This window comes from Candidatus Harpocratesius sp. (assembly GCF_054039255.1).
Genome location: NZ_JBPLBG010000031.1, coordinates 57,672 through 115,342, shown reverse-complemented (window position 1 = coordinate 115,342; position 57,671 = coordinate 57,672). Strand labels below are relative to the sequence as shown.

Here is a 57,671-nt window from a genome sequence, read left to right as displayed (position 1 = left end):
CTAACTATCATGGTGCGAATAAGTTCTATACAAAATTTAATTGTTACTAAATTTTTTATATAAAAATTATATAATTGTCAATAAAAATGAGATGTAATGTGATGTTCAATACAAAATGGTTATCAAAGAAAGAAATTGAAGATTTAATCTTAGAACCACTAACTGAAGATGAAATTCTCGCTTGTAGAAAAAAACATTCTTTAGTTCCATTATTAAATGAAATCGTAAAGGGAACTACCGAGCCAGGAACAGGTGGAACTGCCTATTTTCACTTTTTAAATAGGGAAGAACCTATCTTAGATTGTACTTCCCAAGCTTGGTCATTGAATTTAGGTCATGCGCCCGCTGATGTTAATTACGCTGTTGCGGTCCAATCACAATTCAGTAATCATGTTCGTTATGGATATTTAACACCCATTAGAGTAAAGCTTGTGAATAAATTATCTTCAATTGCTCCCGGTCAACTGAAAGATGGGCGCGTCGCTTTAAACAATTTAGGTGGTGGTGGCGCTGTCGAAGCTGCAATTCGATTAGCTTATATTAACAGTAGAAGTGGAGATCAAATAGTAACATTCTTTCGTGGATATCATGGTTCCAGCTTGGCGTTGACTGGGGCAACACAACAATTAGGATTAGCTATTAGATATCGGCCATTTGGAATTGATCGTTGGTTAAAAACCTTCTTCCCTTATTGTTATCGCTGTCCATGGGGATACAAAGGTGGATTAGGGGGAAAGAAGGATCCAGCTTGTAAATTAGAATGTTTGGAATTTGTTAAACAACATATTGAACAATATCATATAAGTGGTGTTGCTGCTGTGTTGATTGAACCCAATCAAGGCGCAGGCGGACAAATACCTGCTCCAGTTGAATTTCTCGTTGGTTTGAAGAAAATTTGCAAGAAAAATAAGATTATTCTCATATATGATGAATGTCAGACGGGCTTTGGGCGTTCTGGAAAGATGTGGATTTCAGAATATTATTCAGATCTGGCAAATGAAGATGTTTCTCCCGATATTTTGGCAGCAACAAAAGGTGCTGCTGGGGGATTTCCATTAGGAATGACTCTTGCCAAACCAAAGTTAAAGATGCTTTCTGAAGCTGAAGAACATTCAACATATTCATCAAATCCCGCTTTAATGGCTGCTTCATTAATAACCATTGAAATTTTGGAAAAAAATAAGATTCCTGAAAATGCGGCGAAACAAGGTGAAAAAATATCAAAATTTCTAAACGAATTAAAAGAAAAATATTCACAAATTGGAGATGTCCGTGGGCCTGGGCTCTTTATTGGAGTTGAATTTGTTAAAGATCCTAAATCCCGTGAACCAAATAACGAACTTGTTGAAAAATTCCTTTCATCTGCTCTAAAAAATAATATCCTATTTGGTAAAAGCATGCCAATTTTGAAAAAATCAGGCGAAATGATGCGAAATATTGTCAAAATTAAACCTCCTTTGATCATTTCAGATGAAGAGACAGAAGAAATTTGTCATCGTTTTGAAAAATCGCTAAAGGATGCATTAAAAAAATAATTCTTTCTCTTTCTTTATCTATTAAAATTCCTTTTTTTGTTCATTATAAATGAGTGTCTCTTTTGTTAAGCAAAAATTTTTATTTTTATAGTCTGATGTAAAAATCAATCACATTCTTTTACTTAGGTAAAAGACACGATTATTTTTACTGAAGATTTATAATTTAAAAGAAGGTTTTAACATGAAGAAAATTGTATTATGGGTTGGATTTGGAATCATTGGAATTCTATTACTAAACATTCCTTCGATTGCAGCTGCTGGTGAAGTATGGGGTTTTAAAGAAAATGATAAAATCTATTATTATATCGAATCAAAGGAAGATTCTACTTTATTAGTTAAAGGAAGCTTTAATGTCGTAATTAATGATATAACTGATGGAGATGTTACATTAACTGTTGAATCATCATTTGAAGGTCAAGATGCGATTGATTATCGTGATAACATGGAAGTGGAAGATGAGCTTTATACTGGGACTTCTATTGCGTTTTGGGGAATTAAATCTTTTATAGGATCGACAAGTGTTATATTTTATAGTGATGTAGGACTAGAATCAGCAGCTACTGATTGGGATAATATCTTTGATTTTATTCAAATTATGGCTGATGCAACTGAAAACATCACTTTTACTCGAACAGTATCTGAAACGGGATATACCATTAAATTAGAAGATAATAGTAGTTCCTATGAATATTTTGAAGAACGTGAATATTCAACAGATGGGAATCTATTGAAATTGAATATAAGAAGTGTTGATAATGATGGAGTTGTATCTACCTTTAAGCTTGAGAAAAGCTTATTGCCTTTACCATATCCAAATCTCTACGTATATATTGCAGGTGGTGCTGCAGTAATCGTTTTAATTATTTTCTTTGCAGTATGTTGCAAAAAGAAGAAAAAATAACCTTGGTTATTAATTTATCTTTATTCTGTCAATTTTTTTTTATTTTTGTCTTTTATTTTTGAATAAATATGTGAAAATTTTTAATCTTATATTATAATTTGGGTATATGAGTGAAATATTAAATTTTACATTTGAAATTTCCAAAATTCCTGGATATGTAGATTATATTATTGATGAATCAATAAATTCTGAAAAGAAATTTAAAGATTTTTTAGTTGAATTTTTGCATACACATATTTCTCATACACATATTTCTCAATATAATCTTTAGTAAATGGGCTTGATTTAGGTGTCATTCCTTCAAGTACAGCTGATTTTACAGATCGAAATTTTTCCTATTTGAAGTCATCAAAAATCTCAGATATTGATTATAATTCAGAAAGTAGATTAAGAGATGTCAGAAAAAAAGAAAAATATTATTTTAAAATTACAGGATAATTAGGTGGAATAAGCAAAGAATTGGGGGATTCTTTGCTCTATTCCGGGGGTTTTTTGTTTGGTGTTTTATTTTTTAAATGTTGGTTGTATGCCACCAATTATTTAGGATTATAATATTTATTTGCTGAATTTATTTATTTTTTTGATTATTATTAGCGAAATTTAGGTACTTTGCAATATTTTTGCAGATCTCGACATCTTACTCTTAAAGTAACTTCTGTAATGTGGGAGAGTTTTGCTATATCTGTCTGAGTTCTTGGATTTTTATGAAGATGTGATGATATATATATTGCTGCTGCTGCAATTCCTTTTGGATCTTTTCCCTCAACTAGAAGTCCATTCTTTTTGGCTCTTTTAACCAATCGCATTGCATCTTGACGAATTCGCATTGGTAATTCTAGATCTTCACCGAATTTTTCTATATAGCGAACAGGATCTAAATTTGATACTCTTATATTCATTTTCGGTAATATTTTTATTATTAGCAGTCGATAACATTTTACAACATTTTTCTTATTTACATCAACTACTTTGATAATTTCTTCAACCACTCGTGGGATTCCATGAATCTTTAGTGAAACAAAAATTGAAGCAGCTAATAATATATCAATTGATCTGCCCATAGTTAGTTTTTCTTTAACAGCGTTTTGATATATTTTTATTGCATCTTGAATAACCATTTCAGGTAAACCTAATTTTTCTTGAAGTCTTTGGAAATTAGGTAGTGCAATCCAAAGATTTCTTTCATAACTTGAAGTTAGTGAACGGTGTATCTTTCCAAGTCTGGAATATTTTACTTGATATTTTGCTTCTAACAGTGTTCCTTTTGAGTCTGTTTTTCCCCTAATAACCGTTCGAGGTCCAATTATGGAATATACTGGTTCTGTAATTTTTCTATTTTTCAATTCTTCTTGTGTAAAAGCCCTTCGTGGGGCATTCTCATATACTCTATCAAAAACCATTCCGCAATTTTGACAAACAGAAAAACCTTGAGCTGTTGTGATTTGAGGATTTTCGCAACATTTGTCATTTTGAGATGATTTTGGCTTTAAATTATTAAATCGTGGAACTACTCGTGAATGAGTACGCAAAGATCGTGAATAATTATTTTGATATGATTTTTGAATTTGTTCTTGAATGTGATTTTGATGAAAAACCTGCATTGGAAAAAGATCCCCCTAATAATATAATTATTTTATTTGTTTGGTATTTGTTTATTTATCTTGAATTCTTCGAGAATTTTCAAGCTATGAAAATAATCGTTTAAAGATCGATTTGAGAGATTCTCGAAGGTTTTCTTGTAATTATACCTTTGTGGGGATATCGTTTAAAGGAAGCCTAAGGAAAATATTCTAAAAAAATATTGAAAAAATTCTAAATTCTTTAAAAATGAGAATAATTGGTTATAGATTAGAATTTTGGAAAAAAACAGTAAGAAATTGGTGATATTTCTCCTTAATTATAGGGTCTGATTCTTGTGCTTCTAAATTTTCGATAATCTCTTGCAAATCTGCTTGTGAAAAGTTAGTTTTGATAAAATTGCTAATTTCTTTATCTTCATGATTTTGTAAAAACATTTTAAAAACTTGAGTTGAAGCTTGTTTACCTAATTTTAACAGTGCTTTCTTTGCGAATTTTCTTACTTCATCATACATATCTGAGGTTTTATTAAGTAATTCATCAGCAGCTCTTGGATCCTTTAATTTTATTAAGGCTTTAATTGCATCTCTTCGCACATACCAATATTTTTCTCTTTTTAATAATTCTATCAACGCTGGAACCGCATCTTTTGCCCCAATTTTACCAATGGCAAGACAAGCTGCACATCTTACATTTCCATCTTCATCATCTTCAAGTGCACGTAATAAAGCAGGTAATCCTTCTAATTTCCTAATTTCTCCTAAAGCTTTAATCGCTCCAACAATAACATCAGAGAATTTTACTCCCTCTTCTCGCAATTTTTCTGAAGCGTCACTTTCTGCAATTGTATTTTTTGTATTTCCATCTCCAACTGTTGAATAAAACCTTTGGTTTGGATTGACCATTTCAGTTAATTTGGGAATTGAACGTGGATCTTTTAATTTTCCTAAACTCCAACAAGCATTCGCTTTAACATAGTAATCATTATCATCTAAAGCTTCAATTAAAGCTTCAAACACTTTGTCATGATATTCTTCTTTGTTTATTTTCCCTAATGCACGTGCAGCTGAATTTCGTACAACTGGATCTGGATCTGATTTTAATAATTTAATAATCGTTGGAATTGCCTCAACAACTTTTTTCTCACCTGCAGAAAAAATTGCTTTCTTTTTTTCAGTTACATCAGAAGAATCCAGATTTTTCATAATTTCAAGAACGGAAGACATGATATAAGCCTTGTAAACTAAATCAATAATATTTCTAAAATATGCAGAAGAGCTAAAAAAAGCTATCCTTAATATCAAAAAAAAATTGAAAAATTAAAAATATCGCAACATGATTATATTTAAGTGAAAAAGATGTCAAGAAAAAATTCGATTGAAATTTCAGAATCACTTGAAGATTTATTAAAAGCAAAGAAAAAAAAGATTGTATCTCGATTAATAAATAACAATCAAAAAATATCCCAAAATATTAATGAAAATAATGATAAACCAGAAGAATTGAAAAAGCTAATAAGTAATTCTTCTATTATTCAAATTTCACAGAATAATGTTGTTAATTATATTGATTCTCCCCCGAAATTTGAGAATGTTTACATTACTGCAAAAGCTTTTGATGAGATTATCATGCTTGCAACTGCAGTAAATGAGATTAGTAAAGATAGGTGGGGTCCAGACTCTGCAAAACTTGAAGTTTATTGTTATGTATTAGGGGATAAATTACCAAATATTCCAACAAAACCTCAAACAATTACTGGAATTTATATCCCATATCATAATGCTAGTGAAGTTAATGTAGTTGTTCCTGAAGCTGGAATTCTGGAAGTAAAAGAGTATATTGAACAAATGGAAAAGGTTGTATTAGGTTGGGCACATAGTCATGGCCACTATAAGGTTTATAGTTCTGAAACTGATGAAATTAATCATTTAACTCTGCTTCAAGATACATTTAATTATACTGTATTTAATTCGTTTCGTCTAAAATATATTTACGGTATTACAGTTAACGATAAAGGGGATCATATAGGTGTAATATTAACCCAATATCCATGTATGCATATTCAGAGAGCAGAAGATCATCAGTTTACCTTGATTGGAGAACCTTATTCAAAATCAGAATTTCTTGCCAGATATCGAGAAATAAAAGCAATGGTGGCTGATAGGGTAAATATTAGGCAACCTGGACCCGTTTTTACACAAGAGGATCAAATAAGTCAAATAAATAATCAATTACTAACAAATTTTGCAATAAAAATGCGTAAAGCAAAGAATTTACTCGTAGAAAAAATTCCAGAAAATTTAGAAAGCAATTTTATGTTAATTCAAACACTACTTGAAAATTATGATCAATTACTTCTGGATGCTGTTGAAGAGAGTTTTAATGATTCAGCTAAAGAACTAATTCGTACTTTAAAAAATTTGAAAGATATACGATAATACCATATACTCTTGAATTGTTAATATTTAAATTTATTTTTTAATTTTCAAGGTGCGAATATGTTTTTTTTTTCGATTAGATTGATATATCTAATGGTTCCCTTATCATAATTGTAAGGAAGAATGGAAATATTATAAATGCTTAACAATTATGATATATTAATTAGATTTTTATCGAACATGGGAATTTAAATAATCTCGATCTTCAATAAGATGCACATATTCTTTTGATCTCCTTAATATATAATTAACAAAAATGTTTAGGATCAAATTACCTTGAATCTATTATTGTTAAAATATAGGTTGGTTATTTTGGTGGGAAAATGAAAAAATCACAACAACAAAAATCCTTTTTTATTTGTACAAGCTGCAAATTAAAACAAAATATTGATCAATCTGTCCATATTTCCAAGAATTACTGTGTTAGATGCTATAATAAAGAACAAATATATCAAGATATGATACAGAAATTTAATTTTTATCAAAGAGTTCTAAAAGAGAAAGGTGATCTCACACCTATTCGAAAAAAAAAATTAAAAGAATTAATACGATTAAATGAAATTTTACTTCCACAAACTATTTTTGAACTAGAAGATGGTGAAATTCTTTCAAATTTAAAAGAAATCCAGAAAAGTGCAATAAAAAGTGGAATGAAAGAATTAGAAAAAAAATATAGTCTAAATATCAATGACGATGCTATAACATATGAATTGATAAATAAAATACGCCCAATATGGGAATCTTCAAAGAAAATTTCAAAAATTAAAATGGCTTATTATTTAGAACAATTAGAGCCTTTTATGGATAAAAAAATAGAAAATATACCCAAATTCTTTAAAGATCTTAGATCTTCATGTCACATCCCTTATTTTACTAAGATAAATAAAGGTTATAGCATAAAATATATGCAACCTTTTCCATTCAATCAAAATTATTTACTAAAAACAGTCAAAACTTATCGAAAGCGCATATTATTTTATACAGATCAAAAGCATCAATTTCGATATTTTGTTGAAAAGATTGGACAAATTTGTCAATTTCAAACAGTAAATGATGCTTTAAAACAAGCAATTGAAATTTATGTAAAAGAAATTGCATCTGAAGCAATGCAGCGATTTGCTGATCGAATGATGGAAGAAATAAACATTCGAGAAAAATCTAACCTAATTCCAAATATTGCGAAATATATTATGGATAATCATGAAGTAATATTTGAAACTTGGTATACAAAAATACTTCCTTTTGATAAAAGTCGTTTCATGGCAAGCCAAGCCCGAACAGGGAGTCGAACTGATTTTGTTGTTCGTTTACAATATAAATTTCGCCATTATGAACTAAGAATGATAATGGAAAGTCTAAAGTCTACAACTGAATTAATGCTAAAAGAAAAAGCAAAATCTAAACTAAAAAAAATTCAAAATGATAAATCTCTTTCAGAAGAAAAACGAGTTTTGAAAATTAAACGAATTACAGAAAGATTAGAAAACGATTTAGCACCTGAAAATCTTGAACGAATTCAGAAACAAAATATGAATAGTGCACCCATGGTGGCGAGACTTTTATTGCTAAATGCTGAAAAGGCTTTTAATCTAATATTGAATCAGATTATTCGTTATCATTATCGTCGATTAAACATATCTACTCCTGTACAATATATAACAAATGTTCTGGAATCAGGTGCAGAAGAAATTAGACGCGATTTAAAAGCTTTTTATTTTATCCACTCCAGAGAATGGTAAGGAACACTGATTTTTTTGTAATTTTTTCAACTATTATCCCATTTTGCAAAGATTATTAAAAAGATGAATACATTTACTTATATAAAAATAAGAAGTAGGTTCTATTCGTGGCCAGCGAGCTCCTTTCAAAAACTGATGAATTTCTTCATGTTTCTCGTGAAAAATTAGCAAAACAAATACGCGAACTCTCTTTAAAGGCGAAAAATATTGAGAAAAAAGAAGATCGTTTTATAAGGTTTTTGGAAGAGAAAGAAAGTGAAATTCAAGATGCGAAACGAAAAATAGATGAACTTGTTGAAATTGAGAGTAAATCTAAAATCCAAATATCTCAGCATGTAGAAATGCTTACTTGGCTGGTTGATTCAATTGATGAGTCTGTGTCTGATTTAAAAAATCGCATGTTAGAACATTCACAAAAAGCAATTTCAGAAAATCTTCATGATTTTAATGATTATTTACGAGATTTAAAGGATATAATTGCTCCTTTAAATCAATGTAAAGAAATTAAGGATGAAAATCTGCTAAAGCAAACCATTTTTAGCATTACTGAAACTCTAACATTGTTTTCTACAAATATTAATGATTCTATTTATTCAATGGCTGAAGTAATTCATAAAGCTGCAGTTGATGCTATTGATGTTTCTTCTAAGGAATTTGATGATTTTGTTGCAGATATATATCAGATTTTTGATACTTTCAATTCGATCTTACAAAAACTAAAATTAACTAATTCAATACGTAAATATTTGGAACTAGAAGAAATTTATGACGAATCGCTAAAATTATTAGGTGATTATCAAAAATTATTAGAAGTAAAAAATCAGTTTTTAATTCAAAAAGAAATAAAAGAAATCCAATTGGAAGAATTAAATCAATTTGGACTTGATAGGAATTTAAATAAACTGAAATTAAAAAAAGATTTTTTTATAAAAAAAATCCAATTCCAATCAAATCAATTTGCCAAATTACAAGAAGACTATAATGAATTACTCGAAGAAAAGGAAATTGTTGAATTAGAAAAAATAAATATACACGAATTTTTTAAAGCGATTAGCGATGAAATTTTGATCAGCCAGAAATATTCCGCTGAGACATATAATTTGTTATATTCCACTTTAGATGAAATTCACAGTTCTATTCCTTTTATTAAAGTTGATCTACGTAATTCAACAGAAAACGCAATAAATTCCTTTATAGATGAATTTATTAATCGTTTTCAAAAATTTGGAAAAATTGTGTCTATTATAACAAAAGTAAATAAATTATCTGATTTAGAAAAAAAACAAAAGAATTTAGGATTGATTTACAAAAAATCTCAAAAATATTTAAAAACCTTACAACATACTATAAAATCTTTGACAAAAACAGTTGCGGCAGAAAATGCCTTAGCTATTGAGTCTTCTTTTAAGACATTTTTGAAATTTATCGAAAATTTTAAAGAAAATTTCTTTATTATTCAAGATAGTGTCGCACAACTTACTTTATCGATGTCAAATCAATTAATTGCTGATCTTCTTAAATATTCTGATGAACAACTCGAATTTTTTCAATCTTCGGCTAAAATGAAACAAAAATTAGATCTTCAACAAGAAATTATTTCATTTTTAAGCCAAAATCTTCAAAGTATTGAAAATGATTTAAAAATTCGCTCTCAAGCCAATAACAAAAATCGTCGAAAAATATTACTCATGCAATGTAATATTCAGTACAAACAGACATCATATGAAATTATCCGTAATTGGCTCTTGAAGAATTCCGGAATTGTCCCATTTACTGCAATAAATTTCTATGATATTATTTCTTCGAATTTGTCAATTCAGACAAGTAACCCAGAGATAAATTCAAATACTCTCGAAAATTCTTTCTACGTTATTAATTGGGATGTCTACAATTTAGAAAAACAAAAAGAAACCAACATCGTATATACCGTCTCAGGATATAATACTCCTAATCCTGTGGATTTTCAATATGTGAAAAATATTACCAATTTAGCAAATTTTAGATATAAAAAACTTGCAATTCCTATTCAACTAAATATCTACTCTTGTGAATCAACCAAACAATTGATTATTGAAATTTTAAATCCAAGTTCTACAGATTGCCTTTGGAATCTTATTCTTATTTTATCGATTGATGGAATAAATAAAGATGAATTAGTAATTAAAATTCCTTATTTGTCTGCAGGTCAAAAGTACATTCATTCTCCTTTGAATAACAGTAAAGAATGTATAAAACCTGTGTTTTTTTATGCTTCAACGCATATAGAATATGGAATTAAATTAGAACGATCTTTAACTTCATTGGATGAGTATATTATTGAACCTTTTATCCATAATACTTCAGATTTTCTTTTTCATATGGGAAAAATCAGTATATATTCCGCTAAATCCCCCAATGAAGAAATGATTAGAATTCCAAAAAAATCACTTGAAAAGATTCCTCCAAAACTTGATTTTCAAAAAAGATTTACAATAAAAACTCTTGAAGATCCTCCTGAGATTTTTATGGAAATTGTGGTTTTTCCTCATTTAGTATATAAAATTATAGAGATTTCCAAAAATGAATTTTTAAGTTTAGAACCTACACCTCAATTACTTATTTCTTCTGATTTTTATGAGAAAGTTAAATCAATAAAAATAACTCAACCAAAGGATGAAGAAAAATTCGATGAAATAATTCATCCTGAACTTTTAATTATAAATGAAGAGATAAAAAGATTAGAAAATAAGAAATTGGAATATGAACGCTATCTCCAAGAAATTCAATTGAATATTCAAAAAAAAATGGTAGAAAAAGCCGCAATCATTGCAAAAATAGAACAAGAGCAAAAAACACAAGAAAAAATTAAGAAAAGTCATTATACTCAAACTAAAATAATAAAGAAATCTTTAGAGAAGAAAACTTCAAAAAAGAAAACAGTTAAAAAAACAACAACCAAAAAATTAGTAGCTAAAAAACCTGCATCTAAAAAATCAGTATCTAAAAAGTCAGCATCCAAAAAATCAGCAACTAAAAAACCTGCATCTAAAAAATCAGTATCTAAAAAGTCAGCATCCAAAAAATCAGCAACTAAAAAAACAACATCCAAAAAATCAGCAACTAAAAAAACAACATCTAAAAAATCAGCAACTAAAAAAACAACATCCAAAAAATCAATATCTAAAAAGTCAGCATCCAAAAAAAAAGGCTATAAATCAACTAAAAGAAAAAAAGCAAATTAGATCTAAAAAGAATGTAAAAACTTATTCGCACTAATCTATACAACAGAGTCAATAAGAAAATAAAAAATAGTTTTTTTCACTTCAATGTAACACTTATTTTTCATAAGATGTTATTATTATTGGTTATGGCTGTTATTACAAAACATAGGATCTATTTCTGTATTTTACTCTTTTCTCTTTTATCATTTACATCCATTCATGCAAAAATGAATATTGTTTCTGCTACAACATCCACTAACTCGTCAGAGTCATTGTACACTCATTCAGAAATATTTCGAATGGAGCAAGGATCCTCTAAATTCTATTTGACTACATTAAATCCAAATGAGACTTGGTCGCTTAATCTCACCGCTTTGTTTACAGGGGTATTTTATATTTTCATATTTGATGAGAGACCTACAAATGATTATATTTATGCAAATTACTCTTTGGATCCAGAGATTTATGAACAATCTATTGCATATAACAATACTCCTCGTTATATTTTTTACCCTGAACTTAATTTAAGTGTAGCTAATGTTCAATTGGATTACAAATATTTAGATACAAAATCCCGGTTAGTATATCTTGAAATTGTTATTTTAGAAAATGGGCCTGATACTTATCATCTTTATAGTTCTCATTTATTAGAACCATATTACATTCCATTTATTGATGGATTTAATCCATCAAGCTTAATTTTCTTATTTCTTTTTTCACACTCTGTTATATTTGTTTTTATTAATAAAAAAAAAGCGAAAAATGCATGAATGAAAATAATTCTGTTGATTCTGAAGTTCTTGCTCGTTTACGTACATTGATGGCTTTAGAACGAAATTATTTGGCTGAAGAACGTACTCAATTAGCCCAATTTCGGACAGGCATTGCACTTGCTTTATTGGGTCCTTCGTTGGGTTCTATTTATTATCCTTTAAGTGTTGACATTGCATCTATAACAGTGTTTAATATCTTAATCAGCATTCTATTCGCTTTCATTACAGGTTTGGGCATTTATTGGATAATTAAATCCCACCAAATCGTTAAAAATCTTCGATTAAAAAAAAAAAAAGTAAAAGATAAAGAATTGGCTATTTTACAAGAATATCCTGATGCTTGCGATTTTCTTATGCAATGCTTTGAAGGATAATAATTAAAATAATTAGGTGTGAATAAATATAAGAGAAGAGTCGGGCTTTGTTAAAAAATAAAAAGAGGGAGTTTTTGAGCAAAATCTGCTCAATAATTGAACGCCCAACTAAGATTGGTGAAGAAGGGGAGGATAACCAACTGTTGGGGGCGAGACTAATTTTGAGTCTCAAATAAAACTAGATTCGCCCGACTCGTAATCAAAAGTTAGTTTTTATCCATTAAATATATTATCAATTAAAAACCAGTTGATCTGATTGCTACAAATGAGTTTTCTTTGTATATTCTTTTATATCTGATTTTCAAAGGCTGTAATTTTTATGATTTCTTTTCAGAATATTTGAACATTTTGTATAAATCTAATAAGAAATTGGAAAAATTCCAAAAAAAATAAGTAAAAATTTGAATTTTTTCAAAATAAAAAGATTGATTCTATAATCAAAGGCCGCGAATAAGTTCAATAAAATTATTTAAATTGTATTATTTTTAAAATGATTAAAGAGTAAAAAAAGAAATAATTGAATGACATGTACTTAACTGCTTTTGATACTGTGATGCTAATTCATCATTATTCAATTGAAAACAAATCTCTATTAATTTTGTTAAGATCTCAGTTAATTTAAATAGATCACGCGGTTGCTTAAAATCAAAAAATTCTGCTGTTTTTTGAAGCATTTGAAATCCTTTATAGAGAAATTGGGTGAAATTAGGTTGAAGAAAATGCTCAGATACATAATCCAAATAAGACATACCTAGGGTGAAGTTTTTTCGGGTAGAATATTTGAAATTTTTTTCATAAAACACCCACATTTTATCTAAATCATTCTTCCTTTTGAAGTATTGTGCCCATAAATAATTAACCTCAATTTCAAAGTCTATTCCATATTTTCCTGGATTTTTTATGTTTAATAATCGTTTTTCAGCTAAATCCAACCATTCTTCTCTTATTTCCCATTCTGCATACCATAATTCAATTTGAATAGCTAATTTTGATTTTTTTTTACCATTTGGGAGTGAAGATATTATTTTGGAAAGGATTTGTTCATGTTCATCCTTTATTTTATCATTACTTCGATAATATGCATATTGCATTATCTTAAAATGTAATTCACAGATTTTTAATAAAGAAGTATATCCCAATTTTGCCACATCGAGTGCTTTAACAAGAAAATTTATCGCTTGAGTAAGACTCTTAAGCTTTTTTGATGTTTCAGCTAATAAGAAATATAACTCTATAACATAATTTGGAAATTTCTTAAAATCAATTTGATTTAATATCGGGTTTATTATTTTTTCTATATTTAACCAATTATCTTGATAAAATAGAAAACTTGCACGTTGAATCCGCTCAAGATATATGATTTCTTGGAAATTTTGAGGGGTATGATCTAGTTTGTTATAATTTGGTTGTGTTTTTAAAAAAGACTTAAATCCTTCTAAAACCAATGTTGGAAAGAAAAGACCATAACAAATATCAAAATTTTTCTTATCAAGTAAGAATTTTCGCTCAGAAAATGGTTGTAGAAATTGTGAATTGATATTGGCTTGAGATTTCATAAAAAGGATGATTTCATTTGAGATACCACGCCAATATACAATCCAATCTTGAATAAGTTGAACTATATCAATATTAAATAAGCTGTTTTGTTTTTTTATCTGTAAAAGTGGTAAAATTAAATGAGATTCTAATCCAAAGCGGATCCATATGTTTTTGTAATTTGAATCAGACCAGTAAGAAATAGAACTTGGTTCACCAATGAAATATTCAGAAAAAGTCTGATCACAATAAATAATTGCCAAATTCTCGCGACCATATGGAAAATTTGAAACAAGTTCCGCAGGAAATTCAGATGTCTGGCTAAAATAATTGTTTTTTGCAATTTCATCATATAAATGCGAAATTTCATGAACATGATTATAAAAAAAATCATCTTTTTTAATTGAATTTAATCGCATTATTTGATAAAGAATTAATTCTGAATTGCAATCATCTAAAGAAAAAGGTTTTTTTGAAGAAAACATCTGCTTAAAAATTTGCTGGAATTCAGATTCATAAGATTCTAAATTAAAATCATGATTTAATGGATATTCATCATATAAATAATTAAAATAATCAAGAATATTAGAAACAAATTGAGTTAAAAAGGTTTCAAACTTCTCATCAACCCATCGGGGTCGAAAATAAAATGACATCGAAAATGAGCACAATTCTATGGGGAAATCAAATGGAATTGGAATATAAATAGGTATTTTTATGCCAAAAATTATTGTTGTTTCTGGTTCTGTGATAATATTATACCTAAAATAGTTTTGATATCTTCCTGATGCTTCAAAACCTAATTTTTTGAATATCTGATGAATTTGATCAACTGGTTTATATGATAAACGTTCCATTATTTTCAAATCACTGTAAATCCTTTTTGTAAATTAAATTTCCTTACATTTTAAGTGCTCATATGTAATAATCCACTTATAAATAATAATACACCACCAGAAATAAACAGTAATACTGTTAAATTTTGAAGAAAATCAAAGGTAAGAGAAAATGGATTTAACATCAAAATTAAACCAAAAATAAATAGACTTAATCCAATAATAAAAACTGTCCCGCCGTATAACTTTGCAATAATTCGTATTTTTGTTAAAACCATATTTTCTTGAATCCGGGATTCTGCTTCACGTATAGATTTTTCCATAGCACCTAATTTTTTTCGTAATGCTTTGAGATTATTTTCTGCTTCTTTAAGATTTCGTTCTGAATTTATTTTTTTTTGTTCTAATTTCTCAAATTCTTCTTGTGCATCTGTCAATTTATCTGAAAGAATACTATATTGTTTTTCGATTTTTTCTTTTTCATTTTTCTTTTCTTGGTATTCATTATCAAATTCTTTCATACGCTTTGTTTGTTGATAAAGAATTGCTTCATTTCCTTTTATTTTCTCAATTAATCTCTCAAAATTAGATGAATGTATCTCTACTTGCTCTGACAGTGTTTTAAGTTGGTTATTTCTTTCTTCATAATGTCTTTCTAATAATTTAATATTTTGTAAAAGATCGGAATTTCTTTTTTCTAGTTTTGGGATTTCTTCTGATAAATCTGTGTGTTTTTCTGTTATTTTTATTAATTTTTTTGTAATCTTTTCGATTTTTTGTTGGATCTGCTGTAGATATTTCTCACGAACATCTATTGCAGATTTTAAATTTGTCAATTCTTGCTCTTTTTCAGTATATTCAAATTTGATTTGTTTATGTTTTTCGGTATATTCAATCCTGTCTCTTTCAAGTCTTTCAAGATATTCTTTCATTTCTAATATTTTTTCATTTGCTTCTTCAATTTTTGTTGAAAGTTCATGATATTCTTTTTCTTTTATTGGTAAATCATGATCATAATTGCTGAATTTTTCAGCAATCGTGGTTAAATCTTGTTGTCTATCTAAAATTTTTTTTTCTAAATCTTCTAAATATTTTTCACGTAATGATAAAGACTCTTTGAGTTTAGATAGTTGGTCTTCTTTTTCATTTATTTCAGATTTGATAGTCGTCAATGTATTTCTATCTTCCAAAATTTCTTGATCTAAAGTGTTTAAGTAGTTTTTTTTATCTGAAAACTCAGAAGATAAGAGATTATATTGATTTTGAAGATTGGATACATTTTCAATAATTTTTAGGTGCTTACGAGTGGCCGTACTTAAATTTGTTTCTATTTCAGTAGATTTCTTTTGTAATGAGTCAATAGATGCTTTTAGATGTGTTTCTAAATCTTCCAAAATTTCTCGTTGTTGTCTCAATCCTTCTATTTTCTTATTCAAGTTGTCCAAATTAGTTTCTTTTTGATTATATAATGATTCGATACCTGAGAGTTTTTTATTATATTTATCCAAGACCTCTTGTTGGGTTCTGATTTGTTCATTTAAGTCTGCTAAAATTGCTTTTTGTTTTTCAATTTTGTGTTGAAGATCTTGCAAGTTTAAATCTAATTCTTGTCGATCTTCTTCATTGTTAGTTGTAGTTTCTTCCAAAGTATTTTTAGCTTCTCGAAGTTGTTTATCAATTTCATCACGAATATCTTTTAAATCTTTAATTTGATCTTTTTCTAGACGCTCTTTTGAAAGATTTGAAGAGTTTTCTTTGGAATTCACGAAAAATCAAAATAACTATGTGATCTGATTGTTAAAAAGTTAGCTGATTTTTTTTTAAATAGAAATATTTGCGATGATTTTCCAAAAATTCTTTCATAAAATATATTTAAAAAGATATTTTATATTTTTAGATATAGAAGCTGGGAGTATTCAAACATGTATGAAGAGATGCAACTTTATTTAATCATTCCGAAAATGATCGATTCTTTTCTTTATTTTACCATCTTCCTTAAAATTCTAAAAAAATTGAAAAAATTTAGATCTCAAGATGGTCGGATTCCCCATTTATCATTATTATTCTTAATTGGAATAGGAGGGTGGCTTCTCTACATAACTCTTGATTGTTTAATCTATTTGATTGCTCCTTTTTCACTTTCTGCTGATATGTCAAATAAGATATATAAAGGTTATCCATTAGAGATTCCATCACTTTTTATTGCAAATATTCTTCGCGATATTGCAATGACTGGCGCTATTTTAATGGCTTGGGTCTATCTAGTTTTTAGTTTTTATTTAAAATATGGGGAACACAGAACCAATCGCTTGTTTTTCCAAAATCGAATAATGATTTTTTTTGTTTTTTTTATCACTATTTTAGCAATAATTGGAGATCGAATTCAAATTCGAAAAATTGATAATGTAGTACTTGTAAATGCTGAATGGACAGGACTTGCCTCTCTTGGCCTTTATCTAATTCTTTTTTTGTTTACACTTTCAACTGGTGTGTTAGGTGCAATTTTAATATCTATAATTCATGATACACAGAAGAAATTTCTCCGAAGGAAGGTATGGTTTATTTTTCTCGGTGTTTCCTTATTTACATTAGGTAATTATTATTGGTTCTTTACTGGTATTCTATCTGAAATCTTTCATTCTTATTTAACAGAAACTTCGATTCGAATGATGTTGTATTCTATTGGGCACTTAATTTGGATGCTTTCACCTATTTTTATTTATTTAAGTCTTCGAAATCCCCCAGAACCGACGATTTTTTCATTAAATCGATCAACAGAATATAATGAAATCATTAAAAATAACACTAATTAGTTATTCGGCTTTATCAATTTATTTTGAAGAAATTACTCGGATTTTTTGAGGATTTTCCGGAATCTTAAAGAAATATTGGAATATTGCAATTGTAACACATAAATATAAACCAAAATAGCCAAAAATTGCAATTAGGTTATCAGTAAAGGAAATAAGCAATAATCCTACTATTCCCCCTAGTAATATCATCCATTTTACACGATTCATATTCATCGTAAAAATTATAATTAATCCAAATATTTAAATCACTACAAATTTATGTAATTCATTACAATAATGAAAATAGATCTTACTCTTATTCCTTTGAGCCGCAAAATTTTTCTAAATTCCTATATTTCTAATGATGAACGCGCATGGGACAAATTTTAACGGATAAGGAACAGAAGAAACAATTTAAAAAAACTGCTTCTAAACATCCTGAACAATATTATCCAACTGATGCACTAAAACGAAATGGATTTCAAAGATATAATTGTTCTAAATGCGGTAAATTCTTTTGGAGTTATGTTCCTGATGATGTTTGTGGAGAACCTGGTTGCAATGCTGGATTTCAAGTTGTTGATAATAACCCTACTAAGAATCATTTGAGTTTTATTGGTGTATGGCAAAAAATAGTTGAAATCCTTAAACCCAGAGGCTATAAACCTTTGAAAAGGTACCCCGTTGTCGCTCGTTGGAATCCTACTACTGAATTTACAATAGCATCAATTGCTGCTTTTCAACCTTACGTGATATCTGGTGAAGTTCGTCCTCCTGCAAAAAAGCTAATTATTCCACAATTCTGCTTACGATTTGGTGATATCGAAAATGTTGGGATTACTGGTAGTCATTGCACTGGTTTTGTAATGATTGGGCAACATCAATTTGTAAATGAACAAGAATGGGATCAAGCGCAAGCTTTTCAAGATATATTTGATTTTCTGGTTGAGGGTGTTGGTTTAGATAAAAAAGAATTTAAAATTCATGAAGATGCTTGGGCAGGGGGTGGCAATTTTGGTTCTTGTTTGGAGTTTTTCAGTCGTGGTGTAGAGCTCTTTAATCAAGTGTATATGTTATATGAACAAACTCCAAATGGTCCCAAACCATTGAAAATTAAAGTATTAGATATGGGATTAGGTCAAGAACGTGTTGCTTGGTTCTCACAAGGAACTCCTACAATATATGATGCTATCTTTCCTCTCGTTTTAGAACGCCTTCGTGATATTACACATGTTGAGGCAGATCATGCTCTCTTTAATCGTTTTTCTCAATATTCTGCTTTTCTAAATAATGATGAAGTCGATGATATGAAAGAAGCATGGAATATAGTTGCTGAAAAAATGGGTTTACCTGCAGATAAATTACGATCCAAGATTCTCCCAATGACTGCACTTTATTCTATTGCTGAACATAGCCGTGCTTTGTTATTTGCAATTTCTGACGGAAAACTACCATCTAATGTTGGAGGCGGTTACAATTTACGGGCTATTTTTAGAAGGGCTATGGGCTTTATTGATCAATTTGGATGGCAAATAGATTTAGGTGAAGTCTGTGAATGGCATGCTGAAGAATTATACGATTTATTTCCTGAAGTTAGTGAAAATTTACTTGAAGTAAAAAAAGTTCTAAATGTAGAAAAAGAAAAGTTTTATGCAACTAAAAAGGAAGCGGATAAAATAGTTGCTCGAATATTAAAAAAATCAGAAATATCAGAAGAAAAGCTCCTTGAGCTCTATGATAGTAATGGAATAAACCCTGAAATAATCCAAACTGCAGCAAAAAAGCGTGGAATAGACATTGAAATCCCTGATGATTTTTATAAGAAAGTAATTGCTTTACATGAACAAGTCTCACAAGTTCATGCCACACATAAAGCTCTTGACATTTCTATAGATAATCTTCCACCAACCAAACGATTATATTATGATGATTATCGAAAATATGAAAATTCTGCAAAAGTATTAATGATTCAACCAATTAATCATGAATTTTCTGTCGAAGAAAATGGAAATGAACTGAAAACTAATCGAAAACAAAATGCTTGGGCAGTAATTTTGGACCAAAGTTGTGCTTATCCAACTTCTGGGGGGCAACTGCATGATAATGGATGGATAAATGATGTTCCATTTAATGATGTCATTACTCTTGGACATACAATAGTGCATATTCTTAATAAACCTCCCAATTTTAAAGAAGGGGATAAAGTTGATGTTAGAATTGATAAAAATCGTAGAAATCTTCTTACTTTTCATCATAGTGCTACTCATGTTGTGAATGCTGCTGCAAGAGCGGTTTTAGGAAATCACATTAACCAAGCAGGAGCTAAGAAGACACTTGAAAAAGCACATTTGGATATTACACATTTTGAGAATATTTCTGAAGAAGATCTTCATCGAATAGAAGAAAAAGCTAATGAGATTGTTCAAAAAGGAATTAAATCAGATCATCGATTTATGGAAAGAACTGAAGCAGAAAAAAACTATGGGATGGGATTGTATCAAGGTGGTGCAGTTCCAGGTCAAAAATTAAGGATTGTTGAAATTCCAGGGGTAGACATCGAAGCTTGTGGAGGCACACATGTAAATAACACTGCTGAGATTGGAAGAATAAAGATTATTAAGTCTCAAAAAATTCAAGATGGGATTGTTAGATTGACTTTTACTGCAGGAGAAGCGACAGAAAAATTACTTTCCTACTATTCAGAAATTCGACATAAATTATCTGAAATTCTTGAAACTTCTGAAGAAAACTTGATTACTCGTTTTCGTGAATTGATTTACAAATGGAAACTATTAAGAAAAGCAAAAAATAAAGGAGTAGTTGAACCATCGGCATTAAAATTATCTGAATTTAATCCTTCGGATGAAGATCCTCTAAATATATTAAGTAAGGAACTTGGAAGTCCCATTGAAAGTTTAGTTTCAAGAATTCAGAAATTTAAGCAAGAATGGGAAACAATGAAGCAAAATATTCAAAAAATCAGTCAAATTATGGGAAAAAAGAATATTCAAGATTTATTAAACTCAATTCAAGAACTTTCCAAATGCTCTCTTATTTCTGCTCATTATAAAGAGGTGGATAATAAATTACTCATTAATCTTGCTAAAAAACTCTTAAAAAAAGAAAAAAACCTCATTGTAATTCTTGGGGGTCAGAGTGCAAAAGGGTTGAATGTCATTGCGTTACGCAATGAAAACGCCCCAAATATTGATCTAATTGCAAGTTTTAGACCCGTTATTGAGAAATTTCAAGGTAAGGGTGGAGGTAAAAAAGTTTCAGTTCAATGCTTCTTTTCAAATTCAGACTTAAAATTTCAAGATATTATAAATGAAGTTATTTTGCAAATGAAAATTTCTTCATAAATTCTTGTTCTACGTCTAAACGCTTCTTTTTTCATATTTTGAATTTCTATATCCAAGATCAATCATTATACCATAAGTTAGAGCCAATTGAAGGTTGTTGAGAAATCTTTTACTAACTGGATCATCAGTAAAGCGGTTTCCTATCCTATTTTTTAAATGAAGTTCATCTTTTTTCAATTGTTCAATAACATAACGCACACTTGGATTCTCAGCATAATGACTTATTATTGCTCTTCTTAAATCTTCCATATATTTGATTTGATCATTTAAATAATAGTGTACATCGGATTTTCCACTTATTGCACCATAATGGCATACTCCTAGTATTTCTGGGTTAATTTTTGCAATATTTTTAAGCGATTCCATATAAATTTCATACTGAAAATTTGGAGGCATGGATGTTGCTGCAGATATTAACTGAGATTCATTGTAAAATGTACCAACAGCTTCTCCTCCAAAAAGAAAATCGGGAGATTTGGAAGAGTTTGTGAATACTGCAGGACACACGTGATCTGGACTGTGTCCTGGAGAAGGGAGAAGTTTGATTTCTACATTTGATTCAAATTCAATTGGAATTTTATTATCACTATTTTTTTCTCTACTATTTTGATCTACAATTATAAAGGCTTCTTCTTCAAATTTTTCTGGGATTGGCTTCATAGTTCCAACAAATTCACCGAAAGTTGTTGTAGCGCCCGTTACATGAGAATTTGCATTTTGGAGTTTTTCTTTTGTAATCTTTGTGGTATATATCTTAAAATCAAGATTTTTCTTATGTAATTTATTCCATAATTTTGTAGCACCACCAGCATGATCAAAATGATAGTGGGTTAATGTAATTCCTCTCAAATGTTCAATGGGAATTTTAAATTTTTTCAGATTTCTCAATACATTTTGAACATTATCAGTTGTTCCAATATCCATCAGTAATGCATTTTTTCCATCGTAGTAGCAGAAAACAGTTGTTATATGAGAAACATTAAACTGCATTGTGTCAATCATATATAAATTAGGGGAAATCTCCCCTGGGTGCTTAAGTATTGCCATGATAATCCACTTGAAAGAATAAGATTACTTTTTACAATATTAAATACCGCTTAACTTTTTAATGAAGACAATTTTTTCAAAAAAGTAGAATTATTCTAAATGCTTAACTTTTAAAAGCAAAATTCGATCTAGTACTTAGCGAAAATTATGAATGATAATTCCCGATCGCCCATTTGGGCGATAATTAACTGGGCAATTGTATCTGATAAAGTTCGGAGAAACACGACAATAACTCCAAATCATGCTACAATTGATGAAGCCATCCAAATTCTTGAACAAAAATATGATTCAGATGAATTATTGCTGTTAGAAGCAGAAGAATTAGAAAAACAACTAATTCAGACTATAATTGATCTTCTTTATAAAAAACATGCTAAAGAAATAAAGAGAAATTTGGCACATCGCGAGAAAGAACGTAGACTTAAAGCCCAACAGCTTAAAAATACAAAATTTGATGTAAAAATCGTCCCATTTGGGAAGATGAAAGACTTAAAAGATATGGGCTTCGATTTAGATCCAGATACTTTAAATGAGTTGTCTCAAAATATCATGGACCAACTCTTTAAGAAAAAGAAAAAGAAAGATGAAGAAGATGAAGATTCTGATGATGATCCTGGCGCTTCATTTTATTTGTAATTAAATTCTCTTTAATGTTGTTCTTATTTTTTTTGCTTAATTATTTAATTATTCCATTAAATAACCGTATCCAATTAACCGGAATCTATTATTTATCCGTCTGCTAATGGCAGTTATTGATCCTTCCATTGCGCATAGTGGCCTTTTCAATTTTAATGTAACAACATTTTTCTTGCCAATTTTTGTAACAACACCTGCTGACAGAGAAGTGCCTACAACAATCATTAATAATTCATTATTTTTAATAGGTTGCACTTTTATTTCTTCTTCCGCACCTAATACTGTATCTAGCAAATGAGTTTCAATTTGAATTGTAGTTTTTATTTCTGGTAAAGTTCCAACTGTGCCTACTACACTTCCAATAAGCTGGTCTGTCCGTGTAGTTGCAGGATCAAGAAGTGTTCCAAAAGCAATTAAGCCACCTGGTCGCGCACTCTCTAATGAATGAGAACTCTCATAAATTGATGCTACTTGAGTAATTACTGGAAGATATTTTCCTGTTTCTGGATCTTTTATTCCTGGGCGAATTTCGATTTCATCTCCAACATGAACTACTCCAGATATAATACTCCCACCAATAACTCCACCTTTCAATTCATCAATTTTTGTTCCAGGTCTATTTACATCAAAAGATCGAGCTACATTGAAGAGAAAATCTGACTCATCATCTAAATCTGGAGAAGGAATATATTTTTCAATAGCTTCAACTACTTTATCCACATTTGCATCAAATATTGCTGAAACAGGAATAATTGGTGCATTTTCTGCAATTGTTCCTTTAACAAATGCTTTAATTTGTCGATAGTGTTCTAAAGTGCGTTCTCTACCTACTGAATCAATTTTATTTTGAACAATGATAATATTTTCAATTTTTGCAATTTCTAAAGCTGCTAAGTGTTCACGTGTTTGAGGTTGGGGGCAATCTTCATTTGCAGCAACTAAAAGAATGGCACCATCCATTAATGATGCACCTGAAAGCATAGTTGCCATAAGAATTTCATGACCTGGAGCATCAACAAAACTCAACCTTCTTCTAAATTCTAAAGGAATTTGACAATTTGGACACATTCCTTTGGGATCTTTCTTACTTTTTCTGGCTTTATTAGCTAAATTCTCAGATATTAATAAGTGACAATTAGGACATTCTAAAATAACAGTTTCTGCATAACCAAGTTTAATTGTAATTCCACGATTTTGTTCATCACTATAGCGTTCAGTCCAGGTTCCAGAAAGAGATTTTACGAGTGTCGTTTTTCCGTGGTCTACATGTCCAACTAAACCTACATTGCATGAACTTTGAATGAATTCTTGCTTCTTAGTACTTTTTTTTGCAGTTTTTTTACGAGTTGATTTCTTTGTTGTTGAGGTTTTTTTCGAGGTTGCTCTTTTTGTTTTCGAAGTGGACTTTTTTACAGAAGTCTTTTTTGCGTTGGATTTTTTTGATGTAGTTTTCTTTGCTGTAGCTTTTTTCGAACTTTTCTTCTTTGAGGTTGCTTTTTTTGTGGATTTTTTAGTTACTTTTTTTTCTTTTTTAATTCCTAAATCTTCCACTGATATATCATCATGATCCACTACGGCTTTTTTTTTCTTCTTCGCCATCAATAATTCAAAATAACCCATAATTTATGAGTTTTTCGCGTTTAGGATCTAAAGAAGAATTTCTAAATATTTTAGCAGAAAAATAAAAAAATATAAGAAAGCATCTTTTTATTTGAATTGTAGGATAATACAAAGGAAACTCTTGATTGGAGTACCAAGATGAACCCCGAAATTTTGAATAATACAAATAATCTTATTGAATTTATTCAACAAGCAATTAAGAATCGCCAGTATGAAATTGCGATAGAACGAACTAATTCTTTTCTTCTTAATACTCTACAATCAGAAGATGAAGACCATCTTGCTTATTGTTTGGAAGTTTATGATTCTCTTTGTGATAAATCGCCATTGACTATAGAATTGACCATGAAATATATCCCTGAATTGCTGAATAATAAAGAATATTGGGTTCGTCAAGAAACACTTCTTATTCTTCGAAAAATCTTTAGAATTGCTGATATTGCTAAGTTTGATCCAATTATTGAATTATGTGAGTCAAAATTATTCGATACAGATAAAAAGGTCCGAGAATCAGCAATAAAACTACTTGCAGAAGTACTAAAAAAATCCTTTGATTATTATCCAGATCTTTACATTACTTATTCAAAGATGTTTGAAGATACTTCTTGGCGAGTTAGAGCAAAAGCTTTAGAGGGTATGCTTGAATTCTTAGTTCCAACTTCTCATCCTCCAAAAAGGCTTCTTCAAATATTTCAAGCAAGTTTCTCAAAATTAATTCGAGACCCTGATGAAGAAATCAGAGGTTTAACTACAGAAGCTGTAAAAGCATTAGGTTATCACTTGTCTGGTCAAGAAATGGTCGATATTTTATTAAATATCTTAAATGATTCAGATTGGGAAATTCGTGAAAAAGGAATTTGGATAGTTGGAGAAATAGGTGATCTTTTTTTTAGTGATTTTACAATTATCTTCCACCGTTTGATTGATATGTTTTCTGATTCAATTATGATGGTTCAGACAAAAACCATTGATGCTTTTGTTAAAGTGGGGAAATCAAAGGGTCCTGGATTACTTCAATTTTTCCGGCAGTATATTGAAGAAAATGATGTATCAAGAGATGTTTTAGAAGGAATTACTGAATCTACAATATTCATTGTTGTACAAAACATGCATGAGATGTTGCCTCAGTTAATTCAGCAATTAATTGACTCCAGTTCAAAATTTCGAGATTTTATCAGTGATTGTTTGATAAAAATTTATATGGAAAAATCAGATGTATTTGAAGAAGAATTGGCACGTATGTACTTGGGTTTGGATCCAGAAGATTGGCGCCAACGAAGACAAACTATAAGAATTCTTGGTGATTTGACTTATATACTTCATTTACCGTCTGTAGCAGTGTGGACTTTTATAAATCTCCAAAATTACCGAAAAGAAGAAAAAGATCTTGATGTGCTTGATGAGATTGATATTTCATTAGAAAAAATTCATAATCTATTTGAAGATATCGATAAAGATGTTCAAGAAATTGAGAAACAACGAAAAGAATTTTATCAAGATCTTGAAAATTTTCAAACATATATTCAAAATATGCGCGAAAAATCTGAAAGAATGATAAAAGAAAATCAATTTCAAAAAGCAGAAGTGTTTATGGAAGAAGAGAGTAATCGAATTGTCGAAAAACTAAATGATATGGAGACATACCTAAATAATTCTGAATTTAAGCGTTTTTCAATGGAGATTGTACAAGATTTTAAAGAAATAAAGGATGAAGTCTTAGAAAATATCACTGATGTAAAATATATTATGATTAATAGACTTTCAGAAGGACGTGAAAAATATTTAGATGAATTGAAAGACGAAATTCAAAAATTAACCAACAGAATTAACAAAATGAATGAAAATTATAAGGAAATTGAAGATCTTGAAAATAAACTTCATGAAAATCAAAATATATCTGAATCTACACTTTCTGAACAATTATTAGAGAAAATTTCATTTGTACGAAAAGAACTTTATACTCTAGAATTTGAAATTGGGCAATTGTGGATGCAAAATATGGAATTTAAAGAGGCATTAAAAGAAGTTACCTTATTATGGGTTGATGTTAAAATTGAAGTTCAACAATATCTTTCTTCAGTAATCTACCGTTTCAAAGATTTAGAAAGAACTCTTGAAGTAAAAGCTACTGATCAAAATATTTTGAAAAAGAAAATAACATTTGATTTTCTAAATAGTAATCTTCAACGTATTGTTTTACAAGCTATCCAAAGTTTGCGTGAGATTAAAGAAAGCTTTGATAAATTAATAAAACCAATATATCTCGAAATTAAGAAACGCCGATTTTCTGAAGCGCGTAACATGGTTAAAATGACAATAGATAATGTTTCTAACACAATTGAAGAATATAATAAAGAAATTGATAATATATATCAAAAAATTGATTCTATTGATTTATCTCAAATAAATTCTGAAGAATTGCAAAATTACATTCTTCACTGGAATAATATAAAAATCGAATTGAAAGACATATTGGATAAATTTCAAGTTGATATTGAAGAAGAAATCTTCAGCGCTGAAATTAATGAATATTTAAGTTATATGAATCCTCTTTCTTTATATCAACTATCCATAGTATATTCAATTCCTGTTAAAGAATTGAAAACTTCCATTTTTAATTTATTAAAAAAACATAAACTTTTTGCTGAAATTCGAAATAATGCATTAGTTCAGCCAAATAAACCATTGGGTGAAAATTTCATCAAACTACATAGAAAAGTTGAGATTATTGGAAGTAAGATCATTTTTGATCTTAGGCTTCATAACCCAACAAAATTCTTTTTGAATGATTTAAGCCTAATCTTTATTCATCCTTCTTTTTTGAAATTGCAGACAAATCAAAGTGATCCACTTGAATTGATAATTCATGAATTTGAACCAGAAACGTCTCGAATTTTAAGATGGGTATTTAAAATTGAAAAAGAAAGAGAAAAGCGCTATGAATTAAAACGTTGGCTATTAAATATTAATTATCAAAACCCATTTGGAAAATTATCAAGTATGCAAAAAGAAATGGAAATCATCTTATAAATTAAAGTGAAATCTATTAATTTTAAATAATACTACAGTTTTTTTTCATTGATTTCTTCTTATTACTATGTACTACGGAGTGGAGGTGAATTTAATAAATTTTGAACGACAATCCGATTTTAATATTCTTTCAAAAAACTGTGTCTTCAGATTAACTGAAAAAACTCAACTTCATGGATGATCTTGTAAACTTCCTGCCCTTGATCTTAACAATTTACTTAAACAAGTCGGACTAAACTCGGATGCGGAAGATTGCGCAATTACTGCAATTTCTGAGACAGATAGTCTATTAACAAATCTGGATATTGTAACTCCAATTCATGATGATCCATATATCATGGGAAAAATTGCAGCTGTTAATGTAACAAATGATATATATGCACTAAATGCGCGCCGTATCTTCAACTACAGTTGTTTCTTAGGACTACCCACAGATCTTCCCAAAGATTATGCCGAGGAAATGCTCAAAGGAACTCGAGATCTGCTTAAATCATTAGGTGCTGACATTTCAGGCGGTCATACAATTCAAAATCCATGGCCATTATTAGGTGGAAGTGTAAGTGCTATCGAAAAAACTGCCCATTTAATCTTTAAACGTGGAATTAAAGCAAGTGATCGGCTTTTATTAACCAAACCCTTGGGAATTCATCCTGTAATGGCTGCGGATCGTGCTAAAAATTCAGATATTGCATGGTTGAAGAATTTTGATTTGACACGAATTGAACGCGCCGTTTCTATGGCTACAAAAATCATGACGACTAGTAATAAACCCATTCCTGAGGTAATTCACGCTGGCAAGTTTTTCTCTCATATTCATGCCATGACTGATATTACCGGTTTCGGTTTTAAAGGTCATCTTGAAGAAATGCTTCTGAATACTGACTTGGGGGCACGCATCACTCATTTACCTGCAATTTCTTATGCATTAGAGTTGGATGATCTCTTTTGTTATGGATTATCTGAAGGGGAATCTGCGGAAATTGCAGGTCCCATGTTAATTGCAGTTGATCCAAGCATTTGGAGTGATTTCACTTCTATGTTGGATTCTTTTGATGTTTGGTGGATGGAGATAGGACGGATTGAAAAAGGTCTACAAGGTGTTAAATTTGATGATAAGATCATCTACCATGAAATTGAAGAATATTAAAACCTTGATGGAATATATTATCCTGGAATTCAATGCTACGACGGAGAGAAGTAAACTTTGAGTTTTCTCCCGAGCCTCCTTTGCATTAGGAGTTCTTCTTTTTTTATTACTAATCTATTAAAATTTTGAATAAATAGTTGAAAATAGTTAGATTAAGTTGGAAATATTAGAAAAAGGTAGAAAAACTTCGAAAAAATTGAAAAAAAAACAAAATGGTTATTTTTCGATGAAATCAGGTAGATAACCTTCAAATTGAGCATTATAAAGGTTAGTATAAAGACCGTTTCGCTTAAGTAATTCATCATGATTCCCACGTTCGGCAATACCTTCATCAGTAAGCACCAAAATCTCATCAGCGTTTTTAATGGTACTCAATCGGTGTGCTACAATTATTGTGGTTCGACCTTTTGCTAGTTGTAAAATTGCATCTTGAATTAGTAGTTCAGTAACCGTATCAAGTGAAGAAGTTGCTTCATCTAAAATAAGTATGGGCGGATTTCGAAGAAATACGCGCGCAATCGCCAATCGCTGCTTTTGACCCCCAGAAAGTTTCACTCCCCGTTCTCCAACCATTGAATCGTATCCATCAGGTAAAGACATAATAAAATCATGGATGTTTGCAAGTTTTGCTGCTTGGATTATTTCTTCTTCAGATGCATCTGGTTTTCCGTAAATAATATTATCACGAATTGTTCCGTAAAAAACGATAACATCTTGCTGCACAAAGCCGATATTGCTACGCAAGGAGTCAATTGCGATGGATTTGATATTTTTTCCATCAAGTAAAATTTGACCTTCATCTACTTCGTAGAATCTGGGAATTAAATGGGTGATTGTGGTCTTTCCTACTCCTGAGGGTCCAACAAGTGCAACAGTCTTTCCTTGTTCAATAAATAAATTAAAGTTATGAAGAACTGGTTTTGCTTGATCCTTATATTTAAAGGTTACATTACGAAATTCAATGTTACCATGAATGTTTTCTAATGGTTTAGCATCATGACTGTCGGTTATTTTGGGTTTAATATCCATTACTTCGCCAAAACGCATAAATCCGGCAAATCCTGATTGAAATATCTGTGTGAATGAAACTAATCGACGAATTGGAACTACAAAAATACCAGTAAATAGAAGATAGGTTACCAATTGTTCTTTGGATAATCCTTGAATTCCGTTAACTACAAAAACGGCTCCTACTACTAACGCAACCAAACTTAATATATCTGTGAGAAAATTACTTCCTGAAGCATAATTTGCCATAACTCGATATGCTTTATAGTAAGATTTTCGATATCGAATATTATTATGCTCAAATTTTTCAAATTCATAAGGTTCAGCTGCAAAGCTTTTGCATAAACGTATACCAGAGATCGAATTTTCCAGTACAGAATTAATTTCAGCATGCTCTTGACGCGTATTTCTAAATGCTTTCAACATGGTTGTGCGCATTCCAACTGTAAACCAGATTAAAATTGCCACAAATACAAAAAGTATAAGCGTAAGAAGCCAGCTTCTTAAAAGTAGTAGAATAAAAGTTCCGATAATTTCTACAATTGAGATAAATAAATCCTCAGGCCCATGATGAGCCAGCTCAGTGATATCGCGAAGATCATTTGTAAGCCGTGCCATAATTTGACCAGTTTTGGTGTTATCAAAATATTCTGCGTCTAAATTCTGAATGTGGCGAAATAAATCAGCACGCATATCAAATTCCATGTTAACACCTACTAAATGTCCCCAATAAGCCATAATATAAAATGCAATTGTTCGAATTAAATATAAACCTAATAAAATTCCACCAAAGGTCCAAATCATTCGTAAATTGGAGTTAACAATGAAATCTTTTAAAAAGCGTTCACTGATTAAAGGAAATACTAAATCTAAAGTAGCAATTAAAAACGCACACACCATATCAAGAATAAAGAGTTTTAGGTGCGGACGATAATATGAAATAAATTTTTTTAGTAATAAATGTTCAGTCATTGGTTAACGATCCAAATTATTATTGTTAAATAATAGTTGCGATTGAAAAGAAAATTAATTCCGCTTTCTAATGAAAATTTTTATAAGATGATTTTTTAAGTTCTGTAGTTAAGATTTGAATAAGAATTTATTAAGAATTGATTAATAATTTGAATTATTCTTTTAATGGAGAAAACAGCAATTATGACTGAAATAGAGAACAAATCTGATATGAATTTATCAGAACCGCCAAAACATTCCTTTTTAACTATGACATCATATGGAACTGGTAAATTTTTGGTTGAATTTTATTCAGCGGCTTTTAGCGTATTGATCTATAAATACTATGAAACGAATTTAGGATTAAATGGTTGGTTAACAGGATTAGCAATAATCATTTATTCTATTTGGAATGCAATTAATGATCCGATTATTGGTTATTTCACCATCCGTCCCACCCGATTTGCTCAGAAATATGGAAGACGCTTTCCATGGATCGTTCTTGGTGGTGGAATTTGGGTATTTACTTTACTGCCTATTTTTATCGTTCCAAAAACTTTTATTGAAAATCCTGGCTCAAATCAAGGATGGCTTTTTCTATGGTTAGTTGTGGTAATTTGCCTTCATGATTTCTTCTTTTCCATATGGGAATTAAATTATCAATCATTATTCCCCGACAAATTTCGAAAAGAGAAAGTTCGAGCTAATGCAGCTGTGATTGCAACTGTTATTGGAGTTATTGGTATTGCACTTGGAAATCTTATGCCGACGTTCATTGTTGATTATGATTATGCGAGCACCTATCAATTAAATGCGATAATTTTCACGATTATTGGAATTGTTTTCTTCTTTTTAATGCTTCCTGGTGTTCAAGAAGATCCCGATATGATTGAAAGATACATTGCCGCAGTTGAAAAGAAAGCAAAAGAAGAAAAAGAAGATTCTTTTTTCATTCAACTTAAGGAAGCTTTTACGCATAAGAATTTTGTGGCATTTATCTTATTTTATTTCTTATATCAAGCTTGTACAATGAGTATGAGCGCATCAGTTGACTATGTAGGTGATTATATACTTCCAGGAGACAAAAGCGATACTACCATGATTTTTGCTGGTATGCTGATTGGAGCGCTGATCTCTGTTCCACTTTGGGGACGCATTGCTGTTAGGCTTGATAGTAATCAGAAAGCTTTAATGTGGGCTGCTGTTGTTATAATTATTGGATTAATAGGAATGACTTTTACAACCAGCTATTGGGGATATACAATTACAATAACTATCTTCGGATTGGGATTTGGGGGATATTGGATGCTTATTACTCCTGTGATGGCTGATGTGATTGATGAGATTGTAGTAGAAACTAAAGTCCGAAATGACGGTATTTTCATGGGTTTCAGAGCATTTTTTGGAAGATTATCTTATGCTATGCAAGCTTTAAGCTTTGCAATAGTTCATGCTGCAACAGGTTTTGTAAATAAATCAGATGTAGAGCAAACATCATTAGCAAAGTGGGGAATTAGAATACATATGAGTGTTTTGCCTATGATCTTTATGATTATAGGATTGGTTATTTTTGCAAAAATGAACACTTTGACACCTGATCGAGTTAAAAAGATTCGAGTTGAGTTAAAAGAGTTAAACTTATAGGTAAAAGCCTCTAAAAAATCTTTTTCGTCCAGTGCGAATAAGTTAATTGTTTAGATTAATTTACAGAAATATCTCTTTTTTAATTTTTATGTATTTCTTTTGCTTATAATACTCCTATAAATATCAACTGAAAAAAAAGAGAGATTATTCATTATAATGAAAAAAAGAGTAATTTGTTGTTAGCTAACCAATATTTATTTAGGTATTTTGTGAATATTATAATATAGTTTGTTAAAAAAACTCTAACAAAACATCACTATGGTTGAAGAACTCAATAGGAAGTAAGATTCGACAGTTTTGTTAATTTACCTTTAAACAAATGTTTTTTGGAGGAGTACAATCATTGGATAAAATTGATATTAAATTACTTGCTGCTTTGGAAGAAAATGCTCGCGTATCATTAAAAAATCTTGCTCGCGATTTAAACGTTAAAACTTCTACTATATATCATCGTTTACATAAACTACGTGAGTCAAATATCTTAGAGCGTTATACTATTGTGGTCAATCCAACTGAGATAGGCTTAACAATCCATAAATTACTTTCTATTCGTTTGAAAAAAATGGTTATTGGTAAATTAGATACAATGTTTTTAGAAAGTTTTGCGAAATTTGTCAGTGATCAATATAATGAGGTATTATTTGCTGCTGTTGGAGATGATGAACAAATTCACTGTATTTTAACCTTTAGAAACGATCAACATTATGATAATTTTATTACAGAACTAAAAAAAAATCCATATATTGATTCGATGAATATTGTAAATCTATCTAATATTCTTAAAGGAAAGAAGTTATTTTGCTTTATTGAAAAAATGTTGAAATCTGAAGACAAGGGTGAATATTTTGATGACGATGGAGAAGTTGAAAGTGATGAAGAAGACGATGAGAAAAGCACCAGTGAAATTTTCTTTTAAATTTTAACACTAATTAATGTTATCATTAACATTATCATTAACAAGGTACATTGAATACATGAAATAATTAAGAAGATCAAGGTATGTTAGATAATCATTCAATTAATTTGAGATAAGTGGGAAAAATCGATTTCTAATTTGTTCTTTGTCACAATCTTCTAATTCGCAAAATGATGTAAATTTGTTAAAATTTCGCTGTTCATGATAGAATGATAAAAGGATTAGCAACATGTTTTTTGTGATATTAAGCATTAGAGGAACATTTTCTCGTTCCTGCTTTAATTCTAACATGATATCAATGATTTCTTTAGCGAAAAATGTATCAAGATCTATTTTTTTTTGGCATACACTATTTTCAAATTTATCTAATAATGTAAGATAGTAATCAACTTCATCGTCGAAACGGATCGGATTCATAACATCAACAAAGAATGGTTATCTGAAATATATATTAAGCATAGAGAATACTGGGATATGATCTGGATCAGTGAATTATTTACTTTTAATTTCACTTAACTTCACCAGAAACTAAAAATTATTCTTCCAATACTCATTCCATAAAATTATAAATAGGCTTTAAACTCTCGTTTTTTGGAATATTGAAGAAATATTTCCAATTTTTGTTTATATGTGTTTCAATATTTAAAGATTGAAATAATTTTCATATTTTAGTAAAAGATTAGAAAAATCACATAATTTTTAGCCCAAAATTAGAACAATTCCAAATTTTCTATTAAGATTCGCTATTTCAAGATAAAAGTGAAATTATCATTGATTGATAATTTTTTCAAAATAAAGATAAAATAAAGATAAGTGATCTATATGCGTGAGGTTAGGTACATTTTATGCAAGAATTAAAAATATATTGTTAATATATCGTTTCTTGTTGAGATTGAGAGTGGTGTGAAAGGAATGAATGGATCATGCAGGAAAAAAATGTCATAATAAAACCATGGAAAGAAGGCATGTTTAAAATTGCGTTAGTTTATCCCAATCGTTATTCTGCTATGGCTGGTTTAACAGTCCAAACACTATACTCGCTCTGGAATGCACATGAACGGGTAATCTGTGAACGTTTTTTTCTTCCTGATTCAAAAATACCATTACCTCGTGGGCATTTATTTCAAAATGTGCTTTCTTTAGAAAATAAAATGCCATTAGAAGCATTTGATCTGATTGCTTTCACATTTTCTTATGAATTAGATTACCCTCACATCTTATGGTTTTTAGAAAATGCTGGAATCCCTTTCTATAGAAAAGATCGGGAGAAAAAAAGTTTAGATAATATTTCTTCAGATTCATATCCTGTAATTATTGTTGGGGGGGCAATCATTCGGGCAAATCCTCTACCAATTTTAGATTTTATGGATGCAATTTATATTGGAGAAATCGAACCTGTTAATGCACAGTTTATTGAATCATGGTTGAGTAACTATGATAATCCTGAATTAAGGGATTTTCAAGCTATAAAAAAAGCTTTTTTCAAAGACTTGGCAAATATTGCAGGATTTTGGTTGCCAGGTGATCCTTTTTTTGAAAATCCTGACAAAACCATTAATCATATTCTCGCTCATGAATTAGATCGAACACCCCATCCACTAGCTCAAATTAAACTTAAAGGTGATTCAGTAAGTCCCTCTTTAAATTCAAATATTGCATTTAGTGATTCTTTCTTTTTGGAAGTAGCACGTGGTTGTCCCCATATTTGCCGATTTTGTATGACTGGAAACCAAGTCAAACCGTATCGTTATCGAAGTTTGGAAAACCTTAAAGAAATTATTTTATCTGGTATAAAACTCACAGATTGTGAACGCATTGCATTAATAGGATCATCAGTAACTGATCATCCGAATTTTATTGAATTAGCTGAATTCATTCTTCAACAAGGGTTGCGATTGAATGTTCCTTCTATCCGGGTGGATAAATTAACGCCAAAAATGGCAGAAATTCTTAGAAAGGGAGGTATAAAAACAGTCACCATTGCTCCTGAAACGGGTTCGGATCGTTTGCGGAAACAGTTGAATAAACACCTCACCAATAAAGAAATTCTTCAAGGAGTAATTTATCTACATGAAGCGAAGATAAATGCTCTTAAAATATACTTAATTATTGGATTCCCATTCGAAAGTACAGAAGATATTGATGAATTAATTATATTGGTTGAAGAATTAGCGAAGATGAATTTTGGGAAAAGAGGTATAAAACTTAGCATTAATCCATTTATTCCTAAAGCCCACACCCCATTTGAAGTTGCATTTGAAGAGTATTTCGATCCATCCATGCAAAATTTAAAGAAGAAAATAAAACACATTAAAAAAGCTTTACAAAAAAATTCCAGGATTGAAATCGATTTTATGCCTCTTTGGGAAGCTTATCTGCAAATGATACTCGCTTTAGGCGATGAACATTTTTCATTATTAATAGAAGAATGTTATTATCAAGGAATGAAGCCAAAACAATGGTATCGCTATTGTACAGATCCTAAAAATGTATGGCAAACTCAAATAATTGATTATCTTCATACCTTACAAAAATTACCTTTTGGAAAACGACCTTGGAATAAGATAATTCATTATATTTCACCAGATTGGTTGAAATCACAATTAGAACGAGCAACGAATTGCTAATAATAAATATATGCTGAAGTTATATCAAAATTTAATTTAATTTCAAAGATTTTAATTCTAATTAAATAAGTCTCTGCGGTAGTTGAATGGTCGAGTTTTCAATGGGCAAGAATCTTCACTAGAGCAACAAACTGGAATATACGACCATACTTGGAAATTGTTAAGAGGTACTAAAATATATTGTAAAGATTGAGTTAGTGGACATTGGCGCGCCAACTCACGCACAGGACCATCACACAACATTTCTTTATGTGATTCTTTATTTGAAAAAATACAAAGGCCATCAGTTGGGCGAAATCCAAATAAAAATTGCTCATGGGGGATAACTAATGAGAGTTTATCTTCACTAACCACTTTTCTTTCATACAATACTTCGACATGGGCGGAATCGAATGAGAACATCATAGCTTTATACATTTCGTTATTCCGATCTTCATCTGAAATGGTCCTAACTTCTACAAAATCCTGCTCTATCGCCTCATCAATCATTTGTTCAAGGCTTTGCGGGATTATTTCATTCCCATTCAGATTCATATTTAAATTTAACTCCATTTCCACTGTCAGTCAGCCCACGGAATTCTCGATCTTCTCAATGATATTCAAATCATTCGATCCAATATGAACAAAAAGGACAAACAAGATTTAAAGGTTATTTTTCAATATTTTTTGTCGAAATTTTGTAAAATATCTAACTTTTTTTTTGATCACTGATTTAATTTCATTAGAAAATTCGAAAATTTACTAAAAATATTACTTCTCACACTGTTATTTAAAAACGAACACTTTACCTATTTAAATGTTTTTCATTTAACTTCGAAATAATTTAGGTATAGATTCGTAGTTTAATAAGATCATAACAAAGAATTCCATCATTGCATAAGTAATAATAATTGGCAAGACTAAATGTAAATGAAATTATGGATGACATACCTTCAATGAAAAGTGATTTTAGAGATTTAATTGATTCTGAAAAAGAAGCTTTGGTACGAATTATATCAGAAATTGGAACTCCTATTCCCCGGGTAGATCGATTTAGTTTTCATCATTTTGGAGTAAAAATTGTCAATAATCAGATTGTTGCTTTGGAATTACAGCATCAATCTTTAAAATTATTCCCGAAAGATATAATGTCTTTTTCACAGTTAACTCATTTGGATATTTCAAATAATTATATTCAAGTAATTCCTGAAGATATCTCACAACTTCATCATCTTGAATTCTTGAATCTTGCAAAAAATCGCTTTATTGAATTTCCTGCTTGTATTTTAGAATTATCAAACCTCAAAACTTTGAAAATAGGTGGAAATTCATGGAAAAATATTCCCAATCTTATTCAAAATTTACCTAAACTTCACAGTATTGCTTTAAACAATCTTCAATTAGACCAGATTCCTGCATGGATTTTTGAAAAAAAATCACTATCTGAGTTAATACTATTTAATAATTACATTCAAAACCTTCCAGAAGAGCTCGGAAATCTGAAAAATCTCGAGCACCTTACTTTGGGTAATAATAAACTCGATATATTACCTGATTCTATCGGCGAGCTTTCTAAATTGGTTGAATTCTCTTGTTTTAAAAATAGTCTATCAGAATTACCTTCAAGTTTTACTCAATTGGCTCTACTGGAAGAATGTAATTTAATTTCTAATCGATTAGAATCTTTACCGGATCAAATGGGTAATCTTCACTCTTTAAAATTTTTAACTCTCGCCAATAATCAACTTAAATTTTTACCCATTTCATTAAAAGCCTTAAATCAATTAAGAACCCTCTGGATACAAAATAATCCATTAGAGTTAACTCATGATTGGATAGAATGGTTCGAAAATTTGAAATCAGCAGGTTGCAATATTAAATTATAACAGTGATTATAACAGTGAGCTATTAATCATGCCAATATATTCATCCCGATCTTTGAAAAAACTCTTTCAGAAACTGAATTTTATCCCAGAAAAAAAGTTAGGACAAATTTTCATCACAAATTATCAAGTATGTAAAAGAGCGGTTGATGCACTTAATTTATTCCCAAACCAAGATCGAGTACTCGAAGTTGGTCCCGGATTTGGTGCATTTTCTGATCTTCTTTTAAAAAAATCAAGAACTATTTTCTTAATCGATCGAGATCCAAAGTGTATTTCATACTTATATTCACATTTTTCAAGTCTCTCTCATACAACCCCTGATATTTCTATTTTTAAGCATGATTTGCGAAATATCTCCTTTTTAGGCTCAATTCCAGAAAAAGCAAAAGTTAATTTAATTCAAGGTGATTTTCTTTCAATTCCTTTCCCTAATGTCAATAAGCTGATTTCAAATGTGCCCTTTGGTATATCCGTCCCATTTATTTTGCGATGCCTAAGAGAAAAACCTTTAGATCTTTATGTATTAATCGTCCAACGTGAATTTCAGCAACATTTGTGTGCTCAACCTGGAGAATCGCATTATACTTTAGTTTCTGTGTTGTCAAATTTATATTTTAATATTGAAATTATAGAAGAAATACCCAAATCTGCTTATTATCCATTACCTGATGTTCCTACAGTTCTTCTTCGACTTTCTCCTAAAGAATATTTCAATCCAGAATCGAAATATTACATTAATCGCACTTTGTTTATTGAATTTCTAAATACACTTTTCTCTGTCAAAAAAAAATTGCTCCGTTCTATTGTAAAATTAAATCTTATCAAAAACCCTTCATTTTCTTCTAATTTTCCATATTTTACTAATGTATCTCTTCAAAGTCAATATTCAGATGTGCCTATTTATCAAATTCCTCCAAGAGAATTATTCACTCTTATGGAAAAATCAATGAAATAGCCCATTCTTCTTTTGAGAAAAGAAAGAAAACACTTTTTAGTTCATTTGCCTAAAAAATAAGCAACTTATGGATCTTGTAAATAATAAATGGAAAAATGGTTTTTCTGCTTTTAAACCAGATTCTATCCCTCCTGATTCTGTTTTACTTCCATATTCAAAACCGCTTTTATTTCCTGAATCATTTCGAAATACTTTAGTAATATGTCTTCATGGTTGGAGAGCTAGTCCTTATGAAGCAATTCCAATTGCTAAAACTGTTCATAGCAAAGGGTTTGCAGCTTCTGTTCCATTATTACCAGGACATGGTATAAAGGATTTAAATCTCGCAAAAAAAATATTTTCTGAAGTAAAATATACCGATTGGATAAGGGCAGTTAAATATGAAATAGAAATGGCTCGTAAATCTTATGATCACGTTTTTATTTATGGGCAATCAATGGGGGGCGCTCTTGCTATGTTAATGGCCGAAGAACAGTTGGTTGAAGCTTGCGCTGTTACTGCACCAGCCATTAGGCTTGTTTGGCAGAGTAGGCTTTTTATTCGACTACTGGGTGGATTTAATATATTTGATAAAGACGAAGAAGAAACTTCTTTTTTCAATGAGGGATATTCTTTCCGTAGTATAAGATCTGCTCGAGAATTAAGACGTTTGGGTGATTTAGTGAGAAAAAACTTATCTCAAATTAAATGTCCTCTATTAGAGTGCCATTCTGAATTGGATGATACTATTCTTCCATCAGTTGCTTATCTCATCGAAAAAAATGTATCTGGACCCATACAGATTCGTTGGTTTAACCGGTCTGGTCATACAATGCCGTTGGATGTAGAAAAGGATGCGATAATGAGCACAATTCAATCTTTCTTTGTTGAAGTAAACGAAAAATTGGTGAAATAGAAAAATCAAAAGATAATTATATAATGTGATGAAAAATAATGATATTTAGAACAGTATGCCAATTATTGTTCCAATTCCATGCATAATCCCTCCGAATATAAGAGCAATTCCTAATTCTAAAAACATCACTTGCAGAGCAAATTTCCATCCTGTTTCTTTTTTAATAGTAATTATTGTGGCAAGACAAGGGATATATAGCATGGTTACCAATGTAAATGTCAACATTTGAAGTGGATTCATAAATTGGACCATTGTCAATCCTTGTGATGCCACAAACATTTCGAGAAGAACCAAATTCAATTCTTTTCGTAAAACTCCATAAAATAAGTAAACTCCGACTTCAACAGGAAGTCCAAGGATGATAACCGAAATTGGATATAGAACTGTGTTTATTGGTGCAGTAAGATTAAATTCCATAAGTATTTGAAGAATTATCCCCAAAATAACAATTAAAGGTAGCGCCATTACCACGAATTCTTTACTGCGTGCCCAAGTTTGCTTTAAGATAACTTGAAAATTTGGAGTTCTAAATTCATGTAATTCAATTATCAATTCTGAATCCATTGAATGTGATTTATCCAATCGTGTAAGAATTCGACCTATAAGTATAATTACGCCAAAATTAATAATATATAAAACTACTGCCCAAAGAAATCCTAAATACTTGGCAACAAGTCCTAAAACAATGGTTGTTACTGCTGAACATGGAATCATAGAAGAAACTAAGATTGCCCGCTTTTTTTCACGCTCAGTTTCCATGATCATTGCGGCAGATACGGCAGGTACATTACATCCAAATCCAATTAGAATTGGGATAATTGTTTTTCCATGCACTCCAATATGGTGCATAAATCGGTCCATCAGATATGCTGCACGGGGAAGATATCCAGTATCTTGCAAAATTTCAATAATCAAGAAAAAGGGAATAACATATGGTAATACACCGCCAATTCCTGCAAATAAACCGCCCATTATTCCAATCCAAATGATTTTATACCACCATGATGAAGGATCCATCCAATTTTCTGCTTTCGGGGTCCAGATCTCGTAAAGTGTATCCATTAAACCACTTATCCAATCACCAAATCGGAAAACCAAAAAGTATATCCCCAACATTAAACCAAAGAAAATGATATAACCACTTACATTTCCTAATGTTAAATGATCAAAAATATGGCTCCATTTAGTTTTTCGCGAACGTTTTTCAATTATTAAAACATTTTCAACGATTTGAGATGAAATGTTATAAAATTCTGCATTAATTATTGTAGAAATTTGTTCTCCATGAATTTCTTCCAAATTTTGTCGTAATTCTCCAACTAAATATATTAAACGATCTATTTTATTTTTTGAATTAGGATTCAATTCGCGTAGATATCGAATGGATTCATCATCATTTTCGAGTAATTTTAATGCTAAAAATTTAGGCGGGTAATTTCCTTTATTGAGATCGGAGGGAATTCTTTGAATAATCTTGATTAATTGCTCCTCAATTTCTTTTCCAAGTTTAATATCATATTTATTACTCTTTCTGATAAATAAATCTTCAATTTTATTAACTCGATTTTGTTTTTTTTGAATATTTTCCTGATTTTTTATACTTTTATCTCTACTTTCTTCTTTTTCATTATTTTTTCTTTTTTGTTCTTCAATTTCAATAATTTTTTCTAAGATCTCATGAACTCCTCTATTGTGGACTGCTACTGCAGGAATGGTGGGATGTTTTAATATTTCTTCAAGTTTGGAATAATTTATTTTATAACCGCGTTCTTCTAGCAAATCTATTTGATTTAGCGATATTATCATGGGGACATTTAACATCGAAAGCTGGAGAGTAAAAAATAAATTTCGCTCTAAATGAGTGGAATCGATTACATTGATTAAGTAATCAGGTTTTTCATTAAGAATATAATCTCTACTTACAATTTCTTCCAAAGAATATGTCGAAAGAGAGTAAATTCCAGGAAGATCAATAATTTTAAAAATATAATTATGAAATCTTGCTGTTCCTTCCGCTTTAGCAACTGTCTTTCCGGGCCAATTTCCAATTACTTGACTTAATCCTGTTAATGAGTTGAAAATTACACTTTTTCCGACATTTGGTTGTCCTGCTAAAGCAATTTTTATTGTTTTAATTTCTTGTTTTTCAGTTTTCATTAATTATCCCTTAATATTATCTATTTGAGTAAAAAATCAATAAATTAATCCTAAATACCTCTTAAATAGACTTCATACATTTCTCCCAATCTGGAAAGGAGACAAATTACTTTGAACTGCGAATGATAAATGATTTTAGCAAAGAACAAAATCGTTCTTTTTACGAATTCTCGTGAAATTTGAGAATTTTTATTTAACTTCTGGTTTTTCAATTTCAACCATGATTTTTCGAGCTAAACCTTGTCCAATTGCTAAGCGCGTATTCCGAACTTCTATTTGAACTGGACCACGAAAAGGAGCTTGACTTAACTTTTTAATTTTAATTCCAGGGGTGATTCCTAAACCTGTCAAACGCCTTGTTGCTTTAGTTCCAGCATTGATGAATTTAACAACACACCAAGTTTGAAGCGAAACATCTGCCAAAGAGATAGTTGAATCTTTTGATTTGTGTGAATTCAAGTTTGATTGTATCATGTGAGATCACAAAGAGACTTTGTTAGGTATGTCTAAATTCTCTATATATACTTAATGAAATATGGGTTAAAAATTTTTGTTCTCACAATATGGAAAACTTTTTCGATTTGTAAAAAACGATTTATTGGAAATGCCTTTCTTTGCCTAATTTTAGGTTGTAAGGGATTTTAACAGAGAGTAAATCGAGTTATGAATAATTATTCATAAATAACATAATTCAGAAAAAATTAATCAAAATATATTTTAATTTGATGCATTCGTTTCGCTAAAAGAGAGAAAATCTTGCTGATAATCTTCTTGTTGTTTTAATTCCATATCTGATTGGGGTTGTTTCCGCAAACTTCGATAGAAATAATATCCAATTACCTGCACGCAAGCGATAAAAAACCCATAAATACAAATTGCATAAGCTTGACTTGAACTAAGCATCCCAAAAAAAAGATTTCCAGATTGGAAGGGCCATAATGGTATCATCTCAGGATATATTGTAGCATCCAAAAAAACGTGAATCCATGCCATCAACAAAGCAATTGCAACTTTTCCGATTAAAGAACTGTGCTGCTCTAAATCAATCTTCTTAAGTAGTGGATTCCACCATATTTGTGTAACTTGCATCAATAACCCAACTAATATTCCCAATAATGTTGCCATAAAAAAATTATGAAGAATTCCGTGAAATGGTGCATTTAAATGAAATAAATAAACATAGGTTGCTCTTGCATCAATGATTACCGACGCTAATAATGCTGAAGGCAAGTCAATTCTATTTTTTTTCCAATCTAAAAAACTGAATGGAAGAGCGTGTCCAAAATGAAAGGGAGTAAATGGCATTCTATTTTATCATAAACAACTCTCTTATAAAAGCTTCTCTTAAATATATAATAAAAACACTAAAATATGGAATTACAAATAACCACAAGACTTTTTTTAAATATGAGAATGAGTAGAGTGAGAAGTGACAGATTTTTTCAAAAAAGCATCCAAGCTAGTATTTTGAAATTTTGTTTCAATCTTTCCTCGTAATCCTGGATGATTTTTGATCTTCTTTGGAATCATTTTCTGAAAATATTCTCTATTTTCTCTTTTTTTTATAAATTGTGATGAGTAAAATTCGTTAAATAGCGTTTCTGCCTGTGGTATCTTTAATTTTTCCCCCTCATCAAAATAATCTAAATTCCACGCAATTTCTTCTCTGGAATGTGAAAATTTTTCTACAATAACTTCCAGTTTCTCCGAAAATGACAGAATTTCTGCCGATTCGAGAATAACCCAAGTGCGTTTTTTTAATTCATTAAAGAGACAAATAATAAAATCTGGAAAACGGATATGAAAGTACTCTAAAATTAGATCTTCCACATGATGTTTACATTGAATTGTACCAAAAAGAATTCCACTTGGTGAAAGTTGTGTTCGAGTAAATTGGCGTTGTCTATCCATTTCTTTGAATATTTCTCGAATCATCGAATTTATCTGCTTAGCGAAAGGTGAACTTGAAGATTGTAAAATGGATTCAGGTATTTCTCTAATTTTTTTTTCTAGATAAGATGAATAATTAACATGACGCTGAAGATGGTTTAGAATCTCTTTTTTCCTATAACCTTGATAAGCAGATCTTGTTTTCGTGCATTCGTTTGTATTTAATCTATTTAAATAATTCTTTTTATTTATTTTGGTGCTCATTGCTTTATCCTCTTCAATTGGAAAAAAAACTTATTCGCACATAGAATTAAATTAATCTACACCGAGAGTACTGGGTGATAATCAGTTATTCTTCGTTGGATTTGTCCATTTATCTTTAAAAAGGGTTCTGCCCGCTTAAGAACCACTCCCATTGCTTTTAATTGAGCGCGTGTATTAATGGTTTGATGGTGCGCTCTCATCTGCATAATGCGATTGGCAGATTGTAATCCAATACCTGGAACTTTTAATAATTCATCCTTTGGAGCGGTATTAGGATCCACCTTGGTCTTCTCTCCGAAATATTTTAGAGCTAAATGAATTTTAGGATCACCCAATGGCAGGTTGTTTTCGTCGGTGAGAATCTCCTTTATATCGCGTATACGAAAATCATAAAGACGAAGAAGCCAGTCTGTTTGATATAATCGATGTTCTCTGTCTAAGGGAGTTGGTCTTAATCGTTCAAGAGGTGTGCCGTTTATTGGATAAAATGCTGAAAAATAACCCCGACGAAGATTAATCTCACGATATTCCCAATCCAAACGCTTTAGCACATCCCAATCTGATTCTTCACTGGCACCTAAAACAAATTGGGTAGTTTGACCTGTATTAAGAATGGGGGCGTTATCCCATCTAATTTTGTTATAACCTGTTGCTTTTCGCTCAAATCCAAGTTCATCTATCCAACCTTTATTTGAATTCGAAGTAGGATTTTTATTGAATGAATTTTGTCTAAATGATTCCTCTATTGGATTATAAATTGCTGAAGGAAGTTTAATTCTTTGATCTTCTTGTAAATCGCGGATTTCTTTCATAACTTCTTCATTATGTTTATATCTGATACTTCTAATCCATTTTTGGCGTTGGATGATATCACTATTAAAATTCTTTTGATTAGCGATCGCATTCAAGTGTTCTTTAGTTGGTGCTTCTACATTAATTGAAATCCTATCAACCAATTTTACAGCTTCCTTTAAAAGATAATAACTCGTTCCAGGAAGACATTTAAAATGAATATAGCCTTGAAATCCATATTTAAAACGCAAAAGTTTTACTGTTTCTAGCATTTTCTTGGTTGTTTCATCCGCATCACCATAAACTCCAGAACTTAAAAAGAGACCTTCCAATACATTCATTGTATATAATTTAATAAATACTTTCGCATATTCTTCAGGAGTAAATTCCATTCGCTGTTTACAAACGTTATTGAAGCAATACTGACAGTTATATATGCATTTATTTGTAAAAAGAACTTTAAATAGAGAAACACACCTGCCATCCGGAGTGTATGAATGACAAATCCCTGAAGAAATGGTAGAACCAAATGTGTTTTTTGAAGATTTAATGTTAGAAAACAAATTCGGGGCAATTTCACTGCGATTTCCTGCAGTACTGGCACATACATCCCATTTTCCATTTTCACCTAATACACGAATTTTTTCCAATATTGTTGGCATTATCTTTAAATCCTCAAGCTATTTTCTCGATGACTTCAAATTCTTAAGATAGATTAAGATATTTCTCTAATTTCTAACAATAAATATGTCCATTTCTGCATTCTATCATATAAAAGTGGACACCCCTTTCATTTCATTAATTTCATTAATTGGAATAGTGCGAATAAGTTTTCAGGAAAGATGTTCCATAGATATGATCTGCATATTGACTCCATAATAACTGTGTTCAAAGGGTTTGATCTATGAAAAATAAACTAAGGAATGAAAATGTGTCTTTTCATTCTATGGAGTGTGTGAAATCATGGGAACAACATCAGTGGATCAAAGATCCTCAAAGCCAGTCTACATTCGCAAATTAGATCTGCAAGATCAACGAGATCTTAAGCAAATTAGCGATAATTTGGCAAAAAATCGAATTCTCTTTGTACAAACAAAAAAATTCTTTGAGCATCATCAAAACGATCTAATTACTCTTAAAAATACAATGAATCAATTAAAACAGATATGTTTACATCACGGAGGATCTATTGGTCGAGTCGGAGATGATATTTTAGTGTTAACTCCAAATCCAAATATAAAATTATATTAATATTTTATACTGTAGATGTGAGAAATAATATTTAAGATTTTGAAACAAATTTTCTTACTATTTTTATATAGAAATCCTGGAATTCTTAAAGATTTAAAAATCGTGAAAAAAAATTATAATTAATGCTTTTTAGTATGTTTTCCTTTGACTTTTCTTAAAAACATTTCTTTACGTCCATTTCGGGCTTTCTGTCCATTGGCTGCTCTAATTTTAACATTCCAATTATAAGTTCGCAATCGTGATGTCTTTCCAAAACCACAGCTCGCACAATATCCTAATCTTTTATGATAACTGTGACTTCCACATCGACGACACATTTTATGAGTTGAAGCCTTATTATGTTTTCCAAATGATGGTGTTCCTTTTCCCATAAGTTGTCACCGTGAATATTTTGATTTTTAGGTAGTTGATAAGTTGATAATTGAGTCGCCCCGCAAAAGCAGGTTGGCATAGGTTTCTTTTTCGATCAATTCGCCCGTTTCTTCATTTTTTTGATATTCGGTAGCATTACTTAGCAGGATATTGGAATATTGATCCACTGATTCGAGAGTACCGGTGAGAAATGTTTGATATAATCGAATTCGAATCTTTACTAGTTTGCCATACAAGGTTTTAAAATGTAAATGAAGAGATGGGTTTCTCATGTGATCTTCAACTAAGCATTACAAAGTGAGATTTAATTTATTTTTTTTGGTTTGAATGCACCCAACTGAAAAATCATAACTTTTTTGAATGATGGAAGCACTTTGTAAGAAAAAATCGATAACAAGCCAACAAATTTATTTAAATCATGGAATTTTTTAATCTTAGAATCTGAAAACTCCCAAATTAAAAAAAGTAAAAAAAAACAATTGAATTATTCATGAATTTTCCGTAATCTATGCGAAAATACGTAAATTCCAACAATCAAAAGTGGTAATGCAAACATAACAACCGCAATTTGTCCTGGTTTAATTCCTACAATTTTTTCTGGAATTCCTCCACCTTGACCTGAAATTGGAGGTTCTGTAGGTCTGTGTGAAATGAAAAATAAGCTATCATTTTCTCTGTAAGCCATTCCAAATTGTTCACCTCTTTCATCAAAAACACCAAATGCAAAATCAGAAATAGGCTCATCTGATTGGTAATGCCATAGTAACCGACTTGTTTGACCATCAATTACGTTCCAATAATTATAGTTAATAAAGGATAAATCTTTATAACCATCATTATTATGGTCTGCAATCATGATTTCAGTATTTTTTTCTCTGAGTATTAAGGGTGCATTAAAAATCCATGCATAATCATCTGTAGATGTTGCAGAATCTTCAAAGGCAACTACACCAATTTGATCTACATAAACAACCAATTCTTCTCTGGAGTCATTTAAGTAAATATCGCCCATTTTCATTTGAACTGCATTTCCTGTCCCAAAACCTAAGGATAATATTGAACTCCCGCTGTTAATATCCCACACTACAACTGTATCGATTGAATTTGATGTTACCACTTCAGTTAAGCCATCACCGTTGATATCACCGCTAATAAAGTCATAAACATAAGGTGCATAATATATATGATGAGCTCGTTTTCCATCGTTTCCATTAAATACATCAATATATGAAAAATAACCGGCGATTGCCACATCAAAAGTAACTAAACTGGAGGAGTGAATTGAAAGTATTTTACTTCCAACAGTTGAGAAATCTGTTTCACTTCGATAAAGAAATTTCCCAAGCGAATCATACCATTCTATGGTTCCATTATCAACTCCTTCAGATTTTTCATATAGTATCGCTAATTCTTCTCCATCATAAGCATTATTGAAATCTGCAATTAAAACATCCTTAGGTACATAATTTTCTTCAGGCTTAATTTCAAATAACATCGTATTATCTTCAATACTATAGACTTCAATCAGATTATTTGCATAAACAACAACAATTTCTTTATATTCTGTGTGATTATTTATATCACCAAAACGAACAAAGAATATGTCATCGCTGAAATTCTTTTCCCAAATAATATTTCGAGATAAATAATCCCATACTACTAAATGTTTTCCATCTTCAAGCCAAATTGCTTCGTCTACTCCATCTGGCTTGATGTCTGCGCTCCAAACTTCTATGTTATTTGAATTTAGTTTTACTGAATAATCTAATGCACGTTCAATGAATGCTGGCGTTTGTTCAGTCAGATTTAATATATATGAATCGAATTGATGAATCAATCCTACATTATCCCAAGCTGTTGGAAATGACTTGTTTGTATTAATTTTGGATAAACATTCGAGTCCATCATATTGATCTCCTGTGAAATTGAACCAAATCATATTTCCGCTTAAACCATCTACAGCAATGACAAATCCGTCTTCTGTAACTAAAGCAATATCAAGTAAACCATCATCTTGGAAATGACCAATATCAATATCTTTTACTTTTCCTGAAGATGGACTGTAATGCCATTTGGTTTGTCGTGCAACAATGTCTTCCATGAAGATTCCATTATCTACTGTTTCAATAAGCACCTCTAAATCATCATCATTATCGAAATTAGCTAAGAACATGTTATTTTGAATTTCACCATAATAAGTAGAGTTGTAAATTATTGTGTCATCAAATGGATCAACAATTCGCAAGCAATCATCACCAATAATCAGTTCTTCCAGATTATCATCATCAATATCTAAATGTAATATAGGAACGGACCAATATGAAGGATTATTTGAAATTATATTTTGGGCACTTTCATACAAGATAGATCCATTGAGTGGATTAATTACTCTGAGAATTCCTTGAGAGTTTCCATATGCCAAAGATAAATTAGTTGTTGACATGAAATATCCTAATTCAGCGGAATAAACAGAACCTGATCCACCATCATTTAAATCATATTCTGCAGTGAAGTTTCCTTGATAATCTAAAATTGTAAGCCATCCTGCATTATCACAGTATAGAACCTCAGGCATTCCTAAATTGTCAATATTTCCTACTCTAATAACTTCGATATCTCCACCTCCACTACCACCTGAATTGGATCGATTCCATAATTGGATTCCTGTTTTTATATCCACTACATAGATATATCCATTTTCTTTTGCAAATAAAATCTCAGGTGTCGAATCATTTGTAATATCTGCTAATATGAGTGATTTTGAATATCCTGAACCATATAATTCACTCCAAACTTCATCACCTGTCTCATCAATCAATTTCAAGCGTCCACTTAGATAATCAATAACTATCATTTCATCATTTCCATCATGATCATAGTCATATGATACCATATTCTGAGCTTTTGCATAGATTCCAATATCTTTCGACCATAATTCTTTAGACTGGATCATTCTAATCTTTTCTGAAGTCGGATTCGGATATTCCATTAAATATACATTACCTCGTTTTGTTGAGATTCCAATTTCTTCCCACCCATTACCATTTGTATCATAAATTGTAATTCCCGTAAACTCATTTTTGAAAGGATTAGAAAGCCAAACTTGCGAATATTCCATAAAACCTGTTCCATCTGTCGAAGAATCCAATTCATATACAGCAACTTGTGAATCCCAACCAACAGCTATTTCCCTCCTTCCATCATTATCTGTGTCACCAACAGCTAAATCGACAACTCCTTCTAAATCATTCATTATCCAATCGGATTGAAGATTTGTTCCGTAATATGGAATACACAATGGATAATCTCCTTTTATTATAGTATATGTTCCAACTATTTCTGCAGCTGAAAATGCATAAGCATAACCAAATCCTTCTCCATCAATACCTACAATTGTTGGTGATTGAACAATTGGTGCAGTTAAAGAAACACGACCTAAATTTGGATTATCAAATTCCCACACGATTTGATTTGGATTCACAGATTCAATCATATGCAATTCATCACTGATATCACTAACTGTCTTCTGTTTATGCCAAGAAAATCCTTTATTTGTTGAACCTACCATTCCAAGCCGCTTATCAAATTCAACACCTTCAGATTCATAAATTATTGCAACACTTCCTTCTGGATTACGAAGATAATCAATATCTGGATAAAGCTCATTCACATTCGATGTTGTTGCTTGATGAAGGGTCGCTTTAGAATAATTAAAATTGTTATCTAAAGTCATAGTCCATATATCAAAATCTGGTTTGGATATCCAATCATTAATCGCAGAAAATGCCAAAATAAATTCGCCGCTTTCTAGTTTTGTAATCGCACAAGAATGAATGCTTAATCCTGTATAGTCTGGATAATTCATCCAACTTAAAATTGCTCCTGAAGATAAATCTTTTGGACGTAATGAATATGCTAATCTATTGTCTTTAATATAGAGAACTCCAATTGTATTATCATCATATTCGAAGATTTTTGGCATTTGACGATCAATTCCAACACCAATAGAAGACATTGCAAAAGGATTTCCCCAACCGACTCCAAATTGATATTTTGCTGCCCATAATTGTCCATTTCCCGAACTATCAACAGCTACCCACGCTGCATACAATTCATCATCATTAAATATAGAAATTGAAGGTTGGATTTCTGAGTCTAAATTATTCATATAACTCGGATCAGAAATCATGAGGCCACCTTTAAACCAAAAATTTGAAGACTTAAAATAAATTTTCCACCATATTCTACTTTTAATTGAAGTCATCCAATAATCATCTGGTCCTTGCTGATACAAACTAGTACCATTTGAATATACCTGGAACATGTAATCTGCGTATTGTCCCTTTCCATTCGCCAAATCCATCCTTCCACGATCCACCAATACTGTATAAGGATAATCTACACCTGGATACAGCATATTTTTGGGTTCAATAATAGGATAATTTGGATTGCTTGTGACATATTCTGTTTTCATGTAATCAGAATCGGTTCCTGGAATCCATTCCCATACATCAAAGCCTTGTGAATGACCTATGATTATTTCCTGTGATGAATCATAATCTTGATCATCAAGAGTAAGTGTTGTAATAGGATTCCATTGAACAACTTCTTGGGGAGCTTCCCAGACAGAATAAAATGTTCCACCTTGACATTCGTAAATATAAACAAAGCCATCTTGATGGTTGTATCGTTTATCCAGAATGCCTCCTATGATCAATTCTTTATATCCATCTTCATCAGTGTCACCAGTTGTGATTGCATTTATTACAGCATATTTGAAATCAGTTCCTCCATTGGGGTTCCCGATCAAAGCATAGCGTCCTTCAATATTATTATTTGTAACAAAATATCCATCTTCAAGACAGTGAACATAATTATCTTGTTCTATATTTAAAACAAATAAGAACGGTCCCGCTGCTACAATTAATTCTGACTTTCCATTGTAATCTAAGTCATTTCCATAAGATATTGCTGTAATTGTTTCACTTTCAAGTTGTTCCCAAGCAAATGCACCGTTGAATGATGATTGGCGTAAATCTATTGTATTGATATAATTCAACTGATCTCCACCAAATAAATCTGCATCCTCAAATATATGGATCTGTAAATCTGTAGCAACTAATACTTCTTTTAATCCGTCTCCATCTAAATCAACATCTGCTAATAAATACTCTGCATGATCCCATATCCGTCTCGTAAATTCTCCGGATATACCTTCTAATTCTTCATAAAGATAAGGGCTTTCTGTAGAATTCTCTTCATGCAATAGGTCTGGGGATTGATACATTCTTTTATAAGTATTATTCAACAAGTTCTCAAAAGCATACATATTGTTATCATAATCACCAACAATAAGTTCTCCTTTACCATCACCATCCAAATCTGCTGAAGCAATGCTCAAACTCCAATCTTTCAAATCAAAATCATTATTCCATGATTCTCTTACATGGAATCCAAGATTTGCAATTCCTTCGTCTTCTAATCCAATCAAACTGAAATCCATTCGAGAAACTAATGGATATGTTGCAACCAAATAAGAATCAATCGCATTGTATTCAGGTTCCGTCCATTGAAATTTTCCGGTTAAATTATTATAAAAGATTAAATGCACATCAGATTTTGGCTCAATTCCATATAAATTATAGGAATAATCTGGGAAATATCCTTCACCGATTGGAACTATTCTGGCATCTGTTAAATTCATAAGCTTGATATTAGTCTCGGGATTATAATTTGTCAAAATCGTTTTATCTTGATACCATTCTGGAATTTCATTGTCTCCATTATTAATAAAAATAGTGGCACCATAAGAATTGGCATAATTAAGAATCAAGTCTTCTACACCATCTTTATTAATATCATAGACATCAGGTTGACCCCAACCGTAAGAATTCATTTCTTGGTTGATCTGGTCAAAATATCCAGGCACTAGTGTAAAATTGAGTGTTCCTGTTTCTTCCATTTCAGATTTAGCTAAGTATATCTGTCCTATTGATAAAATCATATCTTGATCTCCATCTCCATCATAATCATAGAATGTCATTTTTGGAGTTGTTCGAGTATTACTAACCAATGTCGTCAATTCACCAGTTGTGTCGCAAGAAATCAAATTAAAAGTATTTTCAGGGAGAAAATCTACTTCAGATTGAATTCTATAGGAAAATACAATATTCCCTGAAGGATCATTATTAAATGTTCCTACAGGATCAATATTCGGATTAAATACACCGACAGCTAAAGCAGGTGTTAATAATCCTCCAAACTTAAATGGTGCTATGGAAGAGTATAACCAATCATTACTTCTAATATATTCATTTAAAACTTCTAAATGTAAAACTTGATCGGTATCATTAGCACCAAGATTATTCCGTACATCTATCCTTGCATTACGGGTTCCTAAAATAATTCCCTTTTTACCATCATTCACACCATATGGATCCCAATTAACAATTGACCAGGTGTTATAATCTCCAGGTATGGGTAATATTGGATATGGTGATTCAACTGGAGTAGTTTTAAATATAGGAATATCAGTCTGTGAATTAATATGAACAAGATCCCATATACCAGTTTTCATTGTATATCTATCATCTTCACCAGAATCCCATAAGATCTTATATTGATTTGTTCCTGTATCATAGCCTACAACAATGTATTTTCCATAAACTGTTCCAATTATTATTTTATCCAATTCTGTTTCATCATTTAAAAATTTCATTCCATTTGTTCGCATTGGTCCAATTTCTACACTTAATGCATCCGTAAGCAAATTGTAAACATTTGTTAATTCTAAAGAATTGATAATGAAAGATCCGTTATTGAAAACAGAAATTTTTGCATATCGGAACCAATCCCACTCTCGACTATGTAATTCCGAATCTACATCAATCAACAAACGATTACTTATCATTGAAAAATGAGTTGGATCAATTTGAATGAAATCTCCTCCATTTTGGGATATTGAAAAGTTAAAATAGTTCGCAATATCAGTAGGTACACTGGATTGAAATTGAATAATTATATCCGCAGCACTATTTGCACTTCCAGTTCCTTCTTCATCTAACCCAAAATCAACTATTGCTGTTGCATTATCAATATCAGCCGAAGAAGCGTCAAATGTTGTATAATTACCATCTGGTGGACCTGCTAACCCTGTATTATATGGATAAGCATCCGCATCAGGAAGGAAAATTCCTAATCCTCCATTCCAAACATAATTAATTGGTTCATCTACAATTAAGCTTGCATTAACTGGGTCGTGATATGTAACGTTATTTGCTGATATAACTCGATCGACATAATAATCTAAACCCCAGTATCCAAAAGTCTCCCATTCTTTGTAATCTTTACCGATTTTTTGATATATATAGGTTTGACGAGCATTATCCCAATCTAACAAGAATAATCCTTGACCTTGTGCAATGATTGCTAGTTCTGGCCCGGGATCTCCATCTAATTCACCAATATCCATAGAAATAATTGGAGTCCAAGTGTAATTTTCGCTAGTCCACCGTAATGCATAATGATTATCACTGATCAAAGGGAAGGGTTGTCCATTTAAATAAGTGACTAAACCATCATTTTCAAAAACATAAATTTTTCCAGAACGAGTTCCAACGACTATTTCAGGCAATCCATTATAGTTTGTATCTCCTGTTTCAAGAGAATAGATTTTTTCATCCATTGGATAAGCAAACACTTGATCATATGTTATCCAATGCTCTTCGCTGAATGGATAGTTTGAATGATTAGAATATTCATACAAAAATAATCCATCCCATGTTCCTGCCACTATATCAGGTCGATAATCGCGATCTACATCATCAACTTTCAAAGCAAAGACTCTAAAGTGAGATTCAGAGACCCATACAAGTTCAAACATATTTTCTGTATTTGTATATGGATCGTAAATGTGATTTTGTTCAAAAACATAAATATGTCCATCAGAACTGCCTACAATTACTTCAAGAAAATCGTTTAAATCTGTATCTCCAAAATCAACACACATTATATCTGATTGAATGATGTCGCTGCCAGCGTCCCATACTTTATCGAATTTTCCTGTTTCGACATTTTGACGGTAAATATGGATTTCATTGTCATACAAATAACCTCCACCTACTGCCAAAAATCCTGTTGATTCATCATAAGCAATGGCATGTACTGCAGCTTGAGATTTCCAAGGTTCAAAAATTGTATTATAGTCATTTTTACGATCTGTCAAAACATCTCCTATATCTACATCAGATGGAAAAACGGGATTTTCACTGCTGAGTAAATTAGTTACTGCAGGCTTAATTGAATCGGGTAAATCATCGAATCCATTAGTAACTGTATATTCTGAAAAATCATCATTACTCGTTTGTTGTAAGGCTGATTTGTCTGAAAAATTAACCCAAATAAATGGTAAACTAATAAACATATTTACCATTAAAAATGTAATAATTACAATTGATTTTTCCTGCTTATCAAAACTTTTCATTTATTATTTCCCTCCCTTCTTTTTCTTGATTAAAATAAATATCAGTAAGGCAAGCCCGATTGTTCCACCACTGCTTAAACCTCCTATTAGAACCCAATTTGGTGCATTTCCACTATGTACTGTAAACTGTACATATGCTTTATACAGGGTTCCGTTTACTCCACGACCGTAAACTTCCATTTCAGTTGGTCCTGGTTGCCATGTTACGTTCTTATCTTGCCATAATTGACTTCCTACATCATATTGACAAGAAATATTACTTGACCACTCAGTATTATTTGATCCTTTATAACGATACCACACTTCTTGCATTGCTGTTAGGTTAGCAACTTCAACTGGTGTATTTTGATAAACCTTCTTATCACTACGAGGTTGCAAAATAACCAAATTGAGATTACCCTTTAGGAGGGCTAAAGCTTCGTTAAATTGACTTTTATTGGTAAATACAAGCGGATCAGTTCCTACTGTAATTTCAATACCATCACTGTAGCCGTCATTGTCGGTGTCGGATTTCTTAGGGTCTGTTCCAAAAGTGTAATATTCGTCTCCATCTAACAATCCATCAAAATCTGAATCTGGATTGAATATTCCCCCTCTATATACCCTTTGGGTTCCTATATAAAATTCCATTCCATCAGAAAGACCGTCTAAATCACTATCAAATTCATCGCCGTCCAGTACACCATCCGGAATCAAATCTGTTGAATCAGGATCTAAAGGATCACTTCCATATAAGTAAACTTCTGCACCATCAGGTAAATAATCATCATCACTATCCCAATCGTTTGGATCTGTACCGTATTTTGCAGCAATCCTTGGTACACTTCCATCTCCTGTCGAAGCACTTGGCTGACTTAAAGACATAGGCACAAGTAATTCTTCATAATCAAGTAATCCATCACCATCAGTATCATTGGTCAAAGCACTGGTGTTATAGACCATAATTTCATCGTAGTCACTCAAAGTATCATTATCTGTATCCACAAGCGTAGGTGAAGTCGTATATGTGATTACCTCTTCATAATCATTTAATCCATCACCATCAGTATCAGCTAAAGATGGGCTTGTATTATAAGGAAGCGTATATGTCAATGAAACAAATGGATAGATTATCTGTGATACATTCTTCATTAACAACTCTGATCCATCTGCAAAACCATCATTATCAGTATCTTTTGCTAAAGGATTTAATGTGAAATTCATAGGTGCCCATGGAATAATGCCCGAACTTAAATATAATTCGATAGAATCGCTCAAACCATCAAAATCAGTGTCTGGTTTGGTGGGATCTGTTCCGTAGTACATAATCTCGTCATAGTCACTCATCGACCATGTCATTTCGCCTTGTGCATTAGGTTCGGTTATTGAATCCATGTCGGTATCCCAATTCAAAGGATCTGTATCATACAATATGATCTCTTCCCCATCAGAAAGACCATCACCGTCAGAATCGTATTCAAATGGGTTTGTGTAGTAAATCATGAATTCCTCAAAATCTGTAAGGCCATCATTATCTGAGTCATCATCCATTGGATCAGAACCGTAACGTAATACTTCTGCGCCATCTAGAAGTCGATCACCATCAGAATCATCACATAATGGATTTGAATGCCAAATATAAACTTCTTCCCCATCACTCAAACCATCGAAATCAGAATCAGGTAAAAGAGGGTTAGTGTGAAATACATAAAACTCAATTCCGTCGGGAATCATGTCCAAATCTGTGTCTGCGCAACGAGGATCTGTGCCGAGAAGGATTTCGTGCATATCAAGAAGTTCGTCATCATCAGTATCAGGATCAAGCGGATTTGTATGATTGGAGAATTGGTTAAGCACCCCTTCTAAACCATCCAATAGTCCATCATCATCGCTATCACCATCAGTTGGATCAGTTGGAGGTGTTTGTGCCAATTCATAGCCGTCTGAATTTATCCATGCTCCTGGTTGCGGTGTACGATCAGTAATTCCTGTGTCGCCGTCAGTATCTGGGTTGCATGGATTTGTAATTACATGTTTCCATTCAGGTTCTCCTTCTTCATCAAAAACAATTATATCAAAACCCCTAACTTCCGCACCGTCATTCATGTCCTTTAAAAAGGTTAAGGCTTGCGTGTCAATGGCTCCATTGTAAAGCTGTAGATAGGAATCATCATCTGTATCAGCGTCCAATGGGTGAGTATAACCATTAAAATAGATCAGGGGATTGGGATCTGAGCTTGATTCATTATACAGCGCGCTATTTCCGTAGTATGGTCCCATAGGTCCTTCTTCTCCGTCCAACAATCCGTCTCCATCTGTGTCCTTATTTAATGGATCAGTGTGGTCATTGTAACTTATTCCTCCGATTATAACTTCTTCAACAGTTGTTGTTACATTGCTGATGTCCCATCTTGTATAAACTTCAAAGGAATCTGACAAACGGTCTCCATCAGTATCTTGAGATAGTGGATCAGTAAAATATATTTTCACTTCTTCGTAATCTGATAATTTATCATAGTCCGAATCTTGTACTAGTGGATTGGTTCCCAATTCCCATTCTTCTCCATCAAGTAATCCATCTCCATCAGTATCGGGATTAGTTGCATCAGTATTCATAGTTTTTACTTCTAATTTGTCGTTTGCACCGTCCCCATCTGTATCGGGGTTATTAGGGTCTAAACCTGGTATATCTGCTTCGTAATCATCTCCCAACCCATCTCCATCTGAGTCAAAACCGACTCCAGATTTTTCATATTCTGGATCACCTTTATTGGGTGATAAATCCCACGGACCTCCAGGTTCCCAAGTCCATGTTTTGGTTGTTGTTGAAAACAGGAATTTGAGTTCGATTTTGAAGGTTAGAACCAACCGCAGCGTGATTTTCATGGGTGCTGCCGCGGCGAAATCTTGGAAGAAAGTAAGAATTATTTCCAAAGAGCCTATTAACTTGATACCAACGATCAGCAGATCTATACCGATCGTTACCGCACACCCGAGCGTAAGTACCACAGTTAGGGTTGATACCTCGGGTTGGGTTGCCGAGCCGGCCTTTTTTACGATATCAAGACTTAGCCCAATC

At 31.1% G+C, this 57,671-nt stretch carries 38 protein-coding genes and 2 pseudogenes (2 of these 40 cut by a window edge); 21 read left to right on the top strand and 19 right to left on the bottom strand.

Annotation, left to right across the window (positions count from 1 at the left end):
- The 4 genes from ACXLDF_RS06545 to ACXLDF_RS06530 all read left to right on the top strand — a co-directional run.
- A protein-coding gene (locus tag ACXLDF_RS06545; protein ID WP_457557698.1) for an SDR family oxidoreductase crosses the window boundary here: on the top strand, nt 1-4 show its final stretch. The gene continues 842 nt to the left of window position 1, outside the view; the window shows 4 of its 846 coding nt (coding positions 843-846); its start codon lies beyond the left edge, outside the window; its stop codon occupies nt 2-4.
- A 97-nt stretch (nt 5-101) separates the two neighbouring features.
- Nucleotides 102-1,535: an aspartate aminotransferase family protein gene (locus ACXLDF_RS06540; protein ID WP_457557697.1), complete on the top strand. Its 1,434-nt coding sequence runs from the start codon at nt 102-104 to the stop codon at nt 1,533-1,535.
- Between the two features lie 181 nt (nt 1,536-1,716).
- Nucleotides 1,717-2,436, top strand: coding sequence for a hypothetical protein (locus ACXLDF_RS06535; RefSeq protein WP_457557696.1), 720 nt, complete (start codon nt 1,717-1,719; stop codon nt 2,434-2,436).
- A gap of 106 nt (nt 2,437-2,542) precedes the next feature.
- A complete protein-coding gene (locus tag ACXLDF_RS06530; RefSeq protein ID WP_457557695.1) occupies nt 2,543-2,707 on the top strand; it encodes a hypothetical protein in 165 nt (54 codons plus the stop codon).
- A 319-nt stretch (nt 2,708-3,026) separates the two neighbouring features.
- On the opposite strand, the gene ACXLDF_RS06525 is transcribed toward ACXLDF_RS06530, so the two are convergent.
- Together ACXLDF_RS06525 and ACXLDF_RS06520 are read right to left on the bottom strand one after the other, a co-directional pair.
- Nucleotides 3,027-4,037, bottom strand: coding sequence for a transcription initiation factor IIB (locus ACXLDF_RS06525; protein ID WP_457557694.1), 1,011 nt, complete (start codon nt 4,035-4,037; stop codon nt 3,027-3,029).
- Between the two features lie 240 nt (nt 4,038-4,277).
- Entirely contained in the window at nt 4,278-5,240 is a 963-nt protein-coding gene (locus tag ACXLDF_RS06520) for a HEAT repeat domain-containing protein (protein WP_457557693.1), read from the bottom strand.
- Between the two features lie 132 nt (nt 5,241-5,372).
- Between ACXLDF_RS06520 and ACXLDF_RS06515 the strand changes: the two genes are divergently transcribed.
- The 5 genes from ACXLDF_RS06515 to ACXLDF_RS06495 all read left to right on the top strand — a co-directional run bounded on the left by ACXLDF_RS06515 (nt 5,373) and on the right by ACXLDF_RS06495 (nt 12,538).
- Nucleotides 5,373-6,452: an MPN domain-containing protein gene (locus ACXLDF_RS06515; protein WP_457557692.1), complete on the top strand. Its 1,080-nt coding sequence runs from the start codon at nt 5,373-5,375 to the stop codon at nt 6,450-6,452.
- Between the two features lie 323 nt (nt 6,453-6,775).
- Complete coding sequence (locus ACXLDF_RS06510; RefSeq protein ID WP_457557691.1) at nt 6,776-8,191, top strand: hypothetical protein; 1,416 nt, start codon at nt 6,776-6,778, stop codon at nt 8,189-8,191.
- A gap of 107 nt (nt 8,192-8,298) precedes the next feature.
- Nucleotides 8,299-11,412, top strand: coding sequence for a coiled-coil domain-containing protein (locus tag ACXLDF_RS06505; protein ID WP_457557690.1), 3,114 nt, complete (start codon nt 8,299-8,301; stop codon nt 11,410-11,412).
- Nucleotides 11,413-11,537: 125 nt separating this feature from the next.
- Entirely contained in the window at nt 11,538-12,161 is a 624-nt protein-coding gene (locus tag ACXLDF_RS06500; protein WP_457557689.1) for a hypothetical protein, read from the top strand.
- Nucleotides 12,158-12,538 (top strand): hypothetical protein, encoded by a 381-nt coding sequence (locus ACXLDF_RS06495; RefSeq protein WP_457557688.1) that lies wholly within the window; start codon nt 12,158-12,160, stop codon nt 12,536-12,538. Before ACXLDF_RS06500 ends, ACXLDF_RS06495 begins: the two co-directional genes overlap by 4 nt.
- Nucleotides 12,539-13,032: 494 nt before the next feature.
- On the opposite strand, the gene ACXLDF_RS06490 is transcribed toward ACXLDF_RS06495, so the two are convergent.
- The gene (locus ACXLDF_RS06490; protein WP_457557687.1) at nt 13,033-14,931 is read right to left on the bottom strand and encodes a hypothetical protein; all 1,899 of its coding nucleotides are present in this window, start codon (nt 14,929-14,931) and stop codon (nt 13,033-13,035) included.
- A 50-nt stretch (nt 14,932-14,981) separates the two neighbouring features.
- Nucleotides 14,982-16,676, bottom strand: coding sequence for a hypothetical protein (locus ACXLDF_RS06485; RefSeq protein ID WP_457557686.1), 1,695 nt, complete (start codon nt 16,674-16,676; stop codon nt 14,982-14,984).
- Between the two features lie 156 nt (nt 16,677-16,832).
- Here ACXLDF_RS06485 and ACXLDF_RS06480 point away from each other — a divergent pair, with 156 nt between their 5' ends.
- The gene (locus ACXLDF_RS06480) at nt 16,833-17,723 is read left to right on the top strand and encodes a hypothetical protein (RefSeq protein ID WP_457557685.1); all 891 of its coding nucleotides are present in this window, start codon (nt 16,833-16,835) and stop codon (nt 17,721-17,723) included.
- Nucleotides 17,724-17,741: 18 nt separating this feature from the next.
- On the opposite strand, the gene ACXLDF_RS06475 is transcribed toward ACXLDF_RS06480, so the two are convergent.
- Complete coding sequence (locus tag ACXLDF_RS06475) at nt 17,742-17,930, bottom strand: hypothetical protein (RefSeq protein ID WP_457557684.1); 189 nt, start codon at nt 17,928-17,930, stop codon at nt 17,742-17,744.
- Nucleotides 17,931-18,076: 146 nt separating this feature from the next.
- On the opposite strand from ACXLDF_RS06475, the gene alaS reads away from it, so the two are divergent.
- The gene (gene alaS / locus ACXLDF_RS06470) at nt 18,077-21,064 is read left to right on the top strand and encodes an alanine--tRNA ligase (protein WP_457557683.1); all 2,988 of its coding nucleotides are present in this window, start codon (nt 18,077-18,079) and stop codon (nt 21,062-21,064) included.
- A 15-nt stretch (nt 21,065-21,079) separates the two neighbouring features.
- Here the strand turns inward: alaS and ACXLDF_RS06465 are convergent, their stop codons facing one another.
- Nucleotides 21,080-22,111 carry an MBL fold metallo-hydrolase gene (locus ACXLDF_RS06465; RefSeq protein ID WP_457557682.1) on the bottom strand — a complete coding sequence of 344 codons (1,032 nt, stop codon included), beginning with the start codon at nt 22,109-22,111 and terminating at the stop codon, nt 21,080-21,082.
- A 147-nt stretch (nt 22,112-22,258) separates the two neighbouring features.
- Here ACXLDF_RS06465 and ACXLDF_RS06460 point away from each other — a divergent pair, with 147 nt between their 5' ends.
- Nucleotides 22,259-22,747, top strand: a complete 489-nt coding sequence (locus ACXLDF_RS06460) for a hypothetical protein (RefSeq protein ID WP_457557681.1) — start codon at nt 22,259-22,261, stop codon at nt 22,745-22,747.
- A 48-nt stretch (nt 22,748-22,795) separates the two neighbouring features.
- On the opposite strand, the gene ACXLDF_RS06455 is transcribed toward ACXLDF_RS06460, so the two are convergent.
- Nucleotides 22,796-24,346, bottom strand: coding sequence for a translation initiation factor IF-2 subunit gamma (locus ACXLDF_RS06455; RefSeq protein ID WP_457557680.1), 1,551 nt, complete (start codon nt 24,344-24,346; stop codon nt 22,796-22,798).
- 159 nt (nt 24,347-24,505) lie between these two features.
- On the opposite strand from ACXLDF_RS06455, the gene ACXLDF_RS06450 reads away from it, so the two are divergent.
- Together ACXLDF_RS06450 and selD are read left to right on the top strand one after the other, a co-directional pair.
- Nucleotides 24,506-27,397, top strand: coding sequence for a HEAT repeat domain-containing protein (locus tag ACXLDF_RS06450; RefSeq protein WP_457557679.1), 2,892 nt, complete (start codon nt 24,506-24,508; stop codon nt 27,395-27,397).
- A 196-nt stretch (nt 27,398-27,593) separates the two neighbouring features.
- A pseudogene (selD, locus tag ACXLDF_RS06445) lies at nt 27,594-28,544 on the top strand (selenide, water dikinase SelD); the annotation flags it as partial.
- A gap of 216 nt (nt 28,545-28,760) precedes the next feature.
- Here selD and ACXLDF_RS06440 read toward each other — a convergent pair.
- A complete protein-coding gene (locus tag ACXLDF_RS06440; RefSeq protein ID WP_457557678.1) occupies nt 28,761-30,524 on the bottom strand; it encodes an ABC transporter ATP-binding protein in 1,764 nt (587 codons plus the stop codon).
- Between the two features lie 183 nt (nt 30,525-30,707).
- On the opposite strand from ACXLDF_RS06440, the gene ACXLDF_RS06435 reads away from it, so the two are divergent.
- A complete protein-coding gene (locus ACXLDF_RS06435) occupies nt 30,708-32,147 on the top strand; it encodes an MFS transporter (protein WP_457557677.1) in 1,440 nt (479 codons plus the stop codon).
- Nucleotides 32,148-32,490: 343 nt separating this feature from the next.
- A complete protein-coding gene (locus tag ACXLDF_RS06430; RefSeq protein WP_457557676.1) occupies nt 32,491-33,063 on the top strand; it encodes an Lrp/AsnC family transcriptional regulator in 573 nt (190 codons plus the stop codon).
- Nucleotides 33,064-33,165: 102 nt separating this feature from the next.
- Here ACXLDF_RS06430 and ACXLDF_RS06425 read toward each other — a convergent pair whose 3' ends face one another.
- Nucleotides 33,166-33,480: a hypothetical protein gene (locus tag ACXLDF_RS06425; protein WP_457557675.1), complete on the bottom strand. Its 315-nt coding sequence runs from the start codon at nt 33,478-33,480 to the stop codon at nt 33,166-33,168.
- A gap of 506 nt (nt 33,481-33,986) precedes the next feature.
- On the opposite strand from ACXLDF_RS06425, the gene ACXLDF_RS06420 reads away from it, so the two are divergent.
- Nucleotides 33,987-35,690, top strand: coding sequence for a radical SAM protein (locus ACXLDF_RS06420; RefSeq protein ID WP_457557674.1), 1,704 nt, complete (start codon nt 33,987-33,989; stop codon nt 35,688-35,690).
- Between the two features lie 57 nt (nt 35,691-35,747).
- Here the strand turns inward: ACXLDF_RS06420 and ACXLDF_RS06415 are convergent, their stop codons facing one another.
- Nucleotides 35,748-36,224 carry a hypothetical protein gene (locus tag ACXLDF_RS06415; protein ID WP_457557673.1) on the bottom strand — a complete coding sequence of 159 codons (477 nt, stop codon included), beginning with the start codon at nt 36,222-36,224 and terminating at the stop codon, nt 35,748-35,750.
- A 356-nt stretch (nt 36,225-36,580) separates the two neighbouring features.
- Between ACXLDF_RS06415 and ACXLDF_RS06410 the strand changes: the two genes are divergently transcribed.
- From ACXLDF_RS06410 to ACXLDF_RS06400, 3 genes are all read left to right on the top strand, one after another.
- The gene (locus tag ACXLDF_RS06410; protein ID WP_457557672.1) at nt 36,581-37,555 is read left to right on the top strand and encodes a leucine-rich repeat domain-containing protein; all 975 of its coding nucleotides are present in this window, start codon (nt 36,581-36,583) and stop codon (nt 37,553-37,555) included.
- A 28-nt stretch (nt 37,556-37,583) separates the two neighbouring features.
- Nucleotides 37,584-38,510, top strand: coding sequence for an rRNA adenine N-6-methyltransferase family protein (locus ACXLDF_RS06405; protein WP_457557671.1), 927 nt, complete (start codon nt 37,584-37,586; stop codon nt 38,508-38,510).
- A 67-nt stretch (nt 38,511-38,577) separates the two neighbouring features.
- Nucleotides 38,578-39,405 (top strand): alpha/beta hydrolase, encoded by an 828-nt coding sequence (locus ACXLDF_RS06400; RefSeq protein ID WP_457557670.1) that lies wholly within the window; start codon nt 38,578-38,580, stop codon nt 39,403-39,405.
- Between the two features lie 45 nt (nt 39,406-39,450).
- On the opposite strand, the gene feoB is transcribed toward ACXLDF_RS06400, so the two are convergent.
- The 5 genes from feoB to ACXLDF_RS06375 form a co-directional block, all read right to left on the bottom strand.
- Entirely contained in the window at nt 39,451-41,562 is a 2,112-nt protein-coding gene (gene feoB, locus ACXLDF_RS06395; protein WP_457557669.1) for a ferrous iron transport protein B, read from the bottom strand.
- Nucleotides 41,563-41,751: 189 nt separating this feature from the next.
- Nucleotides 41,752-42,036, bottom strand: coding sequence for a FeoA family protein (locus ACXLDF_RS06390; protein WP_457557668.1), 285 nt, complete (start codon nt 42,034-42,036; stop codon nt 41,752-41,754).
- A 243-nt stretch (nt 42,037-42,279) separates the two neighbouring features.
- Complete coding sequence (locus ACXLDF_RS06385) at nt 42,280-42,867, bottom strand: hypothetical protein (RefSeq protein ID WP_457557667.1); 588 nt, start codon at nt 42,865-42,867, stop codon at nt 42,280-42,282.
- A 96-nt stretch (nt 42,868-42,963) separates the two neighbouring features.
- Nucleotides 42,964-43,716: a DUF4130 domain-containing protein gene (locus ACXLDF_RS06380; RefSeq protein ID WP_457557666.1), complete on the bottom strand. Its 753-nt coding sequence runs from the start codon at nt 43,714-43,716 to the stop codon at nt 42,964-42,966.
- A 56-nt stretch (nt 43,717-43,772) separates the two neighbouring features.
- On the bottom strand, nt 43,773-45,170 hold the full coding sequence (locus ACXLDF_RS06375) for a putative DNA modification/repair radical SAM protein (RefSeq protein WP_457557665.1): 1,398 nt from the start codon (nt 45,168-45,170) through the stop codon (nt 43,773-43,775).
- 301 nt (nt 45,171-45,471) lie between these two features.
- Here ACXLDF_RS06375 and ACXLDF_RS06370 point away from each other — a divergent pair, with 301 nt between their 5' ends.
- Nucleotides 45,472-45,759, top strand: a complete 288-nt coding sequence (locus ACXLDF_RS06370; RefSeq protein WP_457557664.1) for a hypothetical protein — start codon at nt 45,472-45,474, stop codon at nt 45,757-45,759.
- A gap of 209 nt (nt 45,760-45,968) precedes the next feature.
- On the opposite strand, the pseudogene ACXLDF_RS06365 reads toward ACXLDF_RS06370, so the two are convergent.
- The 4 genes and pseudogenes from ACXLDF_RS06365 to ACXLDF_RS06350 form a co-directional block, all read right to left on the bottom strand.
- A pseudogene (locus tag ACXLDF_RS06365) lies at nt 45,969-46,130 on the bottom strand (50S ribosomal protein L37e); the annotation flags it as partial.
- 27 nt (nt 46,131-46,157) lie between these two features.
- Complete coding sequence (locus ACXLDF_RS06360; protein WP_457557663.1) at nt 46,158-46,403, bottom strand: LSM domain-containing protein; 246 nt, start codon at nt 46,401-46,403, stop codon at nt 46,158-46,160.
- A gap of 212 nt (nt 46,404-46,615) precedes the next feature.
- Nucleotides 46,616-54,613: a hypothetical protein gene (locus ACXLDF_RS06355; RefSeq protein WP_457557662.1), complete on the bottom strand. Its 7,998-nt coding sequence runs from the start codon at nt 54,611-54,613 to the stop codon at nt 46,616-46,618.
- A 3-nt stretch (nt 54,614-54,616) separates the two neighbouring features.
- On the bottom strand, nt 54,617-57,671 hold the 3' end of the coding sequence (locus ACXLDF_RS06350; protein WP_457557661.1) for a phage tail protein. The gene runs 3,230 nt beyond the window's last position; the window shows 3,055 of its 6,285 coding nt (coding positions 3,231-6,285); its start codon lies beyond the right edge, outside the window; its stop codon occupies nt 54,617-54,619.

Excerpts from the sequence above, each read along its gene's own strand:
- ACXLDF_RS06540 (WP_457557697.1), top strand. The coding sequence starts at position 102 with ATGTTCAATACAAAATGGTTATCAAAGAAAGAAATTGAAGATTTAATC.
- ACXLDF_RS06535 (WP_457557696.1), top strand. The coding sequence starts at position 1,717 with ATGAAGAAAATTGTATTATGGGTTGGATTTGGAATCATTGGAATTCTA.
- ACXLDF_RS06530 (WP_457557695.1), top strand. The coding sequence starts at position 2,543 with ATGAGTGAAATATTAAATTTTACATTTGAAATTTCCAAAATTCCTGGA.
- ACXLDF_RS06525 (WP_457557694.1), bottom strand. The coding sequence starts at position 4,037 with ATGCAGGTTTTTCATCAAAATCACATTCAAGAACAAATTCAAAAATCA.
- ACXLDF_RS06520 (WP_457557693.1), bottom strand. The coding sequence starts at position 5,240 with ATGTCTTCCGTTCTTGAAATTATGAAAAATCTGGATTCTTCTGATGTA.
- ACXLDF_RS06515 (WP_457557692.1), top strand. The coding sequence starts at position 5,373 with ATGTCAAGAAAAAATTCGATTGAAATTTCAGAATCACTTGAAGATTTA.
- ACXLDF_RS06510 (WP_457557691.1), top strand. The coding sequence starts at position 6,776 with ATGAAAAAATCACAACAACAAAAATCCTTTTTTATTTGTACAAGCTGC.
- ACXLDF_RS06500 (WP_457557689.1), top strand. The coding sequence starts at position 11,538 with ATGGCTGTTATTACAAAACATAGGATCTATTTCTGTATTTTACTCTTT.
- ACXLDF_RS06495 (WP_457557688.1), top strand. The coding sequence starts at position 12,158 with ATGAATGAAAATAATTCTGTTGATTCTGAAGTTCTTGCTCGTTTACGT.
- ACXLDF_RS06490 (WP_457557687.1), bottom strand. The coding sequence starts at position 14,931 with ATGGAACGTTTATCATATAAACCAGTTGATCAAATTCATCAGATATTC.
- ACXLDF_RS06480 (WP_457557685.1), top strand. The coding sequence starts at position 16,833 with ATGTATGAAGAGATGCAACTTTATTTAATCATTCCGAAAATGATCGAT.
- ACXLDF_RS06475 (WP_457557684.1), bottom strand. The coding sequence starts at position 17,930 with ATGAATCGTGTAAAATGGATGATATTACTAGGGGGAATAGTAGGATTA.
- alaS (WP_457557683.1), top strand. The coding sequence starts at position 18,077 with ATGGGACAAATTTTAACGGATAAGGAACAGAAGAAACAATTTAAAAAA.
- ACXLDF_RS06465 (WP_457557682.1), bottom strand. The coding sequence starts at position 22,111 with ATGGCAATACTTAAGCACCCAGGGGAGATTTCCCCTAATTTATATATG.
- ACXLDF_RS06460 (WP_457557681.1), top strand. The coding sequence starts at position 22,259 with ATGAATGATAATTCCCGATCGCCCATTTGGGCGATAATTAACTGGGCA.
- ACXLDF_RS06455 (WP_457557680.1), bottom strand. The coding sequence starts at position 24,346 with ATGGCGAAGAAGAAAAAAAAAGCCGTAGTGGATCATGATGATATATCA.
- ACXLDF_RS06450 (WP_457557679.1), top strand. The coding sequence starts at position 24,506 with ATGAACCCCGAAATTTTGAATAATACAAATAATCTTATTGAATTTATT.
- ACXLDF_RS06440 (WP_457557678.1), bottom strand. The coding sequence starts at position 30,524 with ATGACTGAACATTTATTACTAAAAAAATTTATTTCATATTATCGTCCG.
- ACXLDF_RS06435 (WP_457557677.1), top strand. The coding sequence starts at position 30,708 with ATGACTGAAATAGAGAACAAATCTGATATGAATTTATCAGAACCGCCA.
- ACXLDF_RS06425 (WP_457557675.1), bottom strand. The coding sequence starts at position 33,480 with ATGAATCCGATCCGTTTCGACGATGAAGTTGATTACTATCTTACATTA.
- ACXLDF_RS06420 (WP_457557674.1), top strand. The coding sequence starts at position 33,987 with ATGCAGGAAAAAAATGTCATAATAAAACCATGGAAAGAAGGCATGTTT.
- ACXLDF_RS06415 (WP_457557673.1), bottom strand. The coding sequence starts at position 36,224 with ATGAATCTGAATGGGAATGAAATAATCCCGCAAAGCCTTGAACAAATG.
- ACXLDF_RS06405 (WP_457557671.1), top strand. The coding sequence starts at position 37,584 with ATGCCAATATATTCATCCCGATCTTTGAAAAAACTCTTTCAGAAACTG.
- ACXLDF_RS06400 (WP_457557670.1), top strand. The coding sequence starts at position 38,578 with ATGGATCTTGTAAATAATAAATGGAAAAATGGTTTTTCTGCTTTTAAA.
- feoB (WP_457557669.1), bottom strand. The coding sequence starts at position 41,562 with ATGAAAACTGAAAAACAAGAAATTAAAACAATAAAAATTGCTTTAGCA.
- ACXLDF_RS06390 (WP_457557668.1), bottom strand. The coding sequence starts at position 42,036 with ATGATACAATCAAACTTGAATTCACACAAATCAAAAGATTCAACTATC.
- ACXLDF_RS06385 (WP_457557667.1), bottom strand. The coding sequence starts at position 42,867 with ATGCCATTTACTCCCTTTCATTTTGGACACGCTCTTCCATTCAGTTTT.
- ACXLDF_RS06380 (WP_457557666.1), bottom strand. The coding sequence starts at position 43,716 with ATGAGCACCAAAATAAATAAAAAGAATTATTTAAATAGATTAAATACA.
- ACXLDF_RS06375 (WP_457557665.1), bottom strand. The coding sequence starts at position 45,170 with ATGCCAACAATATTGGAAAAAATTCGTGTATTAGGTGAAAATGGAAAA.
- ACXLDF_RS06370 (WP_457557664.1), top strand. The coding sequence starts at position 45,472 with ATGGGAACAACATCAGTGGATCAAAGATCCTCAAAGCCAGTCTACATT.
- ACXLDF_RS06360 (WP_457557663.1), bottom strand. The coding sequence starts at position 46,403 with ATGAGAAACCCATCTCTTCATTTACATTTTAAAACCTTGTATGGCAAA.
- ACXLDF_RS06355 (WP_457557662.1), bottom strand. The coding sequence starts at position 54,613 with ATGAAAAGTTTTGATAAGCAGGAAAAATCAATTGTAATTATTACATTT.